The sequence below is a fragment of the Pseudomonas putida genome (genome assembly GCF_022627325.1).
In the GTDB taxonomy this organism is placed as follows: Bacteria; Pseudomonadota; Gammaproteobacteria; order Pseudomonadales; family Pseudomonadaceae; genus Aquipseudomonas; species Aquipseudomonas putida_X.
The window spans coordinates 1-55,912 of the sequence record NZ_JAETZZ010000016.1 but is presented as its reverse complement, the minus strand read 5'-3'; the positions used below and the strand labels follow the sequence as shown (position 1 = coordinate 55,912).

Genomic DNA, 55,912 nt, shown 5'->3' with positions numbered 1-55,912 from the left:
ATCGGTGCAAGGACCAGCGTGCAGGACGCCAGTGTGCTGCACATTACCCACGCCGGCCCGTTCAACCCGGACGGCTTCCCGCTGATCATCGGCGACGAAGTGACCATCGGCCACAAAGTCATGCTGCATGGCTGTACCCTGGGCAACCGCATTCTGGTCGGTATGGGCAGCACGATCATGGATGGCGCCATCGTCGAAGACGAGGTGATCATCGGCGCCGGAAGCCTGGTGCCGCCGGGCAAGCGTCTGGAGAGCGGCTACCTGTACGTGGGTAGCCCGGTAAAGCAGGCACGGCCACTGACCGACAAGGAACGTGCCTTTTTCCCTTATAGCGCCGGTAACTACGTGAAGCTCAAGGACCAGCACCTGGCCGAAGGCTACGACCGCCCGGAATGAACCTGACCACCGAGACCACCATGCACCAGCAGAATATCCTTTTCGACCTTGACGGCACCCTGACCGACCCGCGCCTGGGCATTACCCGTTCGATCCAGTACGCCCTGGCCAAACTGGGCATCGACGAGCCAGACCTGGCGCGGCTCGAGCACTTCATTGGCCCACCCCTGCTGCAGGCCTTCATGCAGTTCTACAGCTTCGATGAAGCCAAGGCGTGGGAGGCGGTGAATTTTTACCGGGAGCGCTTCCGGGTCACCGGCCTCTACGAAAACCTGGTCTTCGAAGGCGTGCCGGAACTGCTCCAGGACCTGAACCGTCAGGGCCGTACGCTGTACATCGCAACGTCCAAGCCTTGGGAGTTCGCCCGTGAGATCGCCAGGCACTTTGCCTTCGATCATCACTTCAAGGTGATTTACGGCAGCGAACTGGACGGCACCCGCACCAACAAGGTCGAGCTGATTCGCCACCTGCTGGACGAGGAAGGACTGGACCCGGCGCAGACCCTGATGATCGGCGATCGCAAGCACGACCTGATCGGGGCGCGCAGCAATGGGGTGCAGGCAGTGGCAGTGGGGTACGGGTTCGGCAGCGACGAAGAATTGAAGGCCCACACGCCTGATTTCCACTACGCCACCTTGGCTGAGATGCATCAGGCGTTCATCAAGGCCTGAGCGCGCGTGTAGCTAGCCGGCTTGCCGGCGATGGGCCGCATAGCGGCCCCCAGCGTTCACTGACCCGCCACCAATCGAGCCAACCTCGCCTTGCGCTGTTCGCCCGGCAACCGTCCCAGCGCTTCTACCTTCTCGTAAAACCGGGCCCAATCCCCCCCAACCTCACGGAACACCGCCGCAAACGCCGGCACCCATTGGTCATACAGCCCGAACGGCAACAGCTTGGCATTGCTCATCGGCCCATACATCCAGGCGTCATAGCGCTTGTCCCCAGCCCACTGGCTATCTCGTACCTGGCGATACTCACGCCTCAAGCGCTCGAACTCTGCCTGCTTGGCCGCACGTTTGTGGGTGTCATCCAGCGGCCCGGCATAGATCGCCTGCAGCCGCTCGCGACTGGCCAGAATCAGCCGTATGAACTGGTCACGCTGCAGGCTCTGCTCACCCTGATTCGCTTCAAGCCCACGGGCGGCGCGCCATTGCCGCGATCCTTCGTGCTCGACGAACGTGGCGAAGGACTCGTTGAACGCCGTGTCGCCCTGCACGTACACGCGCTGATGCGCCAGTTCGTGGAAGATCAACGCGGCCAGGCGCTCATCGCCCCAGCCGACCATCGATGACAGGATCGGGTCGTCGAACCAGCCAAGCGTCGAATAGGCTTCGACACCGGCCACATAGACATCCATGCCCGCCTGGCGCATCACCGCCGCCGCGCCGCGGGCTGCACCCTGTTGGTAATAGCCGCGGTAGGCGACGCAACCGGCCACAGGGAAACAGTGCGTCACCGGCTGCAGCGAGAGCTCAGGCGTAGCGAACACATTCCACACCACATAGGACCGCCCGAGGTCGGCATACACCCGGTAGCTACCATTGTCCGGCAGGCCCAGTTGCTTGCTGGCGAACAGCCGCGCCTGCTCGGCGTGTTGCAGGCGGGCCCGCAACTGCGGGCTGCTGGCCGGGTCGGCGAGTACCTGCTCCACCGGCTGACGTGCACGCAACAGTTGCCATTGACCATCGGCCAACTGCCCGTAATAGGCAAGGCTGCTGCAACCACTCAGCAGAAAGGCGCCCAGCACTGGAACCAAAGTGCTGAAAACGCGGTCGAGTGGCCCAGGGCCTGAGCGCTTCAAAAGAAAAAACCAGACCATCTTGGACTATCCATTCGCTCACGGCCGATGCACTCCAAGACTATCTCGCCAAGGGGGAGTTTCGCCATGCGTGCACTGTTCGTCGCCGGCTCATTGTTGCTGACGTCTGCCTGTTCGACCCTGCCAGACCCGGACCCGAACCAAGCGTGGATCGACCTCACCCCACATGACCAGAGTTCGCTGCACGCGGTGCAGGTGGATGAGCGCGATTGGGCTGACACCCGTTATTTCGAGGTCCAGCCCGGTAGCCACGAGCTGACCGTGCGCTACCAGTTCCCGGTCACACCCAGCAATATCGGCCCCGTCGAGGCACCGTTGTGGCGCGACTGCCAGCTCAACTTGACCTTCAAGGACTTCAGCGCCGGCCAGCGTTATAGCCTGCAGGCAGGCAGCATAGGCTTCCGGCCCTGGATCAAGCTCTATGACCACCAGCAAAAACTGGTCGGCCAAGGCCTGCCGGCGGGCTGCCAACGCACCTGAAGCCTACAAACGGCGCTATGCTTGTAACTTGTGAATCGCAAGTGGGAGTTTCACCATGCGCCAGCCCATGATGCTGATGGCCCTCAGTGCATTGGGGGCATGCGCCAGCCCCTTGCCCCCCGTAGACCCTAAGCAAGCCTGGGTCGACCTCTACACCATCACGCCCGGCCGAGTCATCATGGCGGACAAGCTCGATGGCAAGCGCCTTGAGGACGGCCGTTACTTCCAGGTCACACCTGGCAAGCACGAACTGGTGGTGCGCTTCGATTATGAAATTTACGGGGGCGGCATGATGAGCCAGCCCAGGGATCGGACGTGTTACCTGACCGTGCGCTTCGACGATTTCAAGGCAGGCGAACGTTACCGTCTGGAGGCGCGGGCACCGGTAATGGAACCGCAAGTGCTCTTGTATGACGCCAGCCGCACCGTGGTGGTCAACGAGCCCAGCAATGTGTTCTGCATTCCCTGAAACCCGGGGCTGCTGTCCAGCCCCGGTTTCCATCGGTGATCATCCGTTCTTCTGATAAATGATCTTTTTGGTCCCGCCATCACAGCTGCCGACGATCATGTTCTGATCCTTGACGTCAGCGTTGGGCACGATCTCCAGCGTGTACGACGGCACACCCTGAGCCTGGATCTTGGCTTCGATCTCGGCCTTCAGTTCCTCGCACGGCTTGACCGCCGCCGAGGCAGAAGTGGCTAGCAGAGACGCCAACACGGCGATTACGACGCGTTTCATGGCACTGCTCCTGGTTAGGCAGCTGCGCTGCCGATGCTGTTTAGACTACAGCAAACCGAAGCGGTTGCGCCGCTTAGCCCACCAAGCTGGCGTCCAGGCTGATCTTCGCGTTCAGCACCTTGGACACCGGGCAGCCCGCTTTGGCCTTGTTGGCAATCTCAAGGAACTGGGCTTCGCTCGCACCAGGCACCTTGGCCTTGAGGACCAGGTGCACAGCAGTGATGGCAAAGCCGTCGGGCTGTTTGTCCAAGGTCACCTCAGCGATCGTATCGATACGGTCTGGGGTCAGGCCCGCCTCGCCAAGCATCATCGACAGCGCCATCGAGAAGCAGCCAGCATGAGCCGCGCCGATCAACTCCTCTGGGTTGGTGCCGGGCGAGCCCTCGAAGCGGGTGTTGAAACCATAAGGGTTCTGCTTCAGGGCGCCGCTTTCAGTCGAAATAACGCCTTTGCCGTCCTTCAGGCCACCTTGCCAGATCGCCGATGCAGTCTTTTTCATGATGCCTCCTGGTCACTCGGTTACGTATCTATGGGTTCAGAGGTCACCCACCTTCGGCAAGTTCAGATCAATCGCACCGCAAGCATTGAATCTTCCGAATGTGCCCATACAGAGTTAGAAAGGCCTTCGGCCAATCACTTTTGCGGAGGCTCGAATGACGCAGCTGCGTGACCTGAAAATTTCCACCCTCGACCTGGTGCCTGTGCGGGCCGACTCGGGCCCTGCGCAAGCGTTGCGTAATTCGCTGGACCTGGCGCAGCACGTCGAGCGGTTCGGCTATAACCGTTTCTGGGTCGCTGAACACCACAACATGGACGGCATCGCCAGCTCCGCGACCTCCGTACTGATCGGCTACCTGGCGGGGGGTACTTCAACCATCCGTGTCGGCTCCGGTGGCGTCATGCTGCCCAACCATGCCCCCTTGGTCATCGCCGAACAGTTCGGCACGTTGGCCAGCCTTTATCCAGGGCGTATCGACCTTGGGCTGGGCCGTGCGCCGGGCGCCGACCAGATGACCGCACGCGCCCTGCGTCGCGAGCGTTCGGGCAGCGCCGATGATTTCCCGGACGATGTCGAAGAATTGTCGCGCTACCTTGGCCCGCGCACAGATGATCAAAAAGTGATCGCCGTCCCTGGGCACGACACCGAGGTGCCGATGTGGCTGCTCGGCTCCAGCCTGTTCAGCGCACAGCTGGCCGGCATGCGCGGCATGCCCTACGCCTTCGCCTCGCACTTCGCGCCGCGCTACATGCATGAGGCGATCCGTATCTACCGCGACCATTTCAAGCCGTCTACCACGCTGGACAAGCCCTACGTCATGTTGGGCATTCCGATGGTGGTGGCCGAAACCGACGACAAGGCCGAATTCCTGGCCACCTCGGTGTACCAGCGTATTCTTGCCTTGATACGCGGCCAGAGCCTGATGCAGCGCAAGCCAGTGCCGAGCATGGATGGCTTGTGGTTACCGCACGAGCGGGATGCGGTGGGTAGCTTCCTGGGCTTGGCGATGATCGGCAGCCCGCAGAAAGTAAGGGCCAAGGTCGAGGTGCTACTGGAGCAGACCGGGGCGGATGAGCTGATCTTTACCTGCGACCTGTACGAGCATGAGGACCGGATCAGGTCGTATGAATTGTTGGCGCAAGCCTTGAGGTCTGAGTAATCCCAAATCGCCGGCTAACCGGCGCCCACAGCACACGCCAAAGCCGCGAGGTGTTGGCAACGCTGTGGGGCCGGCTTGCTGGCGGCTAGGCCAGCGTTCAACCACGCCGGTAGACAATTTCCTTGGTGCTACCCTCACAGCTCCCCACCACCTTGCCAGCAGGGTCGCCCTTGCTGACGATCTCCAGTGTGTAGCCTTTCACACCTTTGGCATCCAGCTTCGCGGCAATCTCGGCCTTGAGCTCCTCGCAAGGCTTGCCCGCCGCCAACGCGCTACCCGCCAGCGTCATCAGGCCCACCGCCAGAATCAGTTTCTTCATCACTCGCTTTCCTTGTGCAGATGAAAATGGCAAAGGGCGCCGGCAAAGGCGCCCTTGTCTGTATAACGCCATCACGCCGGCCTTAGCCAGCCCGCCACTGTTTCAACTATTGGCGATGCGGAAGCCCACTTTGAGCGTGACCTGAAAGTGCGCCACCTTGTTGCCTTCGATGTGGCCGCGGGTGTCGATCACTTCGAACCATTCCAGATGCTTGATGCTCTTGGCCGCTTCGGCCAACGCATTGTTGATGGCGTCTTCGATGCTGGTGGTCGATGAACCTACCAGCTCGATCTTCTTGTAAGTGTGATGATCGGTCATGAGCGCTCTCCGTGGGTGACAGTGAATTGAGCCTAGCAGCGCAGGCCTGGTTTACCTGCGAGCCGTCAGCCTTGGCGAAAGTTCGATCGCACTTTCGCTGCGGGGCGCAGTCGCAATCCATACAGTCCATACTGCAAAGGAGAGTCACCATGCACCGCAATTCGCTGCGTAAAACATCCCTGGAAAGCATGGAAGCGGAAATCGAAAGCCTCCTGAAGAGTCTGGAGAGCCTCAAGCATGATGCCTCGGAGGAGTCACAGAAGTCCGTGAAGGCAATCCGCAGCAACGCCGAAAGCGCACTGAAGCACTCGCGCAGCCTGCTTAGCGATGCTTACGAGGAAGTGAAGACCCGCACCCGCCAGACCGGTATCGCCACTCGTGACTACGCTCAGGAGCACCCGGTGACCACTGCCGGTGTAGCCATCGGCGCGCTCGGCCTGCTCGCGGCCTACCTGCTGTACCGCCGCAACTAACCTGCCTGCCGCTCCAGTTCACGGCGCAGCCACTGCGCCAGTTGCTCGGCGCGCCCGTCTGCGGCGCGCCGCGGCACCCACAGCGCCAGTGCCGCTGCTGTAGGGGAAAAGCCCCACGGTGCACTGAGCCGCCCTGCACGCAAGTCATCCGCCACTAACGGCTGCGGTGCGATAGCCACGCCAAGCCCTGCCACAGCCGCTTCCAGCAGGTAATACAAGTGCTCGAAGGCCTGCCCATACTGCAACGCAGCCCGATCCAACCCCTGTTGTTCGGCCCAGGTCGGCCACGCCTGCGGGCGTGAGGTGGTATGCAGCAAGGCTTCGTCCAGCAGCGCTACAGCGGGTGCACTGCGTAACCGCTCGAAACCGGTAAAGAGTGGGCTCAGCACCGGCCCGATACGCTCCTCGGCCAGGACATGTACCTGCATATCCACAGGCCAAGGGGGTTCGGCATACACCAGCAGCGCATCGAGCCCCGGCCGGCGTGGGTCAAGGTCGCCTTCGCCCGCTGATAAGTGCAGGCGCAACTCTGGCAGGTCCGCCTTCAGGCGCCCAAGCCGGGGAATGAACCATCGCGCCAGCAGGCTTCCCGAGCACCCCAGCACGAACGGTGCCTCGCTGACATCCCGGCTGAGTTCGCCGCATACGCTGCGCAGCCTGTCGAACGCTTCGCCACTGGCATCACGCAGCCTGACGCCGGCATCTGTGAGTTTGATGCCGCGGCCGTCCTTGACGAACAAGGCCACCCCCAAGTGCTCCTCCAGCACCTTGATCTGCCGGCTCACAGCACCATGAGTGACATGCAGTGCCTCGGCAGCCTGGCTGACGCTATTGAGCCTGGCGGTGCATTCGAAGGCCCGCAGGGCGTTGAGGGGAGGGAGGTCGTGGGCCATTTGACGTGTGAGTTTTCCTGACAGGTTTACGCAATCTTATCGGTTTTCAGCCGGCCTTGCCGTGGTTAAAGTAAAGCCCATCACTCATTCATTACGCCCTGGAGCGCCCCATGACCCAGTCCCAATACCGCCCCGGCCCCGACGCCAACGGCCTGTTCGGCTCGTTCGGTGGCCGCTACGTGGCCGAAACCCTGATGCCGCTGGTGCTGGATCTGGCCCGCGAGTATGAAGCCGCCAAGGCCGACCCGAAGTTCCTCGAAGAACTGGCCTACTTCCAGCGCGACTACATCGGCCGCCCCAACCCGCTGTATTTCGCCGAGCGCCTGACCGAGCATTGCGGCGGCGCAAAGATTTTCTTCAAACGTGAAGAGCTCAACCACACCGGCGCGCACAAGGTAAACAACTGCATCGGCCAAGTGCTGCTGGCCAAGCGCATGGGCAAAAAACGCCTGATCGCTGAAACCGGCGCCGGCATGCACGGCGTGGCCACTGCCACCGTCGCTGCACGCTTCGGGCTGCCTTGCGTAATCTACATGGGCGCCACCGACATCGAGCGCCAGCAGGCCAACGTGTTCCGCATGAAGCTGCTGGGCGCCGAGATCGTCCCGGTTACAGCGGGCACTGGCACACTCAAAGACGCCATGAACGAAGCCCTGCGCGACTGGGTCACCAACGTCGACGACACCTTCTACCTGATCGGTACCGTGGCCGGCCCACACCCGTACCCGGCAATGGTCCGCGATTTCCAGTCGATCATCGGCAAAGAGACCCGCGCCCAGTTGCAAGAGAAGGAAGGCCGCCTGCCCGACAGCCTGATTGCCTGTGTTGGCGGTGGCTCCAATGCCATGGGCCTGTTCCACGAATTCCTCGAAGAACAGAGCGTCAAGATCATTGGCGTGGAAGCCGGCGGCCATGGCGTGGATACCGACAAGCATGCGGCCAGCCTCAACGGCGGCGTACCCGGCGTGCTGCACGGCAACCGTACCTACCTGCTGCAGGACGATGACGGCCAGATCACTGACGCGCACTCGATCTCGGCCGGCCTCGACTACCCGGGCATCGGCCCGGAACATGCCTACCTGCATGAAGTGAAGCGTGTGGAGTACGTCAGCATCACTGACGATGAGGCCCTCGACGCGTTCCACGCGACCTGCCGCCTGGAAGGCATCATCCCGGCCCTGGAAAGCTCGCACGCCCTGGCCGAAGCGATCAAGCGCGCGCCGAGCCTGCCCAAGGATCACCTGATGGTCATCTGCCTGTCAGGCCGTGGCGACAAAGACATGCAAACCGTGATGAACCACATGGCCGCCCAGGAGAAACAGGCATGAGCCGTCTTGAACAACGCTTTGCCGAGCTGAAAGCCGAAGGCCGCTCTGCACTGGTCACCTTCGTCACCGCCGGCGACCCTGGCTACGATGCCTCGCTGCAGATCCTCAAGGGTCTGCCGGCGGCCGGCGCCGACGTGATCGAACTGGGCATGCCGTTCACCGACCCGATGGCCGATGGCGTCGCCATTCAGCTGGCCACGCTGCGTGCGCTGGAAGCAGGCCAGAACCTGGCCAAGACCCTGAACATGGTGCGTGAATTCCGCGTCGACAACCAGGCCACACCGATCGTGCTGATGGGGTACTACAACCCGATCCACCGCTTTGGTGTAGAGCAGTTCGTTGCACAAGCCAAAGAAGCAGGTGTCGATGGCCTGATCATCGTCGACCTGCCGCCGGAGCACGATGCCGAGCTCGCGACCCCGGCCCAGGCCGCTGGCATCGACTTCATTCGCCTGACCACCCCGACCACCGACGATGCGCGCCTGCCACGGGTGCTGGAGCGCAGCTCCGGGTTCGTCTATTACGTATCGGTGGCCGGTGTGACCGGCGCCGGCTCGGCAACCACCGAGCACGTGACCGAAGCCATCGCCCGTCTGCGTCGGCACACTGACCTGCCGATCAGCGTTGGCTTCGGCATTCGTACACCAGAGCAGGCCGCAGCGATCGCGCGCCTGGCTGATGGTGTGGTGGTAGGGTCGGCGCTGGTCGACAAGATCGCCCAGGCCAAAGATGCCGATCAGGCTGTTGCCGATGTGCTGAGCCTGTGCTCTGCGCTGGCTGAAGGTGTGCGCGGCGCCCGACACTGATCCCAGTGGCTTCTTCGCGGGTCTGTCCGCGAAGAAGCCGACACATCGCTAACCGCCAAAAACCGATAACTTCAAAGGTCGCAAAGCCCCCATCCAGATCGCATGATCACGGTGATCTGCCAGCTCATCCCCGGTCAGCGGATGCAGAAACACCACCAACCCCTTGCGATACAGCGCCAACCACGGCAACACCACCCCCAACACCTGCGGCTCGAACGCCAGCTGGCAGCTCCAGTCCGGGTGCGGCCCTACCGGCTTCTCGTGCATGCGCCCCATGGTCACGGGAAACAGCCGCGCCGCCTCCTCGCACAGCGCACGAGCCTGCTCGATAGTCGATGCGTCGTAATAAACGTGGGCGTGATAGCCCTTGATCCTCTGCACGATGTCTCCTGATTGCGGTCAAACCATCACCCACCTGCGAAGGGAGCGATGCAGTGAAAAATGCCGAAACCCCAGTGTTCAAGCTGGTGCTGTTCGGGGCTGAAAGCCGCCTGGGCAGTGCCCTGATGGTCGAGTTGCTGTCACGTCAGCATGAAGTCACTGCCGTGGTCGATGACCTCAACCGCCATGCTCCGCGCCCGGGCCTGCATTTCAAGATAGGCGGGCTGGGTGATGCCAACCAGGCGGAACAGGGCGCAGCGGGGGGTTCGGCGGTGATTGCCCTGCTGTCGGCGCTGGCATCCGGTGACCTTGCCGCGCAAGGGCGGATGAGCGAAGCGTTGGTCGCCGGCCTTTCTCGCACGACTATACGCCGGGTGCTGCTGGTGGGCGATTTCGATGTGCTGGACGCGCCGGGCAAGTACACCGAAGAAGAACGTGAGTGTGTGGACCAGGTTGTAGATGCACTGCAACGCAGCCCTTTGCACTGGACGTTGATCAATGCGCCACAGCCACTGATGGACCTGGAGCGAATGGCGGCAGGGATGGCCGACATGCTTGAGCTGGACCTGCATCGGGGCGAGCATCTGAACTTCGTGACGTAAGCCGCCAGGGGCCTACAGGTAACGCACTAGCTCAAGCCAAGCCATGGGCCTGTAGGCGCTGGCTTGCCGGCGGTGGGCTGCGCAGCAGCCCGATTCACCGAGTCCGCTCACTTTCCAGCCAATCCACAAACCGCTCAATCAGCGCCCCACGCCGCTTGCGCGGCGGCAGCACCACGTAATACCCCCGCGCCGAACGCAAGCTACCCTCTAGCGGCCGGCACAACAACCCTTGCTCGACCAGCCCATCGACCAGATGCCGCCAGCCGATAGCCACGCCTTGTCCGGCAATGGCCGCCTGGACCAACAGCGTGTAGTTATCGAACCGTAACTGCCCTGGAGGCGGCGGGCTTTGAACGCCAAAGCCACGAAACACACCCGCCCAGTCGAACCAGCGGCTGGCCTGCTCGCCACGCAGATGAAGCAGTGGCAGTCGTTGCAAAGCCACAGCTGACAAGGGTTTGCCATGAGTCAGCCGAGGGCTGCAGACCGGGAATACTTCTTCATCGAACAGCCATCGGCTTTCGCCCTGGTGGAACCGACCATCACCAAACAACACCGCCACATCGATGTCCGGCCGTAACATCCCCTGGCTGCGCTCACCGGTCACCAGGCTCACGTCCACCTGTGGATAAGCTTCGTGGAACCGCTGCAATCGGGGCATCAGCCAGAACGCTGCGAAGGCGAAGTCGGTGGCCACCTGCAACACTTCGCGCTGATCCCGTCCGCTGGCTTGGGCAACGCCGTCGTCCATGGCCTGCAGGGCTTGATGCACCTGCTCGAACAATACCTGCCCGGCGTCAGTCAGCGCGATGCCGCGGTAGATACGGTCAAACAGCCGCGTGCCCAGCTGAGCCTCCAGTCGTTTGACCTGCTGGCTTACCGCCGGTTGGGTAGTGCCCAGCTCCAAAGCCGCCGCCGTGAAACCACGCAAGCGGGCAGCGGCCTCGAATACGCGCAGCGCGTCGAGTGACAGGTCGGCGAGGTGGTCAAACATAAGCGCAGCTAATCCCAGTCATTGCCCGCCATGGGCTTTACCCATGTTATCCACAGTCGCATCTTGATAGGCAAGCAGTTCGCATAACCTTCAACGATGGAATCGAACCATGACGCGACCGAATATCCTGTTCATCATGGCCGACCAGATGGCCGCCCCCATCTTGCCGATATATGGCCCCTCACCGATCCAGATGCCCCACCTGAGCCGGCTCGCCGATCAGGCGGTGGTGTTCGATTCGGCCTACTGCAACAGCCCGCTGTGCGCCCCCTCGCGCTTCACCCTGGTAAGTGGCCAACTGCCCAGCCGCATTGGCGCCTATGACAACGCCGCCGACTTCCCAGCCGATATCCCGACCTACGCCCACTACCTGCGCCGGCTTGGCTACCGCACCGCTCTGTCGGGCAAGATGCATTTCTGCGGCCCGGACCAGTTGCACGGCTACGAAGAGCGCTTGACCAGCGACATCTACCCTGCCGACTATGGCTGGGCAGTAAACTGGGACGCGCCGGACGCGCGGCCAAGCTGGTATCACAACATGTCTTCGGTATTGCAGGCCGGCCCCTGCGTGCGTACCAACCAGCTGGATTTCGATGAAGAGGTGGTGTTCAAGGCCCGTCAATACCTTTACGACCATGTGCGCGAGAACGATGGTCGGCCGTTCTGCCTGACCGTGTCCATGACTCACCCCCACGACCCGTACACCATCCCCAAGCGCTACTGGGATCGCTACGAGGGTGTGGATATCCCCATGCCACGCGCCGAGTTTGGCCAAAGCGAGCTCGATCCCCACTCACAGCGCCTGCTCAAGGTGTATGACCTGTGGAACAAGCCCCTGCCTGTGGAAAAGATCCGCGATGCACGTCGCGCCTACTTCGGCGCCTGCAGCTACATCGACGACAACATCGGCCAGCTTCTGCAGACACTGGAGGAGTGCAACCTGGCGGACGACACCTTGGTCGTTTTCTCTGGCGATCACGGCGACATGCTTGGCGAGCGCGGGCTCTGGTACAAGATGCACTGGTTCGAGATGTCGGCGCGGGTGCCGCTGCTGGTCTACGCACCCAAGCGCTTCGCCCCCGCCCGGGTCAGTGCTTCGGTATCGACCTGCGACCTGCTGCCGACGCTGGTCGAGCTTGCCGGCGGTACTGTGGATAAAAGCCTGCATCTGGATGGGCAATCACTGCTCGGCCACTTGCAAGGGCAGGGTGGCCACGACCAGGTGATCGGCGAATACATGGCCGAGGGTACCGTCGGCCCCCTGATGATGATCCGCCGCGGCCCGTACAAGTTCGTGTACAGCGAAGACGACCCGTGTTTACTCTATGACCTGAGCCGCGACCCGCACGAGCGGGAGAACCTCTCCGGCAGCCCGGACCATCAGGCGCTGCTGCAGGCATTTGTCGATGAAGCACACCAGCGCTGGGATATCCCCAGCCTGCGCCAGCAAGTGCTGGCCAGCCAGCGGCGCCGCCGCCTGGTGGCCGAAGCGCTGGCAATCGGCACACTGAAAAGCTGGGATCACCAACCACGGGTGGACGCCAGCCAACAGTACATGCGCAACCACATCGATCTCGACGACCTCGAGCGCAAGGCACGTTATCCACAGCCCGCACCCCTGGATTGAGAAGAGAAGCCGCCATGCAGAAGTTTTCCACCATCGTGTTCGCCCTGGCCATGAGCCTGGGCACCGCTACGGCTCACGCCGAAGATGCCCAATGCAGCACCGTGAGGTTGGCCGACCCCGGCTGGAGCGACATCGCCTCCACCAATGCCATCGCCCGCTTGCTTCTGCAAAGCCTGGGTTACCAGGTGAAGATCGACAGCCTGGCGGTGCCGATCATCTACGGCGGCCTCAAGGACGGTAAGGTCGATGCTTTTCTGGGCAGTTGGATGCCGGCCCAGCAGGGCTTTCATGACAAGTTCATCGCCAATGGCGACGTGCAGCAGCTGTCGCGCAACCTCGAAGGCACCGAGTTCACCCTGGCAGTGCCCGATTACGTGTGGAATGCTGGCGTGAAAAGCTTCGCCGACCTGCAAAAGCATGCCGATAAGTTCGACAAGAAGCTGTACGGAATCGGCTCGGGCGCGCCAGCCAACCTGTCGTTGAAGGAGATCATCGACAAGAATGAATTCAACCTCGGCCAATGGAAGCTGGTTGAATCGAGTGAACAAGCGATGCTGGCGCAGGTGGACCGCGCCGTTAAGAAAAACCAGTACATCACTTTCCTGGGCTGGACCCCGCACCCGATGAACGTAAAACTGAAGATGCATTACCTGACGGGCGGGGAGAAGTGGTTTGGCAGCAAGGGGGAGGTCTACACCCTGACCCGCAAAGGTTATCCACAGGCCTGCCCCAACCCTGCAAAATTGTTGGGTAACCTGAAATTCACCCTGGACATGGAAAACAGCATCATGGCTGAGGTTGTGGATAAGAAGATGAGTTTCGATGACGCGGCCAAGGCGTGGGTCAAGGCACATCCGCAATGGCTGGAAGGCTGGTTGGCGGGCGTCACAACCAAAGACGGCGGCGATGCCAAAGAGGCTGTAAAAGCTGAGTTGTAGAGGCTGGACCGACCTCATCGCCGGGGCGCCGGCTCAGCTAGAGCCGTAGGCTCGCCCTCTGTGATCCCCCTGCGGGGCCGGCTTGCCGGCGATGAGGCCAGCCAAACCAACACAAGATCCGAATACGAGAGGGATGATGATTCAGTTGACCCACCTGCTGCCCTTCTTGACCTGGCTGCCCCGTCAATCGGGCCGTAGCCTGCGCGAGGACCTGCTGGTCGGACTCAGCGGCGCCATCCTTGCCCTGCCGCAATCCATCGCCTATGCCCTGATCGCCGGCTTGCCTGCCGAATATGGTCTTTATGCGGCCATCGTGCCAGTACTGGTCGCCTGCCTGTGGGGTTCGTCCTGGTACCTGATTTGCGGACCGACCGCCGCCATCTCAATTGTCCTTTACGCCAGCATCAGCCCCTTGGCAGTGGCCGGTAGCGCCGATTACGTGACCCTCGTGCTGCTGCTGACCTTCCTCGCTGGCATCTTCCAACTGCTGCTCGGGCTGCTACGCTTCGGCGCGGTGGTCAACTTCGTCTCCCATTCGGTGGTGCTTGGCTTCACTCTGGGCGCCGCCATCGTCATTGCCCTCGGCCAATTGCCCAACCTGCTGGGGATGGATTTGCCGAGCCAGGCCACGGCATTGAAAACGGTACAAGACCTGGCAAGCCATGCTGGCGAGGTCGACTTGCCCTCCCTGATCCTGGGCTTGAGTACCGTGCTTGTCGGTGCGGCCTTCAAACTCTGGCGGCCACGCTGGCCGAGCCTGTTGATAAGCCTGATCGTGATCAGCCTGGTGGCCTGGTCGCTGCCCGGTTTCTTTGGCCATGTACCGCGCGTGCCAGCATTTTCCGGCCAGCTGCCCCCACTCAGCCCACTGCCGTTAGTGGATGTGGAGCTGATGCTGCGCCTGCTGCCCAGTGCCGTGGCGGTGGGCATGCTGGGCCTGGTGACCAGCCTGTCGATCGCCCGTTCGCTGTCGGCACGCTCCGAGCAGCTGATCGACGCCGACCAGGAAATCCGCGCCCAAGGCATGTCGAACATCGTCGGGGCATTCTTTTCCGGCTACCTGTCTTCTGGATCCTTCACCCGCTCTGGGCTCAGCTACGACGCTGGCGCCCGTTCCCCCATGGCCGGGGTGTTCTCGGCGCTGTGGGTAGCGCTGTTCGCCGTCACGGGTGCAGGGTTGATCGCACACCTGCCGATACCGGCCATGGCCGGTAGTATCCTGCTGATCTGCTGGGGCCTGGTGGACCACCGCGCAATACGCGCGCTGTTCCGGGTCAGCCGCTCCGAGTTCCTGGTCATGGCCCTGACCGCTGCCGCAACCTTGCTGCTGGAGTTGCAGACAGCGATTTACGCCGGTGTGCTGGCTTCGCTGTTCTTCTACCTCAAACGCACTTCACGGCCTCGGATTCAGCAGAGCCGCGAAGGTCAGGCCGATGTACTGCGGGTGGGTGGGTCGATCTTCTTCGGTGCGGCGCACTACCTGCAGGTGCGCCTGCAGCGTTGCCAGGGGCCGCATGTGGTGATCGATGCACGGCAGGTGAATTTCATCGATTACTCGGGTGTGGATATGTTGCACCGCGAGGCGCGGCGGTTGCGCCGGGCGGGCGGGAGTTTGACCTTGCTGCGCGCCAGGCCGCAGGTGGTCGAGGAATTGCAGAAGCTGGAAGGGGAGGCGCTTTGCCCAATTCAATTTGCGGAATGATCATTGGGGCCGCTTTGCGGCCCCCGCAATCTCAGGCCCGCGCCAGCTGCCGTCGCAACTCAGCCAACACCGGCGCCGTATCCGGCCGCACCCCACGCCAGATGAAGAACGCTTCAGCCGCCTGCTCAGCCAGCATGCCCAGCCCATCCAGCACCTTTGCTGCACCCAGCTTGCTGGCCCACTGGCAGAACGGCGTGGGCTCCTTGCCATACATCATGTCGTAGCACACGGTCCGCCCGGCCTCGACCAAGCTGTCGGCAATCGGCGGCAGCTCGCCGGACAGGCTCGCCGACGTGGCGTTGATGATCACGTCCACCGGCTCCTGCAGCCAGGCGAAACCGCTGGCCATCACCGGCCCCATCTCATCGAACTCGCGTGCCAGCTGCTCGGCCTTTTCCAGTGTGCGGTTGGCAATTACCAAGGATTGGGGCTCATGCGCCAGGATCGGCTCCAGCACGCCACGCACCGCGCCCCCAGCGCCAAGGATCAGAATACGTTTGCCAGCCAGTTCAACCCCGGCATTCACGGTGAGGTCACGCACCAGGCCGGCGCCATCAGTGTTATCGCCCCGCAGCGAGCCATCGGCCAGCTTGCTCAAGGTGTTCACCGCGCCGGCCCGTTGGGCACGCGGAGTGAGGCTGTCACACAGGCGATAGGCCTCTTCCTTGAAGGGCACGGTCACGTTGGCGCCGCTGCCTTGCTTGAAGAAGCCGCGGGCGCAGTCGCTGAATTCGTCCAGCGGCGCAAGCAGCGTGCTGTATTCCAGGTCCTGTCCGGTCTGTTCGGCGAACAGCCGGTGAATCAACGGCGACTTGCTGTGGCCGATGGGGTTACCAAACACGACGTACTGGTCCATGGGGGCTCCTCGGTTATCCACAGGCTTACTGGCCGAGCCAGTCGCGGTCCTGCAAGTAGTACTCGGTCAGGCGGGCTTCTTCGCTGCCGGGCGCTGCCTTCCAATCGTAACCCCAGCGCACTTGCGGTGGCAGCGACATCAGGATCGACTCGGTGCGGCCGCCGGACTGCAGCCCGAACAGGGTGCCCCGGTCGTAGACCAGGTTGAACTCCACATAGCGGCCGCGGCGGAACTCCTGGAATTCGCGCTGCTCGGCGGTGTAAGGCGTGGCCTTGCGACGCTGGATGATCGGCAGGTAGGCGTCGACGAAAGCATCGCCGATGGCGCGAATGAACGCGAAGCAGGTATCGAAATCCCACTCGTTCAAATCATCGAAGAACAGCCCGCCAATGCCTCGTGGTTCACCACGGTGCTTGATGTGGAAATAGCGGTCGCACCAGGCTTTGTAGCGGGGGTATACGTCTGCGCCGAAGGGCGCACAGGCCTGCTCGGCCACGCGGTGCCAGTGAATGCAGTCTTCTTCGTTGCCGTAGTACGGGGTCAGGTCGAAGCCACCGCCGAACCACCACACCGCCTCTTCGCCTTCTTTCTCGGCAATGAAGAAGCGCACGTTGGCGTGGGACGTCGGCACGTGCGGGTTGTGCGGGTGGATCACCAGCGATACGCCCAAAGCCTCGAAACCTCGGCCCGCCAGCTCGGGCCGGTGTGCACTGGCCGAAGGTGGCAGGCCAGAGCCGAACACATGAGAGAAGTTGACCCCGCCTTTTTCGATCACCTTGCCGTCGCCAATCACTCGCGTACGGCCCCCGCCACCGGCTTCGCGCACCCAGGCATCCTCGACGAAGCGGGCGCCGCCGTCCTCGGTTTCGAGGGCAGAGCAGATGCGGTCTTGCAGGTCGAGCAGGTAGGCTTTCACGGCCTCGGTGCGGCTAGTCATCGGGTCACCAGAAACGGGCAGGGAAGAATTCGCCGCGTAGCATACCACCGCAAACCTGAGCGCCGCAGTTGACGGCGATCAAGCAAAGGCGTCCGATAGAAGGCCTTTTCCGATCCCGACAACAGGAGTGCGAGATGGCCAAGCGTATCCAGTTCAGCCAGCATGGCGGCCCCGAAGTGCTGCAGCTTGTAGAGTTCGACCCGGCACCGCCGGGGCCGCAGCAAGTGCGCGTACGTAACCACGCGATCGGCTTGAACTTCATCGACACCTATTTCCGCAACGGGTTGTATGCCCCGCCTGCGCTGCCGTCGGGCCTGGGCACCGAGGGCGCCGGCGTGGTCGATGCAGTGGGCGAGGGCGTCACCCGCCTGAAAGTGGGTGACCGCGTGGCCTATGGCGGCGGCCCGCTGGGTGCCTACAGCGAGGTGCACACACTGCCGGAAGCCAACCTGGTCAAGCTGCCCGACAACATCAGCTTCGAGCAGGCGGCAGCGGTAATGCTCAAGGGCCTGACCGTGCAGTACCTGCTCAAGCAGACCTACGCCGTGCAGCCCGGCGATGTGATCCTGTTCCACGCTGCCGCCGGTGGCGTGGGCTCGCTGGCCTGCCAGTGGGCCAAGGCGCTGGGAGCCAAGCTCATCGGCACCGTGAGTTCTGCCGAGAAGGCCGAACGGGCCAAGGCGCTGGGCGCTTGGGAAACCATCGATTACAGCCACGAAGACGTGGCCAAGCGGGTGCTGGAGCTGACCGATGGCAAGAAATGCCCGGTGGTGTATGACGGCGTGGGTGCCGACACCTGGCTTACCTCGCTGGACTGCCTGCAACCGCGCGGCTTGATGGTGAGCTTTGGCAATGCCTCGGGGGCCGTGAGCGGGGTGAACCTTGGGATCCTGGCGCAGAAAGGATCGCTGTACGTCACTCGCCCGACCTTGGCGACCTATGCCAATAATGCCGAGAACACCCAGGCCATGGCCGACGACCTGTTTGCGATGATTGGCAGTGGCAAACTGGTTGTGGATATCCAGCAAAGGTATCCGCTGAGTGAGGCGGCGAAGGCGCAAGCTGAGCTGTCGGCGCGCAGGACTGTTGGGTCTACCGTTTTGTTGCCTTGAGAAGGACAGGGGATTGCACCAGGGCGACCAGGTGCTTGCCTAGAGGTGTTCAGTACCTGTGAGATCGAGCGCCGCCCGCGTGGCGCTCGATCTCACAGGCACTGAACACCCTCAGGCACCTGTCAGCGCTCACACCTTCTTCTGAGGCTGCGGACTCGACTGGTTGCCATCTACAACCAAACGCATGGGTAGCAGCTCTACCCGACCGCAGCTGATCAATGGATGCGCGCAAGCGCTTGGCATTGGCTGATGAGCCCAACAGGTACATGGTCTCCTGCATACCGTTGTTATCCTCAAGTGGAATCATAACCACCGGCTCGCCGCGCTGGCGCGTAACGATCGCAGGTTCGTGATCACGACATACATCATCCATCGTCTGCTTCAGATCGGCGCGAGCCTGGCTAAAAGTCAGTACATGCACTTCGTCAGACCCTTCCCAGGCAGGCCTGGATCAGGTTTTTTTCGGCCCAGGCAACGCTGCTGAACAGGCAATAGGCTTGATGGCTTCTGCTAATGGATCTGGCAGAGACCTGCTCAAAAAAAGTACAAACCTAGGCACACACCTCAATATCCCATGGTCGGGAAACTTGAGAATGCAAAGCATAAATTGGATGTCTTCTGATGGGCAGGTGATTGCTTTCGACAGAAACCGTAGGAAATGGTGCTTGCCCTGGTTTTTGTGGTGTTACGTAGATCGAGCGTCCTCGGCGGAAATGTTTGGGTTGACGCTGAAGAGCGGGTCATGGCCGGCGTCGCAGTGGCCAAAGGGGCGGGTGGTGGTGCAGGGTAGGGGTGGCGACTGTACGCGAGGTGGTAGACCCGGGCATTTTCCAATCCAGGCAGGCTCGAAAGCCTCCCACGCACAGCCGCCATGGACTGTCATGGAAAAAATGCATAGGGGCTACCACACCCGATCGCCAAGTTATTCGGCGACGGGTAGAGCCTAGAGACACTGGTTCCTACTGAACAGGTGATGGCAGGGGACGCGGCTCGAAGGATATTTCCCAATCCTCAAACCGGACAACCATTCAAGACAAAATCAGAAAAATCTGCAGGGGTTTGCGGCCCAATCGCCGGCAAGCCAGCTCCCCCACCAACCACACCGGCTTCAAGCCCTGTGCAGAACCTGTAGGCGCTGGCGTGCCGGCGATCGAGGGCGAAGCCCTCGGCAGCGGTATCAGCCTGGGCGCACAACCTCGCCGGTTGCCAGATTGCGAATCACACTCGGGTTCTTCCGCCCCCCCAGCGCCCCGCCAAGCACCAGGTCCAGCTGGCCGTGGAAGTACTGCTCCACCCGCAACCGGGTCTTCGCCGCCGGGCGCCCGCCGGGGTTGCACGAGGTGGAAATCAGCGGCCCTACCAGTGAACACAGATCACGCACCACTGGGTGATCGCTGACGCGCAGCGCCACCGTGTCATGCTGCCCGGTCACCCACTCGGGCAACAGGTCCTGGTGCGGCACCAGCCAGGTGTTGGGCCCAGGCCAGGTGCTGCCCATGCGGTCGATCCAGTCTTCCGGGAAGTCCTCGAACAAAAAGTCGAACTGCCGGATGTTGTCGGCGACCAGGATCAGCCCTTTATCCACAGGCCGCGACTTGAGGGCCAGCAAGCGATACACCGCGTCCTCGTTCCATGGGTCGCAGCCCAGGCCCCAGACCGCTTCTGTCGGGTAGGCGATCACCGCACCGGCCCGAATCTCACGCGCGGCTTGTTGCACACGCCAACTGCTCACCATTTGTGTCTCTCCGCATTTAAGCCATGCCGCAGTTTACTTAGCCAGCGCGGGCAAACCAACGCCCGGCTTCATTGGTCACCCGGCCATCGAGCTCCAGCTCGGTCAGTTGCGCCAGTACTTGCGCCAAAGGCAGCTCACTGCAAGCCGCGAGTGCTTCGCTGGTCTGGGGCGCAGCATGCAGCAAGGCGAGTAGGGGATGCGAGGGTTTATCCACAACGGCTGGCGGCAGGTTCTTCCAGCCCTGCAAGCTTTCCAGGATCTGACCCACGCTTTCAACCAGCAGTGCGCCGTCGCGAATCAACTGGTGGCAGCCCTTGGCGCCGGGGTGGTGGATCGAGCCGGGAACGGCATAAACCTCACGGCCTTGCTCGGCAGCCAGACGTGCGGTGATCAACGAACCGCTGGCCAGGCTCGCCTCTACCACCAGCACGCCGAGCGACAGGCCACTGATGATGCGATTGCGTCGCGGGAAGTTGCCTGGCAGCGGCCCGGCGTCGAGCGGGTACTCGGAAACCAGCGCGCTACCGCTGTCGATCATCGCTTTGGCCAAGTCGCGGTGGCGCTGTGGATAAAGTTTTTGCAGCCCGGTGCCCAACACACCGATCGTGGCGCCCCCGGCCTGCAACGCGGCCCGATGAGCGGCACCGTCGATTCCCAAAGCAAGGCCACTGGTGATGATGAACCCGGCCTGCGAGAGGCAACGGGAAAATGCCTTGGCGGTGTCGAGCGCTGGGGGTGAAGCACGCCTGCTGCCCACTATCGCCAGCTGTGGCCGTTCGAGCAAAGCCGGGTCGCCAGCGACGAAGAGCAGCGGCGGGGCATCATCGATTTCACCCAGCAGCGCGGGGTAGCCAGGGCTGTCCCACATCAGCAAATGCTGGCCCGGATGCTCTATCCAGGCCATTGCAGCCAATGCCCCATCGCGTACTTCGGCACTGCGCCGGGCGTCGATGGTGGCCTGCGCGACCCCCAGGGCACGCCAGGCGCCAGCCGGTGCACTGAGTGCAGAAGAAGCGCTGCCAAAGGCTTGCAACAAGGTGTGAAAACGACGTAATCCCGTCTCGGGGAGGCGGTGTAGACGTAGCCGCGCTTCCAGTTCGGCAGGCGGGCAAAGCGACGAATGGTGGAACGGCATGGAGATCATCCTTGATCGAAACAGGGCCATGTACGTGGCACAACCTGTGGATAAGTTTGTGGGTAACACTTTGAAAAGCTGTCTATTAAATGGACGCTATCAAGCCCATAGACACCCTAGACGAGCTTGCCAGGTGCCGAAATCTTCGATTCCCTTTATTATGTGTGCTCAGTTTTCAACCGAACGCACAGTGATTGCCTGACCCTATGGCCATTTTGAACATTCTCGAATTCCCAGACCCGCGCCTGCGCACCATCGCCAAACCGGTGACGGAGTTCGACGACGCCCTGCGCCAGCTGATCGACGACATGTTTGAAACCATGTACGAAGCGCCTGGCATCGGCCTGGCTGCCACACAGGTCAACGTCCACAAACAGGTTGTGGTCATGGACCTGAGCGAAGACCGCAGCGAGCCACGGGTTTTCATCAACCCGTCGGTCGAAGAGCTGACCCACGACATGGGCCAGTACCAGGAAGGCTGCCTGTCGGTGCCGGGCTTCTACGAAAACGTCGACCGCCCGCTGCGTGTGCGCGTCAAGGCGCAGGACCGTGACGGCAAGCCTTTCGAGCTTGAAGCCGAAGGCCTGCTGGCAGTCTGCGTGCAGCACGAGTTCGATCACCTTAACGGCAAGCTCTTCGTCGACTACCTGTCCCAGCTCAAGCGCGACCGGATCAAGAAGAAGTTGGAAAAGCAGCACCGCCAGCAAGCCTGATCCCCACCTTCCAGAAGGCTTGCTCCGGCAAGCCTTTTTCTTTTTTGAAGCGAGAACTCCATGCGCATCGTCTTTGCAGGCACTCCAGAGTTTGCCGCCGAACACCTCAAGGCCCTGCTCGACAGCCCCTACGAGATCGTGGCCGTCTACACCCAGCCCGACCGCCCGGCAGGCCGCGGCCAGAAGCTGATGCCAAGCGCGGTCAAAGCGTTGGCGGTGGCCCATGGCATCCCTGTGTTCCAGCCGCCAACCCTGCGCAATGAGGATGCCCAGGCAGAACTCGCGGCGCTCAAGCCGGATTTGATGGTAGTGGTCGCCTATGGCTTGATCCTGCCCCAGGTGGTGCTGGATATCCCGCGCCTGGGCTGCATCAACAGCCACGCTTCCCTGTTGCCACGCTGGCGCGGCGCGGCGCCGATCCAGCGCGCCGTGGAAGCGGGCGACGCCGAGAGCGGCGTTACCGTGATGCGCATGGAAGCAGGCCTGGACACTGGCCCGATGCTGCTCAAGGTGGTCACGCCAATCAGTGCAGAAGACACTGGTGGCAGCCTGCACGATCGCCTCGCCACAATGGGCCCGCCAGCCGTCGTGCAAGCCATTGACGGCCTGGCTGATGGCAGCCTGCACGGCGAGGTGCAGGACGACGCCCTGGCCACGTACGCGCACAAGCTGAACAAAGACGAGGCGCGCATCGACTGGAACCGCCCGGCCGTGGAGCTCGAGCGCCTGATCCGCGCCTTCAACCCCTGGCCGGTGTGCCACAGCACCCTGGATGGCGAAAGCGTGAAAGTGCTGGCCGCAAGATTGTCCACAGGGGAAGGCACCCCTGGCGAGATCCTGTCCGCCAGCAAAGACGGCCTCGTGGTCGCCTGCGGTGACCAGGCCTTGAGCCTTACCCGCCTGCAATTGCCTGGCGGCAAGGCCCTGGCCTTCAGCGACCTGTTCAACAGCCGCCGCGAGAAGTTCACCGCCGGCAAGGTGCTTGGCCAATGAACCCACGCCTCGCCGCCGCCCGTGCCTTGGCCGCAGTGCTCAGTGGCAAGGCCTCGCTGAACAGCTCGCTGCCTGCGCAACTGGACAAGGTCGAGGAACGCGACCGCGGCCTGACCCAGGACCTGGCGTTCGGTACCGCCCGCTGGCAGCCGCGCCTGGACCTGCTCGCCGCGCAACTGCTGCAGAAGCCATTCAAGACCGCTGATGCCGATGTGCAGGCACTGCTGCTGGTAGGCCTGTACCAGTTGTTCTACACGCGCATCCCGGCCCACGCCGCCATTGGCGAGACGGTCGGTTGCGCCGACAAACTGAAAAAACCGTGGGCCAAGGGCCTGCTCAACGCCGTGCTGCGGCGCGCCCAACGTGAGGGCGAGGCACTGCTCGCTGGCATGGAACGCGATCCGGTCGTACGCACCGCCCACCCACGCTGGCTGCAGAAGGCGCTCAAGGCGTTCTGGCCCGAGCAGTGGGAAGCCATTTGCGCGGCCAACAACGCCCACCCGCCCATGATCCTGCGGGTCAACCGCCGCTACCACAGCCGCGATGACTACCTTGCCCTGCTGAGCGAAGCCGGCGTTGGCGCCAGCGCCTGTCGCTTTAGCCGTGACGGCATTGTGCTGACCGAAGCCTGCGATGTGCGCAGCCTGCCGGGCTTTGCCGACGGCTGGGTGAGCGTGCAGGACGAGGCTGCGCAGCTGTCGGCCGACCTGCTTGAACTGGCCCCCGGCCAGCGCGTGCTCGATGCCTGCTGCGCCCCGGGTGGCAAGACGTGCCACCTGCTTGAGGCAGAAGCGGGCCTGGCTCATCTGGTGGCCATCGACCTGGAAGCCAAGCGCCTGACCCGGGTGCGCGAGAACCTCGACCGCCTGCAGTTGGACGCCGAGCTGATCGCCTGCGACGCCCGTGACACCGCCAGTTGGTGGGACGGCAAGCCGTTTCAGCGCATCCTGCTCGATGCGCCCTGCTCAGCTACCGGGGTCATTCGCCGCCACCCGGACATCAAGCTGACCCGTCAGGCTGATGACATTCCGGCGCTGGCCGCGCTGCAGGGGGAGTTGCTCGATGCCCTGTGGCCGACCCTGGAGGTGGGGGGCATGCTGCTGTACGCCACCTGCTCCAGCCTGCCGACCGAGAACACCGAAGTGATCGAGGCCTTCCTTGCCCGCACTCCGGGCGCCCGTGAGCTGGACCTGGCCACCGAAGCGGGTATCCGCCAGCCCCATGGCCGCCAGCTGCTGGCCCAGGAAGGCGGCCATGACGGCTTCTACTATGCCAAGCTGATCAAGATCGCCGCCTCGCGCGGTTAAGAAAAAAGGGTTAGGGAGTAGCGGATGAAGATCATCATCCTTGGCGCAGGCCAGGTAGGCGGTACGCTGGCAGAGCATCTGGCCAGCGAAGCCAACGACATAACTGTGGTCGATACCGACGGCGACCGCCTGCGTGACCTGGGCGACCGCCTGGATATCCGTACCGTGCAAGGCCGCGGCTCGCTCCCGACGGTCCTGCGCCAGGCCGGCGCCGATGACGCAGACATGCTGGTTGCGGTGACCAACAGCGATGAAACCAACATGGTCGCCTGCCAGGTCGCCTATTCGCTGTTCCACACGCCCACCAAGATCGCCCGCGTGCGTGAATCGGCCTACCTGACCCGCGAAGAACTGTTCGACAACGACCATATCCCGGTGGACGTGCTGATCAGCCCCGAGCAGGTCGTGACCAACTACATCAAGCGGCTGATAGAACATCCAGGTTCGCTGCAGGTGATCGACTTTGCCGAGGGCAAGGCGCAGCTGGTGGCGGTCAAGGCCTATTACGGCGGCCCATTGGTGGGCCAGCAACTGCGCCAGATCCGCGCGCACATGCCTAACGTCGATACCCGTGTGGCAGCGATCTTCCGCCGTGACCGGCCGATCACCCCACGGGGCGACACGGTGATCGAGGCCGATGACGAGGTGTTCTTCATCGCCGCGAAGAAAGACATCCGCGCCGTGATGGGCGAGCTACGCCGCATCGACGAGACCAACAAACGTGTGGTCATCGCCGGGGGCGGGCAGATCGGTGAGCGCTTGGCCGAGGCCATCGAAAGCCGCTATCAGGTGAAGATCATCGAGATGAGCGCAGCCCGTTGCCGGCACCTCTCCGACACCCTGGAAAGCACCGTGGTGCTGCAGGGCAGCGCCTCGGACAAGGACCTGATGCTCGAAGAGAACATTGCCGATGCCGACATCTTCCTGGCCCTGACCAACGATGACGAGGCGAACATCATGTCGTCACTGCTGGCCAAGCGCCTGGGCGCGGGCAAGGTGATGACGATCATCAACAACCCGGCCTATGTAGACCTCGTACAAGGCGGCGAAATCGATATCGCCATCAGCCCCCAGCTGGCTACCATCGGTACCTTGCTGGCGCACGTGCGCCGTGGTGATATCGTCAGTGTGCACTCCCTGCGCCGAGGTGCGGCCGAGGCCATCGAGGCGGTGGCACATGGCGATTCGAAGTCGAGCAAGGTGATCGGCAAGGCTATCGAAGACATCACCCTGCCGCCGGGCACCACGATCGGCGCGATCATTCGCGACGAGCAGGTGCTGATCGCCCACGACGATACAGTGATCGAGTCGGGTGACCACGTGATCCTGTTCGTTGTGGATAAAAAGCACATTCGCGACGTGGAGAAGCTTTTCCATGTCGGCTTGAGTTTCTTCTAGAGGAGGCGGGCATGCGCGAATCGCTGGAGAAGATGCTGGCCAAGGGTGTGGATAACCCGCTGCTGCGGTTTGGCCTGGGCAAGGCCTGGCTGGACGAGGGCAATGGCGCCGAAGCGGCGGTGCATCTGGCCCGTTGCGTGGAACAGGACCCAAAGTATTCGGCAGCGTGGAAGCTGCTTGGCAAGGCGTACCAATTGCAGGGTGACCTGACGGCGGCGCGCAAGGCCTGGGAGGACGGGGTGGTGGCGGCGCAGGCCCATGGGGACAAGCAGGCCGAGAAGGAAATGGCGGTGTTTCTCAAGAAGCTGAACAAGGTCTGAAGTGCCGGGGCTGCTGTGCAGCCCATCGCCGGCAAGCCGGCTCCCACCGGGTTTGCGCTGTGCTTGAGAACAGCGCAGTACCTGTGGGAGAGCAGGGTATCTGTGGAAGCAGCGAGGTACCTGTGGAAGCAGCGGGTTTTTGTGGGAGCCGGCTTGCCGGCGATAGGGCCGGTAAACTCGATGCAAGACTCAAGCAAGCCCCCGCAAAGCTAATCCTCGCGAGAAAGCTCGCAAGCGTGCCATCCGCCCTGATTGAAAACCCAGGACGAAGGCGCCCCCAACAACCTCAATACCAGCGCGGCTCGCCCGCCGGGCGCTTCTTGAAGCGCTTCATGCTCCACATGTACTGGCTCGGGTATTGGCGCACATAGCGCTCGACCACCTTGCTCATGGCCGCCGCCGACACGTTCACATCCGTGCTGTACATCTCTTCTGGCGCAGCTTCCAGAAACACCTTGAAGCCCGAGCCATCCGGCAAGCGCAGGGCATGCAGGAACACCCCCACCGCCTTGCCACCGGCCAGCATGTTCGGCACGAACTTGCTGGTCAGCGCCTGGGTGCCCAGGAATGGCACGAACACGCCGGCCGATTCCGCAGGCTCCGGGTCGGCGGGAATCCCCACCTGCCCACCGCGGCGCACTTCCTTGATCACGCTGAGGATGCCTTCCTTGGTCGAAGGCGCCACACGGTTGCCCATCTGTACCCGCTGTTCACGTAGCAGGTCATCCACAGCCTTGAGCTTCGGCGGGCGGTAGAAGATGATCGGTTTGCACTGGTTGCAGTAGAAGTGGTTGAGCACTTCCCAGTTACCCAGGTGGCTGGTGATGCCGACCACACCCTTGCCTGAGGCCAACGCCTGCTCCAGCACTTCCAGGCCGTGCACTTCCTTGACCAGATCAAGCGAACGCTGGGGCGGCCAGATCCAGGCACAGGCACTTTCGACAAAGGATTTGCCGATGTCTCTCAGGGCACGGCCGACCAGTTGCTCGCGCTCGACCGGGTCCATCTCAGGGAAGCACTTGGCGAGGTTGATGCGCACGACATTGCGCGAACCGTTGGGGACTTTCCACATCAGCCAGCCGATCCCGGCGCCGACGCGTTGCACTGCGCCCCAGGGCAGCTTGGCAAACAGACGCAGCACCCCGACCATCAGGGCGCCTTTGAACTTTTCCACAGGCCAGTTCCTTATTTCAGCAAGGCGCGCATTGTAACCCTTCAGCGCAGCAAGGCGGCGTAACGATCACAATCGGTGGTGTGATCCATGACCATGCCGGTAGCCTGCATGAAGGCGTAGCAGATGGTCGGGCCGACGAAGGTAAAGCCGGCTTTGAGCAATGCCTTGCTCATCGCCTTGGCCTCGTCGGTGACCGCCGGCACTTCGCTACGGGCAGTGAAATGGTTGATCTTCGGCTCGCCGCCGACGAACGACCACAGCCATTCGGCCGGGTTATCCACAGCCAGCCAGGCCTGGGCGTTGCGCCGCACAGCCTTGAGCTTGAGGCGGTTGCGGATGATGCCGGCATCGAGCATCAGCTCTTCGATGCGCTCATCGCTCATCTGCGAAAGCTTCACCGGGTCGAAGCCGTGCAGCACCTCACGATAGCGCTCGCGTTTACGCAAGACGGTGATCCATGAAAGCCCCGCCTGGAACCCTTCGAGCAAAAGCATCTCGAACAGCAACGCCGGATCACGCTGCGGTGTTCCCCATTCCTGGTCGTGGTAGGCCTGGTACAACGGATCGTCGGTACACCAAAAGCAGCGTGGCATAAGGCTCCAATGAGTAGAGGGCGAGGCGAATCAGGTTATACTCCCGCTCTTTACATCCGCATCCCCAGATACAGGTGAATTTCGTGAGCCAGCCTACGCCAGCCGTGCGTACCTTCCAAGACCTGATCCTCGCCCTGCAGAACTACTGGGCAGCTCAAGGTTGTGTGGTGCTTCAGCCCTACGATATGGAAGTAGGCGCCGGCACTTTCCATACCGCTACATTCCTGCGCGCCGTCGGCCCAGAAACCTGGAACGCCGCCTACGTGCAGCCCAGCCGTCGCCCTGCCGACGGGCGGTATGGCGAAAACCCCAACCGCCTGCAGCACTACTACCAGTTCCAGGTGGTGCTCAAGCCCAACCCGGCCAACTTCCAGGAGCTGTACCTCGGCTCGCTGAAAGCCATCGGCCTGGATCCGCTGGTCCACGATATCCGTTTCGTCGAAGACAACTGGGAATCGCCGACCCTGGGCGCCTGGGGCCTGGGCTGGGAAATCTGGCTCAACGGCATGGAAGTGACCCAGTTCACCTACTTCCAGCAAGTAGGCGGCATCGAGTGCTACCCGGTCACCGGTGAAATCACCTACGGCCTGGAGCGCCTGGCCATGTACATCCAGGGTGTCGACTCGGTGTACGACCTGGTATGGGCCGACGGCCCGTTCGGCAAGGTCACCTATGGCGACGTGTTCCACCAGAACGAAGTGGAGCAGTCGACCTACAACTTCGAGCACGCCAACGTCGAGAAACTGTTCGAGCTGTTCGACTTCTACGAAAGCGAAGCCAACCGCCTGATCAAGCTGGACCTGCCGCTGCCGACCTATGAAATGGTGCTCAAGGCCTCGCACACCTTCAACCTGCTCGACGCCCGTCGCGCCATCTCGGTGACCGAACGCCAGCGTTACATCCTGCGTGTGCGTACCCTGGCCCGGGACGTGGCGCAAAGCTATCTGCAAGCCCGCGCACGCCTGGGCTTCCCGATGGCCACCCCTGAACTGCGTGACGAAGTGTTGGCGAAGCTGGAGGCTGCACAATGAGTGCTCAAGATTTCCTGGTAGAACTGGGCACCGAAGAGCTGCCTCCCAAAGCCCTGGCCACCCTCGGTGACGCTTTCCTGGCCGGCATCGAAAAAGGCCTGCAGGCCGCTGGCCTGAACTACACGGGCAAGCAGGTGTACGCCGCGCCGCGTCGTCTGGCCGTGCTGATTCGCCAGCTGGATGTACAGCAGCCTGACCGTAGCATCAATATCGACGGCCCACCCCTGCAGGCTGCCTTCAAAGACGGCGAGCCGACCCAGGCTGCCTTGGGCTTTGCCAAGAAGTGCGGGGTAGAGCTGTCGGAAATCGACCAGAGCGGCGCCAAGCTGCGCTTCTCCCAACACATCCCGGGCAAAGCCACCGCCAGCCTGCTGCCGACCATCGTCGAAGATTCGCTCAACGACCTGCCGATCCCCAAGCGCATGCGCTGGGCCGCTAGCCGTGAAGAGTTCGTGCGCCCGACCCAATGGCTGGTGATGCTGCTGGGCGATCAGGTGGTTGACTGCACCATCCTTTCGCAGCAAGCCGGCCGTGAGTCCCGTGGCCACCGCTTCCACCATCCGCAGAACGTGGTCATCACCACCCCGGCCAACTACGCCGAAGACCTGCGCAAAGCCTACGTGCTGGCCGACTTCGCCGAACGCCGCGAGCTGATTGCCAAGCGCACCAGCGAACTGGCCATGCAGCAGGAAGGCACTGCCATCGTGCCGCCGGCCCTGCTGGATGAGGTAACTGCGCTGGTGGAGTGGCCGGTACCGCTGGTGTGCTCGTTCGAGGAGCGCTTCCTCGAGGTGCCGCAGGAAGCCTTGATCACCACCATGCAGGACAACCAGAAGTACTTCTGCCTGCTGGACAGCGAAGGCAAACTGCTGCCGCGCTTCATCACCGTGGCCAACGTCGAAAGCCGTGACCCCAAGCAGATCGTCTCGGGTAACGAGAAGGTAGTGCGCCCGCGCCTGACCGACGCCGAGTTCTTCTTCAAGCAGGACAAGAAGCAGCCGCTCGAAACCTTCAACGAGCGCCTGAAGAACGTCGTCTTCCAGGCGCAGTTGGGCACCGTCTACGACAAGGCCGAGCGTGTATCCCGGCTTGCCGCGTACATTGCTCCGCTGATCGGCGGTGACGCCCAGCGCGCTGGCCGTGCCGGGCTGCTGTCCAAGTGCGACCTGGCCACCGAGATGGTCGGCGAATTCCCAGAAATGCAGGGCGTTGCCGGTTACTACTACGCGCTCAACGACGGTGAACCGCAAGACGTCGCCTTGGCGCTGAACGAGCAGTACATGCCGCGTGGTGCTGGCGCCGAGCTGCCGCAGACCCTGACCGGTGCTGCGGTGGCCATCGCCGACAAGCTCGACACTCTGGTCGGCATCTTCGGCATCGGCATGCTGCCCACCGGCAGCAAAGACCCGTATGCCTTGCGCCGCGCCGCCCTGGGCGTGCTGCGTATCCTGATCGAGAAGCAACTGGACCTGGACCTGACCACTGCGGTCGAATTCGCGGTCAAGCAGTTCGGTGCCCAGGTCAAGGCCGCCGGCCTGGCCGAGCAGGTGCTGGAGTTCATCTTCGACCGCCTGCGTGCGCGTTACGAAGACGAAGGCATCGACGTTGCCACCTACCTGTCGGTTCGTGCCCTGAAGCCGGGTTCGGCTTTGGACTTCGACCAGCGTGTGCAGGCCGTGCAGGCCTTCCGCAAGCTGCCCGAAGCCGAGGCGCTGGCCGCGGTGAACAAGCGCGTGTCGAACCTGCTGGGCAAAGCCGAAGGCGCCATTGCCGAACAGGTCGAGCCGAAGTACTTCGACAACGCCAACGAGTTCTCGCTGTACTCGGCGATCCAGCAAGCCGACCAGGCTGTGCAACCGATGGCCGCTGCACGTCAGTACAGCGAATCGCTGGCCCGCCTTGCGGCCCTGCGTGATCCGGTCGACGCCTTCTTCGAGGCCGTGATGGTCAACGCCGAGGACGCCAAGGTTCGCGCCAACCGTTATGCCCTGCTCAGCCGCCTGCGCGGCCTGTTCCTGGGCGTTGCCGATATTTCGCTGCTGGGGTAAGCCTTGAAACTGCTGATTCTCGATCGTGACGGGGTGATCAACCAGGACTCCGACGCCTACATCAAGTCGCTGGAGGAGTGGATCCCGATCCCCGGCTCGATCGAGGCCATCGCGCAGTTGAGCAAAGCGGGCTGGACGGTGGCCGTGGCCACCAACCAGTCCGGCATTGCCCGTGGCTACTATTCGCTGGCAACCCTCGAAGCCATGCATGCACGTCTGCGCACGCTGGTGGCAGAGCAAGGCGGCGAAATCGGCCACATCGTGTATTGCCCACATGGGCCGGACGAGGGTTGTGAATGCCGCAAGCCCAAGCCCGGCATGTTGCGGGCTATCGCCGAACATTATCAGGCCGACCTGCGCGGCGTATGGTTCGTCGGCGACAGTAAAGGTGACCTGGAGGCCGCCCTGGCCGTCGGTGCACAACCGGTGCTGGTGAAAACCGGCAAAGGTGAGCGCACGCTAGAAAAGGGCGTCGCGCAAACCACACTGATTTTCGACGATCTGGCAGCTATCGCCAGAGAACTAATCTAAACAATGCGCCTGAGGGCGCATTTTTATCAGGCGGGCAAGCCCGCAACGGTACATGCCACTATGTCGATCCTGCAGGCGATCAGAATCTTTCTTTTTTACCTGCTGCTGGGCACCAGCTCGCTGCTGTGGTGCTCGCTGAGCTTTTTTATCGCGCCATTTTTGCCGTTTCATAAGCGCTACCGCTTCATCAACGTCTACTGGTGCCGTTTTGCCGTGCTGCTGGCGCGGGTGATCCTGGGTATCCACTACAAGGTCACGGGTGCCGAGAATGTGCCCAAGGAACCCTGTGTGATCCTGTCCAACCACCAGAGCACCTGGGAAACGTTCTTCCTGTCAGCCTATTTCTCGCCATTGAGCCAGGTGCTCAAGCGTGAACTGCTGTACGTGCCGTTCTTTGGCTGGGCCATGGCCATGCTGCGGCCGATCGCGATCAACCGCGACAACCCCAAGGAAGCGTTGCGCCAGGTGGCGAGCAAGGGTGACGAGTTGCTCAAGCAGAAGGTCTGGGTGCTGATCTTCCCGGAAGGTACTCGGGTACCCTTTGGCACCGTGGGCAAGTTCTCCCGTGGCGGTACCGCGCTGGCGGTAAATGCCGGGCTGCCAGTGCTGCCGATCGCGCATAACGCCGGCAAGTACTGGCCCAAGTCAGGGTGGGGCAAGCGCTCCGGCACCATCGAGGTGGTGATCGGGGAGCCGATGTATGCCAATGGCACCGGCCCGCGTGCCATTGCAGAGCTCAATGACCGTGCCGCAGCGTGGAACGAAGCGACTCAGCGGCGCTTGGGTTCATTGCCACCGGTGGATGAAAAACCGCACGAGCAGATCGCCTGACGATCTGTGGATAACTTGTTAGCAATTTTTGGACGAAATGCCTCACTCGATAGCTAAGCCTCTGAATTATATATATATTTTTGTGTATGACATTTTCCTGAAAATCGTGCATAAGTTTTTTTGAGGCATAAGAAAACCGGCTTTTACAGCCGGTTTTTTTATGGCTTCAAGACATCATCAGACCTTGTCGATATCCACGTCTCTGGTTTCTTTCAGGCAGAAGATGCCCACCACCAAGCTGATCCCGGTGACCAGCACCGGGTACCACAAGCCGTAGAAGATATCCCCGGTATACACCACCAGCGCGAACGAAACCGTGGGCAAGAAACCGCCGAACCAGCCATTGCCAATGTGATAGGGCAGCGACATCGAGGTATAGCGGATGCGCGTCGGGAACAGCTCCACCATGACTGCCGCCAGCGGCCCATAGGTCATGGTTGCGATCAGGATCATCGCAACGATCAGCACCACTACCATCACCTGGTTGACCTGCGAGGGGTCTGCCTTGGCTGGGTAGCCTGCTTGCTCGATGGCGTTGCGCATGGCTGATTCGTCAAAACCGTTGATGGTCTTGTCGCCAATGTTCACGACCACTTGGCTGCCCGCGACATTCACCGAGCTGTAAGGCAGGCCCTGTTTGACCAGGAAGGTCTTGACCTTGTCGCACGGGCTGTCGAAACGCGCCTTGCCGACTGGGTCGAACTGGAAGGTACAACCTTGCGGGTCAGCGGTGACCACGATCGGCGCCTGACGGCTCGCGGCGTCGATCTGCGGGTTGGCGTAGTGGCTCAGCGCCTTGAACAGCGGGAAGTACAACACCGTGGCCAGCAACAGGCCGAGCATCAGGATAGGCTTGCGGCCGATGCGGTCGGACAGCCAGCCAAAGAACACAAAGAACGGCGCACCGATCACCACACTGATGATGAGCAAGGTGTTGGCCTGGGAAGGATCCATCTTGAGCATCTGGGTCATGAAGAACAGCACATAGAACTGCGCCGTGTAGAACGTCACGGCCTGGCCGGCGTTGATGCTGAACAGTGCGGTAAGCACCACTTTGAGGTTTGGCCAGGAGGTGAACGACTCGCGGATTGGCGACTTGCTGACCTTGCCCTGGGCCTTCATTTTCACGAAGGCCGGCGACTCGTGCATGCTCATGCGGATCCAGGTGGAAATGCCCAGCAGCACGATCGACAGCAGGAACGGCAAGCGCCAGCCCCAGGTCTCGAACTGATCGCCGCTGATGTAGCGGCTGCCCAGCACCACCAGCAATGACAACAGCAGCCCGAGGGTGGCAGTGGACTGGATGAAGCCCGTGTGCAAGCCTCGCTTGCCTGGCGGTGCGTGTTCGGCCACATAGGTCGCCGCGCCACCATACTCGCCCCCCAGCGCCAGCCCCTGCAGCATGCGCAACACCACCAGAATGATCGGCGCGGCAATGCCGATGCTTGCATAGGTGGGCAGCAAGCCAACGGCAAACGTGGATAGCCCCATCAGCACGATGGTGATCAGGAAGGTGTATTTTCGCCCGATCATGTCACCCAGCCGGCCAAACACCAGCGCGCCGAAGGGCCGTACCAGGAAACCGGCGGCGAATGCCATCAGGGCAAAGATGAAAGCGGTGGTGTCGTTGACGCCAGCGAAGAACTGCTTGCTGATCACCGCCGCCAGCGCACCGTAGAGAAAAAAGTCATACCACTCGAAAACCGTCCCGAGGGATGACGCGAAAATGATCTTGCGTTCTTCACGACGGCTTGGGCTGCTCGCCGTCGCCCCCTGTTCTTGGATGTAATCCGACATCGTTGCTGTCCTCGGCCCGCAGGCCACAGTGATTATTCTTGTTGTTCCACTGTCGGCAGCTTCTGACCGCAAGCTGCCGGTACTGCACGCACCCGGGTCAGGGCGTCGGTAACGCGTCTTCGTTCAGGCAGGTTTGAGTCGCAGCTCCCTTGAGAATGAGTTGGGCCGCCTTTTCGGCGATCATCAGGGTGGGTGAACAGGTATTGCCGGAGATGATCTGCGGCATGATGGAAGCATCCGCGACGCGCAGGCCGGGGATGCCGTGTACCCGCAGCTGGTTATCCACAACGTCCAGGGGGCCGTTGCCCATACGGCAGGTCCCGACTGGGTGGAAGATGGTGGTGCCGATCTTGCCTGCCGCTTCGAACAGCTGCTCCTCGGTCTGCAGGGCAGGGCCTGGCAGGTATTCCTGCGGATCGAAAGCGGCGAGGGCAGGGGCCTGGACGATGCGGCGTGTGATACGGATGGCCTCGGCGGCAACGCGCAGGTCTTGAGGGTCATTGAGGTAGTTGGGGTCGATCAGTGGCGCGCTGTTCATGTCCGAGCTACGGATGTCGATGCGCCCACGGCTAACCGGGCGCAGGTTGCAAACCGAAGCGGTGAAGGCAGGGAAGCGGTGCAGCGGCTCGCCGAAGCGTTCCAGCGACAGCGGTTGTATGTGGTATTGCAGGTTGGCGGTGCGCTGCTCGGGGCTGGAGCGTACGAACGCCCCGAGCTGGCTCGGCGCCATGGCCAGCGGCCCACTGCGGTCGTAGAGATAGCGCAGGCCCATGCCCATCTTGCCCCACAGGCTGTTGGCCATCTGGTTGAGCGTTCTGGTATTGCGGATCTGATAGATCAGGCGCAATTGCAGGTGGTCCTGCAGGTTGCCACCGACACCGGGCATGTCGTGCCGTACACCGATGCCTAGCGTTTCCAGCAACCTGCGCGGGCCAATGCCGGAGCGCTGCAGAATGCCGGGCGAACCCACCGCCCCTGCACACAGGATGATCTCCCGGCGCGCAGCGAACTCGTGCCAGGCGCCGCGCCACAATGCTTTCACTGCACGGGCGCGGGTATTGTTCAGCAGCACTTGGTCAACCTGGACGCTGGTCAGCACGGTGAGGTTGGAACGGTTATGCACAGGCCGTAAGAACGCCTTCGATGCGTTCCAGCGCACACCGCTGCGCTGGTTGACCTGAAAGTATCCACAGCCTTGGTTGTCGCCGGTATTGAAATCATCGACCTTGGCGATACCGCTCTGTTCGGCAGCGTCTCGGAATGCATCGAGGATCGGCCAGCTGTAGCGCTGGCGCTCCACCCGCCATTCCCCCGTGGCGCCATGGTGATCACTGCTGCCTGCAAAGTGATTCTCGCTGGCCTTGAACAGCGGCAGCACGTCCTTCCAGGCCCAGCCGTCATTGCCCTGTTCGGCCCAATGATCATAGTCCGCAGCCTGGCCACGCATGTAGATCATGCCGTTGATGGATGAGCAGCCCCCCAGCACCTTGCCCCGGGGATAACCCAGGCTGCGACCATCCAGGCCGGTCTGCGCTTCGGTCTTGAAGCACCAGTCAGTGCGGGGGTTGCCGATGCAGTAAAGATAACCGACGGGGATGTGAATCCAGGCGTAATTGTCGCGGCCCCCAGCCTCCAGCAGCAACACGCGGCAGGACGGGTCGGCGGACAAACGATTGGCCAGCAGACAACCGGCAGGGCCGGCGCCTACGATGACGTAGTCGAAGACAGAATCGGCTGATGGCATGTGCAACCTCGCGCCTGATTTTTATTCTTGTCGTCGTACATCTTATTGATTAATTTCGCTGAGGAAACACGAGATTTCGCGCAGCCGTTGTGCGTTTTAGCACAGCGACCAACAGGGAAAGGATGCATGTTCGACTGGAATGATCTGCGGTTTTTCCTCGAGTTGCAGCGCAGTGGCCGCCTGCTCAGCGCTGCCAAGCGTCTCAACACGACCCATAGCACGGTTGCTCGGCATATCGAAAGCATCGAGAAATGCCTGGGCACGCCGCTGTTCGTGCAACACGCGCAGGGGTACGAATTGACCCCCTCCGGCCAGGCGTTGCTCAAGCACGCAGAGGCCATGGAGAATGTCGCGTTGCTGGCGCAGGAAGAAATCACCCAGGCGATCACGCCGCTGGGCAAGATTCGCCTTGGGGTCACTGAAGGCATCGGCATCATGTTCTTCACCCCACGCATGAACGCGCTGTTCGAACGGTATCCGGGCCTGGAAGTGGAGCTTGTGGCCGTGCCTCGCTTCGTCAGCATCCTCAACCGCGAAGCGGAAATCAGCATTCACCTGGAGCGCCCCAGTGCCGACCTGCTGATCACCCGCAAACTCACAGACTACCGCCTAGCCTTGTATGCCAGCCAGGCTTACCTGGACCGCGCCCCGCCTTTACGCAACCGTGAAGACCTGGCCCGGCACAGCTGGATCGGCTATGTCGACGACCTGCTGTTCAGCCAGGAGCTGCTGTTTCTCAACAGCTTCTGCCGGATGCCCAATGTGGCCTTTCGCAGCACCAGCGTGATCGCCCAGCAAGCCGCTGCGCGCGCCGGCCTGGGCATCGCAGTGCTGCCCAATTACATGGCTCGCCACGACCCGACACTGGTACGCGTACTACCCAGCGAAACCATCCAGCGCAGCTACTGGATATGCACCCGGCGTGAGTTGCACAAGTCGGTACGCCTGCGGGTGGTCTGGGATTACCTGCTGGCGCTGTGCGCGCAGGAGCAGGCCGAGCTGCTAGCCGAGTAGCGCCTTGCCGGCCAGCAGCAGGGCAGCCCCGAAGCCGACCACCGAGAACAGCTGCTGCAGGCGAGGCCCGGCCAGCCGGGTTGCCAGTGGCCGAGCCAGCAGCAGGCCAAGCACCGCCCCCACGGCAAAAGGTGCGCCGACCTGCCAGTGCATCACCCCAGCCAGGCTGGCGCTGACCACGCTACCTGTGGACACCAGGGCGATCACCGCCAGCGAGGTCGAAACGATGCTCTTCATGCGCAGGTTGGTGTAGCGGTTCAAGGCAGGGATGATCACGAAGCCACCCCCCACCCCCAACAAGCCGGACAACAATCCAGAGAGTGCTCCGGTGATGGCCAGCGCCCGCGCGCAGGGCAGTGTCCAGCGCAAACGGCCCTGCAGCGGGTTGAGCACGCACGGCTCGATGAAACGGTGCGCACCGTTGGTCTCGCCACGCAGCTCACTGGCAGCCTTGCGCCAGATGCGCAGGCACGCGTAAACCAGCACGCCGGCGAACACCAGGGCCAAGGGGGTATCGGGCAGACGATGAGCGAGCATCAGCCCGAGCGGTGCAGCGACGATGCCGATCAGGGCGATGAACAGCGCGGCGCGGTAACGCACCAGCCCTTGGCGCAAGCCGAGGATCGCCCCTACGCCAGCGGCAAGACCTACAGCAAGAAGGCCAATCGGCGCAGCTTCGGCCATAGACAGGCCAAGACCGAACACCAGCAGCGGCACCGCCAGGATGCCGCCCCCCGCCCCAGTCAACGCCAGCACTGCGCCAATGATCGCGCCCAGCCCGGCACCGAACAGTTGATGCTCGATCACTGGGCTGCCTCGGCAGCCAGCGGCTTGGGCCGCGCCAACCACTCCCGCCCCTTGAGCATGCCTTGCCAGTACAGCGGCGGCAGCACTCGCGCCTTGAGCAGCCAAGCCAGGCGCGTCGGCTGGCGTCCATCCAGCAGCCAGCGCGGGAAGCTCGGCGCGACCTTGCCGCCATAGGTGAACTCGGCAAGCACGATCTTGCCGCGCTCGACCGTCAACGGGCAGGAGCCATAGCCATCGTACTGAGCAAGGTCAGCCAGCCTGCCTAACGCCACCAGCACGTTGTTGGCAACCACCGGCGCCTGCTTGCGCGCAGCGGCTGCGGTCTTGGCGTTGCTGGTGCCGGCCACATCGCCCAGTGCATGGACGTTGGCAAACTGGCGATGACGCAGGGTATGCGGGTCCACATCGACCCAGCCAGCGGCATCGGCCAATGGGCTTTGACGAATGAAGTCCGGGGCAACCTGCGGCGGCACCACATGCAGCATATCGAAGGCTTCAGTGCGGGTTTCAGCGCTGCCATCGGCCAAGGTGCGGACAAAGGTGGCGCACTTGTTGGGGCCATCCACTGCCACCAGACGGTGGCTGTAATTGAGGTCTACACCGTACTTGTCGATGTAGGCCATCAGGGCCGGTACGTAATCGGGCACACCGAACAGCACAGCACCGGCATTGAAGAAGCAGGCTTTGACATCGCCCAGCCGCCCCTGGCGCAGCCAGTGGTCGCAGGACAGGTACAGCGCTTTTTGCGGCGCACCGGCGCACTTGATCGGCATCGGTGGCTGAGTGAAGAGGGCACGGCCTTGCTTCAGGTTCTGCACAAGCTCCCAGGTGTAGGGTGCCAGGTCGTAGCGGTAGTTGGAGGTAACGCCGTTGCGCCCCAGGGTCTCACTGAGCCCGTCAATGGCAGCCCAATCGAGCTTGAGGCCCGGGCAGACCACCAACTGTTCATAGCTGATGGTGCGACCCTCTTCGAGCATGACCAGCTGGGCCTGCGGGTCGAACCCCTGCACGCGCGCCCTGATCCAGCGCACGCCACGGGGAATGGTCGAGGCCATGGTACGTGCGGTGCTCGGCGCCTTGAACACACCGGCACCGACCATGGTCCAGCCGGGCTGGTAGTAATGAATGTCGGCAGGGTCGACCACCGCGATATCCAGTGACGGGTCGCGGCTGATGAGGCTGGAAGCAGTGGCGATTCCGGCAGCGCCGGCACCGACGATGACCACCTTGTGGTGGTAAGAATCAGTAGGGGACAACAAGGCAGGCATGGCGTAAATCCTGGAAAATCCAATGATGGGTGAGGCTGTCAGAGCTTGTTCAACGGGATCTTCAGGTAGCTCACGCCGTTGGATTCCGGTTGTGGGAAATGGCCACTGCGCATGTTGACCTGCACCGACGGCAGGATCAGCACGGGCATTTCGAGGGTCTTGTCACGCGCCTCACGCATGGCGACAAAGCTGTCCTCATCAATGCCCTGGTGGACATGAATGTTGCTGGCGCGCTGCTCAGCCACGGTGGTGACATAGCGCATGTCGCGCCCGCCCGGCAGGTAGTCATGGCACATGAACAGCAGGGTCTGGTCAGGGAAAGCCAACAGGCGGCGGATGGATTGGTACAGGGTGCGAGCGTCAGCGCCAGGGAAATCACAGCGCGCGGTACCGTAGTCAGGCATGAACAGGGTGTCGCCCACGAACAGCGCTTTTTCGCCGGCATCCTCTACCAGGTAACTCATGCAAGCGGGGGTATGCCCAGGCGTATGCAGCGAGCGGGCGTGCAGGTTGCCTATGCGAAAGCCTTCCTCGTCCATGAGCAACACATCGAACTGGCTGCCATCACGGGCAAAGCCGGGCTCGGCGTTGAACAAGTCACCGAAGACTTTCTGTACCTTGGTGATCTGCGCGCCAATGGCAGTGTGGCCGCCGAGTTTTTCCTTGAGATACGCCGCGGCTGAAAGGTGGTCGGCGTGTACATGGGTTTCCAGAATCCACTGCACCTTGGCACCAAGGCTGTGAACCCGATCAATCAGGCGGTCAGCAGAGGCGGTGCAGGTACGGCCTGACTTGGGGTCATAGTCCAGTACGCTGTCAATCACCGCACACTGGTTGGTCTCACGGTCCAGCACCAGGTAGCTGATGGTCGAGGTGGCGTCGTCGAAAAAAGCGTCCACCTGAAGGTTATTGCCGATGATCATCACGGTCTCCAAATAATCCACCCCGCCATTTAGAGGCGTAGGCAGTTACGGGTGGTTTATCAAGATGCATGCCAGGGGTTCAGGCCATGCCAACGCCCGTAAAAGCGAACCCTGATGGCGCGAGGCAGGCCGGTCTGTCAGCTGCGCTGGCAGTCGACTGTCAGCCAATGGCAGTGTTTGGCAGTCCTTGTTACCCTCAACGGCTTAGCCCATCGGTGCCGTCATGCCTGAATCCCATCCCCTCATCCTAGCTCTGGTTTCCTACCTCGAACACGATGCGTTGCCTACCATCGTGCTGGACACCGACTACAACATCCTCGCAGCCAATGCCGCCTATCGCCGCCAGTTCGGCCGTGACGACCGTGCGCCACTGGGTGAGAAGTGCCACCGGGTTTCCCATCACTATGCCGTGCCTTGCGACCAGGCCGGTGAGCATTGCCCCATGCGCAAGGCCTGGGACAGCAAGCTGCCGGAACGGGTACTGCACATTCATCACACCCCGCGCGGGCCTGAGCATGTGGATGTGGAACTGCGGCCGATCCTCGATGAGCAGGGCAGGGTGGTCGCCTTCGTGGAACGGCTGACCACGGTCACGCTGGCCTCGGCGCAACCTCAACAACAGGGCTTGGTCGGGCGGGCGCCAGCGTTCAAAACGGCGCTGGCCAGCCTGCAACGTGCGGCACCCGCGCAGATCCCGGTGTTGCTGCAGGGTGAATCCGGAACAGGCAAAGAGCTTTTCGCCCGGGCGATCCATATGGGCAGCCCACGGGCCAATGGCCCGTTGGTGGTGGTCGACTGCACCGGTTTGACCGAGTCACTGTTTGAAAGCGAACTGTTCGGCTATGAGAAGGGAGCCTTTACCGGTGCCAACCAGCGCAAGATCGGCCTGGCTGAAGCGGCCCATGGCGGCACGCTGTTCCTCGATGAGATTGGCGAGGTGCCACTGGCGATGCAGGTCAAATTGCTGCGCCTGATCGAATCCGGCAGTTTCCGCCCCGTCGGTAGCCTGCGTACCGTGCACGCGGATTTCCGCCTGGTGTCTGCAACACACAAACCGCTCAAGCAGATGGTTGCAGAGGGTACGTTCCGCGAAGACCTGTATTACCGCATCAGTGGCTTTCCGATCCGCCTGCCCGCCTTGCGCGAACGCGTAGAGGATCTGCCCCTGCTTGCGCAGAGCCTGCTGCAACGCATGGCAGGCCAACCTGCCACCCGTCTTAGTGACGCTGCGCTTCAGCAATTGGCCCTGCATAGGTTCCCAGGCAATATCCGCGAGCTGCGCAATATCCTGGAAAGGGCGCGCCTGTTTGCCGATGACGGGCTGATACGGCCTGAACATCTGCCGGAAGATGTCGGCCCGCCAATCGCATCCGGTGAGAAAAAGAGGCGCGCTCGCAGCGACCTGGGTGATCTGGCGCAGGCGCTGGAACAGTTTCCGGGCCCCCGCAGCGAACTGGCGCGCCACCTGGGCATGAGTGAACGTACGCTGTATCGGCGCTTGAAAGCGCTGGGGCTGAACCCGGCTTAGGGCCCAGCGATACTTTACCGGACCTTTACCTCTGGCCAGGGATTACTCATCTCGAACGACGGTCTGAAGCATTAACCGTAATCGGCGTCTCGTTGAAGCACGCCGGACGTCTACATGCAAAGGATCGAGATACGATGAAAAAAACCCTATCCGTGCTCTGCGCTGCCTTGATGTTCAGCGCACCACTGGCCAGCTTCGCCCAACCCGGCCCGCCTCAGGGGCACGATGGCGACCGCTCGCCTCAGGGCCACCCGCAACAACATGGCAAACCCGGCAACGGCCAGGCTCACTCCTACCGTAATCCAGACTTCCATCCACAACCGGGGATGCCGATACCTCACCAGCAATGGAAACGTGGCCATGTGGTAGACCCGCACTATCGCAACGACCGCTACTGGGTGACCGACTGGCGAGCCCGGCATCTATCCCCACCGCCACGCGATCACCGTTGGCTGTACGTCAACGGCGACTACGTATTGGTGGCCATTGCTTCCGGGGTGATCGTTAGCATCCTCAGCGGATACTAAGGCGTAGAAACCAACAGCCCACCATAAAAACCCGCTTGCGCGGTTTTTTTGCCGGATTCTGGATTGAAACCTCTAGTCTGATAACTATTCGACCAGTCTTTTGAAGGTACTGCACATGATTGCGCGTTGGCGTTGGGTAGCGGGACAACTTACCAAGCGACTCTGGTTCAGAGCCACGCTGTTCTCCCTTCTGGGTGTAGCGACTGCGTTGCTTGCCATCGTGTTCAGAGATTTCATCCCGCACACCTTGCCAACACGCATCGGCGCAGATGCTGTGGACAAGATTCTCGGGATCATTGCCTCCAGCATGCTGGCTGTCACCACCTTCTCATTGAGCACGATGGTCACCGCTTACGGGGCCGCCAGTAGCGGAGTGACACCCCGGGCCACGACCCTTGTCATGGAGGACACCACTACCCAGAACGCCCTGGCCACATTCATCGGATCGTTTCTCTTCAGCCTGGTTGGCATCATCGCACTGAGTACCGGCCTCTATGGCAGCCAGGGTCGTGTCGTGCTTTTTGCGGTGACGCTAGCTGTCGTGACGCTGATCATTTACACACTGCTGCGCTGGATCGATCACCTTTCCAAACTGGGACGGGTCGGAGAAACCATTGACCGTGTGGAAAAAGCAGCGATGGATGCCATAGCACATCGCGCACGCTGGCCCTATCTGGGTGGCTCAGCGTACCCGATGGATCTTGTACTTCCGCTGTCCGCGCAAACAGTTGGCAGCAACCAGACGGGCTACATCCAACATATCGATGTGCAAGCCTTGGGTGCCATTTCCAAAGCGCTCCAGGTGCGGATTTATATGGAAGTCCTCCCAGGGAGTTTTGTGCACGTCGGTATGCCGGTGGCTCGCGTTGTACCATTGAGTGGCGAACACCCTGATGAGCAAAGCCTCAACGACCTGCTGGCGACGCTGACCATAGGCACCCGAAGGACCTTTGAGCATGACCCGAGGTTTGGGCTATGCGTGCTATCGGAGATCGCGTCCCGCGCGCTGTCGCCGGCGGTCAATGATCCGGGCACCGCTATCGATGTGATTGGCCGGGGCCTGAGGACATTGACGCACTGGGGGAAGGCCCACGTTTACGAGCCGGAGCAGGGAACAAGCTGCGAGTGGGTTCACCTGCGAGCATTGACGGTGGATGATCTGTTCGACGATTTCTTTGCCCCTATCAGCAGAGACGGCGCCGCTCTGTTAGAAGTCGACCTTCGATTGCTCAAGGCCCTGGTCAGCCTGGCTCAGATAAACCCCGCGCTTTTCGGGCAGAGTTGCATCAGGCATGGCGACCAGCTTGTGATGCGTGCAGATGCTTCACTCACACTCGCGCATGAAAAAGATCAGCTGAGGGCGGTTCACCTGAAACTCAGGAAGCTTGATTGAACACGCCCAAAGCAAAAAGCCCGCTTACGCGGGCTTTTTGTTGAGAACAACCTGATGTAGGTTCACAAAATAGGTGATAGGCCAGACCCCGTGAAATTGGAATCTTCGCCATTTTTTTTGTGAAATGAAGGGGTGCTTTTCACAGAAAAGCCGAGAAATCCCTACTCACCAATCACAAAAGTTGATTGGCCTGGAAAGGGCCGTTTACGACCGACGCGTGACTTTTCGGTAAGGGATGAGGAGTAGTCGCAGCGATCCTTTAGCTCCTAGTCTGGCGACCTTGGGTTCAGAATCCGACTGGCAATGCCCGCCGTCACTACTTCAGAGGAACCAGCTTCCTCTGCTGCCAAAATTGCGGGGGGCTCATGCTGGTACCCAGGCCCGACAAATGCGCAGTTGCAGCCCTCAATTGCAAGGCTATCCAAAGCGGCACGCGTGTCAATCAAGATCTGATGCATGACGATGGCCGGCCTCACGGAGGTGAAACCGGAGATTCAGATTGACTAAACCGACCCCGTAGACACCAACCTCCACGAAGGCCGCTATCGACCCAAAGCTGTCCTTCAAGAAAGGCAGCTAACGGCGAGAAGCGGTCATTTTGTATCTACAGGTTTCGGGGCGATTCACTCGTCTGATGCTCAGGAGCACCAGGATGGGCGTCAAGGAGGTGGTCATCTTGAGGTGGACTATGCTGACCAGTTGCTCTCAAATCTAATCGTGAGGTCCTCCATGGCAAACCCCAATCTGCTGGCTCTATTCAGAGATGAAGTCCTTCTGACCGGGCCTGAAAGCTCCCTTCCAAGCAACCTATCTCAGTTCTGGCTTGAGGAGCTCCAGAGTCATCTGGAGAGGTATTTCGACGGTTTGAACTCGGATTCAGATGCAGAAGAGAAGGATCTCGACATCTCTCTCCCACTCGCAGCGATCATCCACATCTTGTTCGCGAAGAATGGTGGGGAGGAGATATCCGAGAGCTCTGAAAAGCTGTACGAGTATTTCCAAGACTACCGGCTCGAACTGGCCCTTGAAGAGATCACGCGAAAGACTCATGTGGCTGCCGAGGCTGCAACCATTGAGACCATCTTCACCAACCGAGATGTCCTGGTGGAACAAGGCCCCCTTCTTCAATAGGTACCTCCACCGATGCCATCGCCGGCGGGCACGCTCCGAGGCATTGATGGAATGCATTTTGACGGCTGCCGAGATCAGCGAATGAAAGAAATTGCTGCGCCGATGTTCGATCTAATCGCTTTGTCGCTTCCACGAGGGTTGGGGTTTGGGGACAGCCCGCCAGTAGGGGCATGGCTTAGTGAGGACGGAATTTCTTGTGCCGCTCTAACCCGAAATATCCATGCCGGCAGCTTCGGAATTGTCACCTTGCGGCGTCGTGTCGATAGCGTGTGGGTGCTCCTCAGCCATAGTGAGCGCACCACTGGCGAGTCTGAAGCCCGCGCCTCAATCAGCCATTTTCTCTATACCCAAGCCCATCCGCTTCCACTCCCTTCAGGTGAACGACGACGTGCTCCTCTAAGCAGAATGGGTAAGCGCACACCAAGCGTGGTGTTCAAATCACTATTTGATCCAAGCCGCCGTATTGGGGCGTGGGCGCTGAATCAACTGTATCTCGCACTGCCATCCCCAGACAGAAATTGGGTTCCCGATTGCCAGACTGAGAATTTTCACACCCGCCTCTGGGAAGCCCACCTATTAGCGATTTTTCGTGAACAGGGACTCTTGGTCACCCAGCCTAAAGAATCACCCGATTTTCACATCGAGAATAGGCTGGGAGATGAGGCCTGGGTTGAAGCAGTGACAGCCAACCCGGAAGAGCGGTATGAGCATTTTGGCGCCTCGCCGGTCCCCCCACCCGCTGACCGACATGAGCGTTTCTTAGGAGCGGCTGCAGAAAGGTTTGCGAGGACCATCCAAAACAAATTGGACAAGCGTTACGAATCCCTACCGCACGTGGAGGGTAAGCCGCTCATTCTGGCCTTAGCCGATTTCCATGCGCCCAGTTCAATGCTGTGGAGCAGGGAGTCGCTCATCAGCTATCTCTATGGCTTTGCAGTTCACTCATCTGCGCATCGTGGTACGCACCTGATAACTGTGGAGGAAGAGACATCTCTGCTATCAGGGCGCCCCAACGGCCTATTTACGCTAATGGAAAATGCCCATCTTTCAGCGGTCATTTTCACCAATGCCTGCACAGTGCCAAAGCTCAGCCGAGTGCCGATCTCAGGTGGAGCTCATCTAGACGGGTACCGATACTTGCGGTTTGGTGAGTTTTTCGACCGTTCTCCGGGAGCATCACGAGGTATCCCATTTCTGTTGGATGTAGCGTCCAGCGACTACGGTCAGCTCTGGCCGCAATATGGCTACGAGCCGTGGTCTGCTGAAGTGGAGGTATTCCATAACCCTATGGCACTATACCCGGTGCCTAATGAGTTGATACCAGAAGTCACCCACTGGAGAGAAGTAAACGGAAGAGTCGAGTGCGAATCTTTCTTTGATGTATCCATACTCCGATCCAGAACACTCGTCCTCAGTGCAAACGCTAAGGTTCCGTCACTCGATGAGTTGCTGACAGCAGCCAGTCCTCCAGAGCTCTGACGGCGGCGGGGTGGCCGCATCGTTGCCACGCAGGTAGATGAGAATTTCTCAGCAAGCTACCCAGCCAGGGGAAGGACATGAGATCCCCTGCGCAATTCAGGACCGTTGAAGCGTCACCTCTCTTCGGGTAAAAGCATGACCGTCATACAACGCTACAACAGCGTCATACCCGAGAGCATAGGAAGAAAAATGTCGATCCAAGGACTAAAACGATACTTTGGAAACAAGATTCACGCAGTGATAATGATGGCCCCGCTTAAGCGGGAAATGATACGCCTCGGCATATGCACCCTTATGGCGATTATTCTGAATATCATCTTGTATACCGGCGTTGAAGTAGACGGCACCATCAAGCCGTGGGCAGAAACCCCGATAAAACTGTTTGCATCGTCGATGTTATTCGCCTTCATGATCAAGGCTTTTCTGCCAGTTCTCGGCTGGACGATACTGAAAGCAATGCTGTTGAGTGCGAACAATGCCTTCAGCGGCATACTGAGTTTTTTGGGCAATCAGTTCACAGGCGTCATGTACTGTACCGGAATTATTATGGGTTCTATCACGATTAAATTGTATATGGTTTCCGGGGTTTTAGACTCTGAGTTTGCTTATCTGTCCGCAATCGTATTTGCTTCCGGGGTTTTATATTTCTATGTGCTGCAATGCGCCATTCAAAAAACAATGAGTCCGGCCCTGCGTACACCAGCAGTACCGCGTTAAACCACTAGGCTGTGACTATTCATCTCTGGTGCTCAGTAGGCGCTCGCTCTGCTGAACCCTCACCCATACACAACCATTAATGGACTGGCCCGCCTTCGACTTTATGAAGAAGGCGAGCGAGCACGTGACTGATTGCGCATGTATTCCGAGATGAGACTTTCGAAATTGATGTCCGCCTCCTCAACGAGAATATTGACGTGACAGTACAGCTCTTCAGGACCTCTGAGATAATTGAAAATCCTTGATCTAACGATGCCGCAAACCCCTTCTTTGACCGCCGTAGAGGGGAGGTTGATAACATCGCCAACGCACGGGATAAGAGCTAGGCCATGGTCGCTGTTGAAGACAATGTCAGCTGGACAGGCATCAATGCTGGCATCGGATTGTCCTTGCGAAACCTGCTGATAATCAATGCTATACCTCATGTACAGCCTACCTCATTTGTTGAGTGAGGAATCAGCGCCGCGGATCGTAAACAGAAACCTCAAGTTCGCAAGCGACGGGAGCATGTAGCGGATTTTCGGTACTAGAGAGCTTGGCAACTATCGTTTTTCAAGCACATACCCTACGCCCCGAAGCGTATGTATCAGTTTGGTCTCGAAAGGGTCATCTATCTTGGCTCTGAGTCTTCGAATCGACACCTCTACAACGTTTGTGTCGCAGTCAAAATTCATATCCCAAACCTGCGAAATAATTTGGGTGCGGCTCAGCACCACACCGGTATTACGCATCAGGTAATGCAGTAACGCGAATTCTTTCGTGGTCAGGTCAATGCGCTGACCGTCCCTGAATGCCCTGTGCCGGCTCTGATCAAGCTCCAGGTCAGCGACGCGAATGACCTCTACGGATGCAGGGTGATCTGACCTGCGCATCAAGGCGCGAACCCGGGCCAGCAGCTCAGGGAACTCAAATGGCTTGATCAGGTAGTCATCTGCTCCGTTCTCCAGCCCCCGGACCTTATCCGCCAGCCGGCTTCTCGCCGTCAGCATCATGATACGGGAAGGGCAGTTTTTACGACGCAACAACTCAAGGACCTGCCAACCGTCCATCTCTGGCAGATTTATATCCAGGATAATCAGCTCATATTCGTGCTGCTTAGCCAAGAATAATCCATCTGACCCGGTGTGGACGCAATCTACGACATAGCCACATTCCGTCAGACCTTGACGCACATACTCCGCAGTTTTTACTTCATCCTCAATTACCAGAATTCGCATGGGATTTTGTCTCGATATCACTGAGCAATTAACCGCGCACGCGCGCCGGCATTATTGAAAGGGATGGTAAATCAAAATGAGCGTGCCGGGGCTCAAATGACGGATTTGTAATTTCTAGGTAATACAGTTGATAGTCTGGCGGTATATCTTGTCGCGGTTTGGGTTTGACAGTTGCGGGCCCTCTCTCCAGCAGGTGATTTGACCTTATGAAGTATTGGGTTATTTTCTTCTTTGTGCTGGCTTCGTTCCGCTCAGATGACGGCGAGGTCGCTCACATTGAAGAGACTGGTCATTGGTGTAGTCATGAACTTCACCGGCATGCGATGCGTACAATCGAACGCCTACTTGAATTTTAGGCAAAAAAAGGCGCCCAATGGGCGCCAAATATCCACCTTTTACCAAAGGAGCACTTAAGCCACTCAAGGTGAATTCGTAATGCTCGTTTTACTAATAGGACCAGTTAATGAATAACTGGTCCAGTTAGCGAATTACAGAATCGAAAGCGGGTACTCAATGATCACACGGGTTTCATCCAGATCCGATTCGAATGCAGTGGCACGTGTGGTTGCCTGGCGCAACCGGAAGGACAGATCTTTTGCTGGACCGGTTTGGACAACGTATTTGACTTCGACGTCACGCTCCCAACGCTTCTGATTGTCGAGCGGGTTGCCGTTGTCATCAGTGCGCATGTAGAACTGGTTAGCGTTCGAGTAATCCGCGCCCGAGCCTCTGGCGTAGCGGGTCATGAACGTCAGGCCTGGAATGCCGTAGCTGGTGAAGTTCAGGTCATAGCGCAGCATCCAGGAACGCTCTTTCGGCGAGTTGAAGTCGCTGTACTGGATGGAGTTGTCGACGAAAATCGAGTCCGACTGACGCAGGTAGTCAAAATCGTCGTCGCCGTTGTTGCGCTGGTGCGACAGGGCTAGGGTATGGGCACCGTAACGCACGCCGACCTTGGCACTCCAGATGTTGTTGTCGAATTCACCCAGGCGCTTCTTACCTTCATCTACGGCTTTGTAGTAGTTGAAGCCACCGATCAGCGCCAGATCGTCGCTCAGCGGGTAAACCACGCTGGTGCCGGCGTAGTACTGATTCCAGACGTCTTTCAGCTGGCTGGCGTAGACGCTCACAGTCCAGTTGTCGTTGATCGAGTAGTCACCGCCACCGTAACCGATCCATGGCGAGTTGACCGGGCCGCCGTAGAACGTCACGAAGTTGTCGTTCAGGTTGCTTGAGACCGGCTGGCTCATCGCATGCAGACGACCACCCTGCAGGGTGAGGCCTTGGATGCTGGTGTTCTCAACGGTCACGCCGCGGAAGCTTTCTGGCAGCAGGCGAGAGTCGCCGGATGCAACGACCGGAGTCGATGGGAAAACATCACCTACTTTCACGATGGTATCGAACAAGCGGACTTTGGCTGCGCCGCCGACCTTGGTGTATTCGTCGCGAGCTTCGCCCTTGTTATCAACGGGTAGCACGTCGAAGGAGCTACGGCCGCCGTTGCGCCCATCACCGGTGTCGAGCTTGAGGCCGATCATGGCGAAGGCATCAACGCCAAAGCCAACGGTTCCCTGGGTAAACCCAGAGTTGAATTTGCTGATGATCGCGTGCGCCCAGGCTTCGGAGTAGCCGTTGGTGTTGCCCTTGCCACTGTTATAAGTGGGGGCAGTGCTGTCGCGGTTATCACGGTTGAAGTAGAAGTTACGGTTCAGCACTGTAAGGCTGCTGCCTTCAATGAAGCCTTCTGGCTTGTCTTCTGCCTGTGCCGAAATAGCATAGCTTCCAGACAGCGCAGAAACTGCCGCCAAATACAGTGGTACTTTGATTTTCATCCGATGCTCCTTTGATTCACGGCAGTTTTTATTATGTTTACCGGCGCGGGTGTCGTTAATTGTTCTGACCAGGCGGCGCGCCTAGCGTAGCGCGAGCTCATATTTGCAGGCCGAAGATAACGGGGGGGTGATAGGAAAATTACAATTTCGTCATCTACCTGTTGTTCGGGCCTTCGCACCGCGTGTTTGCCATCTCCGTTGCTTGTAACGAAATCATCGTGTCGGGTTTGGTTTCCCAGTATTTTCGGGCATTACAGGACATTCTTACGGAATTGTAATTTTCTAGCCACCCCTCTGATAGCTACCGCTCATTAGAGTGCCATCACCTAATCAAGTGGGGCTTGGCAGCTGTTTCGGCGTTCTCGCCAAGCTTTATCGAAGTTTGTGCACGAGGACCATCAAAGTGCCCCGGTATAACCGCAATGTCTTACCCAAGACCCCCGTCTCGCCCTGGAAGATCGCTGCACTCTGTGCAGTCATCTCTGGGTTGATGGCGCCTGCAGCCCTTGCCCAAAGCATCAGCTTGCCCCAGGCGCTTTCGACGGCCATGGATGCCAACCCAGACCTGGCCGCGGCCAGGCAAGAAATTGGGATCGCTGATGGTGCTCGCAAGCAGGCCGGGCTTATCCCCAACCCCACAATCTCGTATGACGTGGAAGACACCCGTCGTAACACCAGCCAGACGACTGTCTCTCTCAGCCAGACCCTTGAGCTGGGCGGTAAGCGGGGGGCTCGTGTTGACGTCGCCACATACGGGCAGACCGCCGCACAGCTTGAGTTAGACCGTCGCGTTAACGGCCTGCGTGCAGATGTCGTCCAAGCCTTTTACGCCGCGTTGCGGGCCCAGACAGGTCTCGACCTGGCCAAGCAATCTCTCGAACTGACTGAGCGCGGTCTTCGCATCGTCGATGGCCGTGTTCGCGCAGGTAAGTCGTCCCCAGTGGAGGCGACCCGCGCTCAAGTGCAACTGGCCGAAGCCCAGCTGCAAGTTCGACGTGCAGAAACGGAAAAAGCGACCGCTTACCAACAGCTCGCTCAAATTACCGGGAGCTCAGTCACCGTGTTTGATCGACTCGAATCGCCAACCCTCTCCCCGGGCTTGCCACCTCGCACTGAAGATCTGCTGGCTAAGCTCGACCAAACAGCAGAAATGCGTCAGGCCGTGGTGCAGATAGACAAGAGCGATGCCTCGCTCGGCTCAGAGAAAGCTCAGCGTATCCCGAACCTTACTGTCAGTGTAGGTAGCCAGTACGACCGCTCTGTGCGCGAGCGGGTCAACACTGTGGGCCTGTCTATGCCTTTGCCGCTGTTCGATCGTAACCAGGGCAACATTCTTTCCGCTTCTCGTCGTGCAGATCAGGCCCGGGACCAGCGCAATGCTGTTGAGCTGCGCCTGCGCACCGAAACCCAAACCGCGTTGAACCAATGGTCCACCGCCATGCAGGAGGTCGAGTCCTACGACAAGACCATTCTGCCTTCAGCCCAACAAGCCGTAGAGACCGCAACCCGCGGCTTCGAGATGGGCAAATTCGGTTTCATCGAAGTGCTGGATGCCCAGCGCACCTTGATCGTCGCTCGTGGCCAATACCTCGAATCGTTGGCAGCGGCGACCAATGCGCGTGCGCAGGTGGAAAGGGTTTATGGCGAAGTCGGCTCAACCGCCGGCACTCGCTGAACGGGCCAAACATTTTCTTCGGCACACAGCCTTGAACAAGCCGGTGCCTACGATCAGCAGGAGTAGCAATGGATAACAAACGCAAGATCGCCCTCGCGGTAGCCGCTGTGGCAGCCCTCGGATTTGGCAGCCTTGCCTGGAACAACAGTTCCGGACAGCAGGCCGCCAGTACTGCCGAGCATGGCGCTAACGATGGCCATGGCGACGAAAAGAAAGCCGCATCTGCCGCCAAAGAGGAAGGTGATGAGGGCCATGGTGAAGAAGGCCACAGCGAAGAGGGCGGTGAAGAAGAGGGCAAGCTGACGCTCAGCGCTGAACAGATCAAGGCCGCTGGTGTTGCCCTGGAAGCTGCAGCGCCTCGTGACCTCGGTACCGTCGTGAGCTTCCCTGGCGAAATTCGCTTCGACGAAGATCGTACTGCCCACGTGGTTCCTCGTGTTCCTGGCGTTGTTGAGGCTGTCCAGGCCAACCTGGGCGAGACGGTCAAGAAAGGGCAAGTCCTCGCGGTAATCGCCAGCCAGCAGATCTCTGACCTGCGCAGCGAACAACAGGCCGCACAGCGTCGCGTCGAACTGGCGCGTGTGACCTTCGAACGTGAGAAGCAACTGTGGCAGGACAAGATCTCTGCAGAGCAAGACTACCTCCAAGCACGCCAAGCGCTGCAAGAAGCGGAGATCTCCTTGGCCAACGCCAAGCAGAAGGTCGGCGCAATCGGTGCCTCGGTTAACTCCGTTGGCGGTAATCGTTACGAGCTCCGCGCTCCCTTCGACGCCGTGGTAGTGGAGAAACACCTGACCGTCGGCGAAGTCGTCAGCGAGGCGACCAACGCCTTCATCCTTTCCGACCTGAATCAGGTCTGGGCGACCTTCGCAGTTCCGCCGACAGATCTGGGCAAGGTCACGACTGGCCGTGCAGTGAAAGTCTCTTCGCCTGACATGAACGTCGAGGTCGAAGGGAAGGTGGGTTATGTCGGCAGCCTGCTGGGCGAGCAAAACCGTGCAGCTACTGTCCGCGTCACCTTGACCAACCCCAACGGCGCCTGGCGTCCAGGCCTGTTCGTAAACATTGCGGTCACCTCCCAGACCGATCGAGTTGCCGTAGCGGTCCCTGAGCACGCTGTGCAGACCGTTGAAGACAAACCTTCGGTATTCGTACGCACCCCAGATGGCTTTGACACCCGCCCGGTAAAACTGGGTCGCCGCGACAATGGGTACGTGGAAATCATCGACGGTATTGAAGCCGGCGCCCAGGTAGCAACCAGTGGCAGCTTCACACTCAAGTCCGAGCTCGGCAAAGCTTCTGCCGAACACGGTCACTGATGCGAACTGACAGGATGATTTCTCATGTTTGAACGTATCATCAGATTCGCCATCGAGCAGCGCATCGTAGTAATGATCGCCGTTCTGATCATGGCGGGTATCGGTATCTACAGCTATCAAAAGCTGCCCATCGATGCGGTACCCGATATCACCAACGTCCAGGTGCAGATCAACACTGCAGCGCCTGGTTACTCGCCCTTGGAAACCGAACAACGGATCACGTTTCCAGTTGAAACGGCCATGGCCGGTCTCCCGGGCCTTCAGCAGACCCGTTCCCTGTCTCGCTCTGGCCTGTCTCAGGTCACCGTGATCTTCAAGGATGGCACTGACATCTTCTTTGCCCGCCAGTTGATCAACGAGCGGCTGCAGGTTGCGAAGGAACAGCTGCCAGAAGGTGTAGAGGCCGTCATGGGTCCGGTATCTACCGGCCTCGGCGAGATCTTCCTGTGGACTGTTGAAGCCGAAGATGGCGCGGTCAAAGAGGACGGTACGCCGTACACCCCGACCGACCTGCGCGTGATCCAGGACTGGATCATCAAGCCTCAGCTGCGTAACGTCCCGGGTGTGGCCGAGATCAATACCATCGGCGGTTATGCCAAGCAGTTCCTGGTTGCGCCGGATCCAAAGCGCCTGGCTACCTACAAGCTGACACTCAATGACCTGGTCGCAGCGTTGGAAAGTAACAACGCCAACGTCGGTGCCGGCTACATCGAGCGTAATGGTGAACAGTTGCTCATCCGTGCACCGGGTCAGGTAGGCAATATCGAAGACATCGCCAACATCGTGATCACCAGTGTGGATGGTGCACCGATTCGCATCAGCAGCGTTGCTGACGTCAGCATCGGTAAAGAGCTCCGTACAGGTGCTGCTACTGAGAACGGCCGCGAAGTCGTGCTCGGTACCGTGTTCATGCTGATTGGTGAAAACAGCCGCACCGTATCTCAAGCTGTCGCCGCCAAATTGGCGGACATCAACCGCACCCTGCCAAAGGGCGTGGTGGCTGTGACTGTTTACGACCGTACCAACCTGGTTGAAAAAGCCATCGCGACGGTGAAGAAGAACCTGGTGGAAGGCGCGATCCTGGTTATCGCCATTCTGTTCCTGTTCCTCGGCAACATCCGTGCGGCTCTGATCACCGCGATGGTGATTCCGCTGTCCATGCTGTTCACCTTCACAGGCATGTTCAACAACAAGGTCAGTGCCAACTTAATGAGTTTGGGGGCACTCGACTTCGGCATCATCGTCGACGGTGCCGTGGTTATTGTAGAAAACGCGATCCGTCGACTGGCTCATGCGCAACATAAGCATGGCCGCATGCTCACCAAAACCGAACGCTTCCACGAGGTCTTTGCCGCGGCGCGAGAAGCTCGCCGGCCGCTGATCTTCGGTCAGCTGATCATCATGGTGGTGTACCTGCCGATCTTCGCCCTCACCGGCGTCGAAGGCAAAATGTTCCACCCGATGGCCTTCACCGTTGTGATGGCGCTGCTGGGTGCAATGGTCCTGTCCGTTACCTTTGTTCCTGCAGCTATTGCCATGTTCGTCACTGGCAAGGTGAAGGAAGAGGAAGGCGTGGTCATGCGCACAGCTCGACTGCGCTATGAACCGGTTCTGCAATGGGTGCTGGGACATCGGAACATCGCTTTCTCGGCCGCAGTAGCCTTGGTCGTGCTCAGTGGTTTGCTGGCAAGTCGTATGGGTAGCGAGTTCATCCCAAGCCTCAGTGAGGGTGACTTTGCGATGCAGGCCATGCGTGTGCCTGGAACGAGCCTCACTCAATCTGTCGAGATGCAGCAGCGTCTGGAGAAAGCGGTGATTGCGCAGGTGCCTGAAGTTGAGCGGATGTTCGCACGCTCGGGTACCGCAGAAATTGCATCTGACCCGATGCCGCCGAACGCCTCTGACGCCTACATCATGCTCAAGCCTCAGGATCAGTGGCCTAACCCGAAGAAGCCTCGTGATGAGCTGATTGCTGAAGTGCAGAAGGCCGCAGCGGGTGTTCCAGGAAGCAACTACGAGTTGTCGCAGCCAATCCAACTGCGTTTCAACGAGCTGATTTCGGGCGTGCGTAGTGACGTCGCTGTGAAAGTCTTCGGCGATGACATGGACGTGCTCAACAACACCGCCAACAAGATCGCGGCAGCGCTCAAAGCGGTCCCGGGCTCATCGGAAGTGAAAGTTGAGCAGACATCCGGCCTGCCGGTGCTGACCATCAACATTGACCGCGAAAAAGCAGCACGCTACGGCCTGAACATCGCGGATGTTCAGAACTCGATCGCTATCGCCGTGGGTGGCCGTCAGGCCGGCACGCTGTATGAGGGCGACCGTCGGTTCGACATGGTAGTACGCCTACCAGAGACCGTTCGCACCGACGTAGCGGGTATGTCCAGCTTGCTGATCCCGGTACCTGCCAATGCGGCACAGGGTGCCAATCAGATCGGCTTCATCCCGCTGTCCCAGGTCGCCAATCTGGACCTGCAACTGGGCCCGAACCAAATCAGCCGCGAGAACGGCAAACGTCTGGTTATCGTCAGCGCCAACGTTCGAGGCCGCGATCTGGGGTCCTTCGTTGAGGAGGCGACCGCATCGCTGGACAAGAAGGTGCAAATCCCTGCGGGCTACTGGACGACTTGGGGGGGCCAGTTCGAGCAGCTGCAGTCGGCTGCCAAACGCCTGCAGATCGTTGTTCCAGTCGCCTTGCTGCTGGTCATGACCTTGTTGTTCCTGATGTTCAACAACCTGAAGGACGGCATGCTGGTCTTCACCGGTATTCCATTCGCACTCACCGGTGGTGTTGTGGCGTTGTGGCTGCGGGACATCCCACTGTCGATCTCGGCAGGTGTCGGCTTCATTGCACTGTCCGGCGTTGCAGTACTGAACGGCCTGGTGATGATTGCCTTCATCCGCGGGCTAAGGGAGGAGGGACGAACGCTCAGACAGGCAGTCGATGAAGGTGCATTGACCCGTCTGCGACCTGTTCTGATGACAGCCTTGGTAGCGTCCCTGGGCTTCATCCCGATGGCTTTGGCCACCGGCACCGGTGCCGAAGTTCAGCGGCCATTGGCGACGGTGGTGATTGGCGGGATCCTGTCCTCCACCGCACTGACCTTGCTGGTACTGCCTGCCCTGTATCACTGGGCACACCGCAAGGATGAAGACGGCGACGAGGCCGAAGTGGTTAGCTAACAGCCTCCGCTAAAGAGAAGCCCACAACACGTGTTGTGGGCTTTTTTGTTGTGCGCCAGGCATGGCGCGTTGCGCGTCAGCGCAACCCGCTTGGCTGTGGTGGCCGAGTGGGTGACTTGGAGGTGAAAGTCCTCTACACACCCGGCAAGGGGAAGTGTTAGCCAGAGG

At 60.5% G+C, this 55,912-nt stretch carries 54 protein-coding genes and 1 pseudogene (1 of these 55 cut by a window edge); 32 read left to right on the top strand and 23 right to left on the bottom strand.

The window, feature by feature from the left end:
• Together JNA92_RS22310 and JNA92_RS22305 are read left to right on the top strand one after the other, a co-directional pair.
• A protein-coding gene (locus tag JNA92_RS22310) for a gamma carbonic anhydrase family protein (RefSeq protein WP_039603776.1) crosses the window boundary here: on the top strand, positions 1-396 show its 3' portion. It extends 153 nt beyond the left edge of the window; 396 of the gene's 549 nt are visible here — the last part of the coding sequence; the start codon falls outside the window, past its left edge; it ends in the stop codon at positions 394-396.
• Positions 397-416: 20 nt separating this feature from the next.
• Positions 417-1,067, top strand: a complete 651-nt coding sequence (locus JNA92_RS22305; RefSeq protein ID WP_241806760.1) for an HAD family hydrolase — start codon at positions 417-419, stop codon at positions 1,065-1,067.
• 56 nt (positions 1,068-1,123) lie between these two features.
• Here JNA92_RS22305 and JNA92_RS22300 read toward each other — a convergent pair whose 3' ends face one another.
• Positions 1,124-2,197, bottom strand: coding sequence for an aminopeptidase (locus JNA92_RS22300; protein WP_241806690.1), 1,074 nt, complete (start codon positions 2,195-2,197; stop codon positions 1,124-1,126).
• 84 nt (positions 2,198-2,281) lie between these two features.
• Between JNA92_RS22300 and JNA92_RS22295 the strand changes: the two genes are divergently transcribed.
• Both JNA92_RS22295 and JNA92_RS22290 read left to right on the top strand, forming a co-directional pair.
• Complete coding sequence (locus JNA92_RS22295; RefSeq protein WP_241806689.1) at positions 2,282-2,695, top strand: hypothetical protein; 414 nt, start codon at positions 2,282-2,284, stop codon at positions 2,693-2,695.
• 55 nt (positions 2,696-2,750) lie between these two features.
• Complete coding sequence (locus JNA92_RS22290; RefSeq protein ID WP_012312061.1) at positions 2,751-3,164, top strand: hypothetical protein; 414 nt, start codon at positions 2,751-2,753, stop codon at positions 3,162-3,164.
• Positions 3,165-3,203: 39 nt separating this feature from the next.
• Here the strand turns inward: JNA92_RS22290 and JNA92_RS22285 are convergent, their stop codons facing one another.
• Positions 3,204-3,434 carry a DUF1161 domain-containing protein gene (locus JNA92_RS22285; RefSeq protein WP_241806688.1) on the bottom strand — a complete coding sequence of 77 codons (231 nt, stop codon included), beginning with the start codon at positions 3,432-3,434 and terminating at the stop codon, positions 3,204-3,206.
• A gap of 73 nt (positions 3,435-3,507) precedes the next feature.
• On the bottom strand, positions 3,508-3,933 hold the full coding sequence (locus JNA92_RS22280) for an OsmC family protein (RefSeq protein ID WP_241806687.1): 426 nt from the start codon (positions 3,931-3,933) through the stop codon (positions 3,508-3,510).
• A 154-nt stretch (positions 3,934-4,087) separates the two neighbouring features.
• On the opposite strand from JNA92_RS22280, the gene JNA92_RS22275 reads away from it, so the two are divergent.
• The gene (locus JNA92_RS22275) at positions 4,088-5,092 is read left to right on the top strand and encodes an LLM class flavin-dependent oxidoreductase (RefSeq protein ID WP_241806686.1); all 1,005 of its coding nucleotides are present in this window, start codon (positions 4,088-4,090) and stop codon (positions 5,090-5,092) included.
• Positions 5,093-5,189: 97 nt separating this feature from the next.
• Here the strand turns inward: JNA92_RS22275 and JNA92_RS22270 are convergent, their stop codons facing one another.
• A complete protein-coding gene (locus JNA92_RS22270) occupies positions 5,190-5,411 on the bottom strand; it encodes a DUF1161 domain-containing protein (protein ID WP_241806685.1) in 222 nt (73 codons plus the stop codon).
• Positions 5,412-5,513: 102 nt separating this feature from the next.
• Positions 5,514-5,729 (bottom strand): dodecin, encoded by a 216-nt coding sequence (locus JNA92_RS22265; RefSeq protein WP_241806684.1) that lies wholly within the window; start codon positions 5,727-5,729, stop codon positions 5,514-5,516.
• Positions 5,730-5,878: 149 nt separating this feature from the next.
• Here JNA92_RS22265 and JNA92_RS22260 point away from each other — a divergent pair, with 149 nt between their 5' ends.
• Positions 5,879-6,202, top strand: coding sequence for a DUF883 family protein (locus JNA92_RS22260; protein WP_012312055.1), 324 nt, complete (start codon positions 5,879-5,881; stop codon positions 6,200-6,202).
• Here JNA92_RS22260 and JNA92_RS22255 read toward each other — a convergent pair.
• A complete protein-coding gene (locus JNA92_RS22255; RefSeq protein ID WP_241806683.1) occupies positions 6,199-7,095 on the bottom strand; it encodes a LysR family transcriptional regulator in 897 nt (298 codons plus the stop codon). The genes JNA92_RS22260 and JNA92_RS22255 overlap by 4 nt on opposite strands.
• A gap of 110 nt (positions 7,096-7,205) precedes the next feature.
• On the opposite strand from JNA92_RS22255, the gene trpB reads away from it, so the two are divergent.
• Both trpB and trpA read left to right on the top strand, forming a co-directional pair.
• Complete coding sequence (gene trpB / locus JNA92_RS22250; RefSeq protein ID WP_241806682.1) at positions 7,206-8,423, top strand: tryptophan synthase subunit beta; 1,218 nt, start codon at positions 7,206-7,208, stop codon at positions 8,421-8,423.
• Positions 8,420-9,229: a tryptophan synthase subunit alpha gene (trpA, locus tag JNA92_RS22245; RefSeq protein WP_241806681.1), complete on the top strand. Its 810-nt coding sequence runs from the start codon at positions 8,420-8,422 to the stop codon at positions 9,227-9,229. Before trpB ends, trpA begins: the two co-directional genes overlap by 4 nt.
• Positions 9,230-9,277: 48 nt before the next feature.
• On the opposite strand, the gene JNA92_RS22240 is transcribed toward trpA, so the two are convergent.
• On the bottom strand, positions 9,278-9,610 hold the full coding sequence (locus JNA92_RS22240) for a DOPA 4,5-dioxygenase family protein (RefSeq protein WP_241806680.1): 333 nt from the start codon (positions 9,608-9,610) through the stop codon (positions 9,278-9,280).
• Positions 9,611-9,663: 53 nt separating this feature from the next.
• Between JNA92_RS22240 and JNA92_RS22235 the strand changes: the two genes are divergently transcribed.
• Positions 9,664-10,212, top strand: coding sequence for an NAD(P)-dependent oxidoreductase (locus JNA92_RS22235; protein ID WP_241806679.1), 549 nt, complete (start codon positions 9,664-9,666; stop codon positions 10,210-10,212).
• Positions 10,213-10,306: 94 nt separating this feature from the next.
• Here the strand turns inward: JNA92_RS22235 and JNA92_RS22230 are convergent, their stop codons facing one another.
• The gene (locus tag JNA92_RS22230) at positions 10,307-11,206 is read right to left on the bottom strand and encodes a choline sulfate utilization transcriptional regulator (protein ID WP_241806678.1); all 900 of its coding nucleotides are present in this window, start codon (positions 11,204-11,206) and stop codon (positions 10,307-10,309) included.
• 109 nt (positions 11,207-11,315) lie between these two features.
• Between JNA92_RS22230 and betC the strand changes: the two genes are divergently transcribed.
• The 3 genes from betC (at position 11,316) to JNA92_RS22215 (ending at position 15,473) form a co-directional block, all read left to right on the top strand.
• The gene (betC, locus tag JNA92_RS22225) at positions 11,316-12,833 is read left to right on the top strand and encodes a choline-sulfatase (protein WP_241806677.1); all 1,518 of its coding nucleotides are present in this window, start codon (positions 11,316-11,318) and stop codon (positions 12,831-12,833) included.
• 14 nt (positions 12,834-12,847) lie between these two features.
• Positions 12,848-13,771 (top strand): choline ABC transporter substrate-binding protein, encoded by a 924-nt coding sequence (gene choX / locus JNA92_RS22220; RefSeq protein WP_241806676.1) that lies wholly within the window; start codon positions 12,848-12,850, stop codon positions 13,769-13,771.
• A 136-nt stretch (positions 13,772-13,907) separates the two neighbouring features.
• A complete protein-coding gene (locus JNA92_RS22215; RefSeq protein WP_241806675.1) occupies positions 13,908-15,473 on the top strand; it encodes a SulP family inorganic anion transporter in 1,566 nt (521 codons plus the stop codon).
• Positions 15,474-15,504: 31 nt separating this feature from the next.
• Here the strand turns inward: JNA92_RS22215 and aroE are convergent, their stop codons facing one another.
• The gene (aroE, locus tag JNA92_RS22210) at positions 15,505-16,329 is read right to left on the bottom strand and encodes a shikimate dehydrogenase (protein ID WP_241806674.1); all 825 of its coding nucleotides are present in this window, start codon (positions 16,327-16,329) and stop codon (positions 15,505-15,507) included.
• 25 nt (positions 16,330-16,354) lie between these two features.
• Positions 16,355-17,266 (bottom strand): oxygen-dependent coproporphyrinogen oxidase, encoded by a 912-nt coding sequence (gene hemF / locus JNA92_RS22205; protein ID WP_241806673.1) that lies wholly within the window; start codon positions 17,264-17,266, stop codon positions 16,355-16,357.
• 134 nt (positions 17,267-17,400) lie between these two features.
• On the opposite strand from hemF, the gene JNA92_RS22200 reads away from it, so the two are divergent.
• Positions 17,401-18,378, top strand: coding sequence for an NADPH:quinone reductase (locus tag JNA92_RS22200; protein ID WP_241806672.1), 978 nt, complete (start codon positions 17,401-17,403; stop codon positions 18,376-18,378).
• A 193-nt stretch (positions 18,379-18,571) separates the two neighbouring features.
• On the opposite strand, the pseudogene JNA92_RS22195 reads toward JNA92_RS22200, so the two are convergent.
• The 3 genes and pseudogenes from JNA92_RS22195 to dprA form a co-directional block, all read right to left on the bottom strand.
• Positions 18,572-18,799, bottom strand: a pseudogene (locus JNA92_RS22195) (type II toxin-antitoxin system Phd/YefM family antitoxin); the annotation flags it as partial.
• Between the two features lie 756 nt (positions 18,800-19,555).
• Positions 19,556-20,113 (bottom strand): L-threonylcarbamoyladenylate synthase, encoded by a 558-nt coding sequence (locus JNA92_RS22190; protein WP_241806671.1) that lies wholly within the window; start codon positions 20,111-20,113, stop codon positions 19,556-19,558.
• Between the two features lie 37 nt (positions 20,114-20,150).
• Positions 20,151-21,248, bottom strand: coding sequence for a DNA-processing protein DprA (dprA, locus tag JNA92_RS22185; RefSeq protein ID WP_241806670.1), 1,098 nt, complete (start codon positions 21,246-21,248; stop codon positions 20,151-20,153).
• Positions 21,249-21,454: 206 nt separating this feature from the next.
• Here dprA and def point away from each other — a divergent pair, with 206 nt between their 5' ends.
• Genes def through JNA92_RS22160 form a run of 5 tightly spaced genes read left to right on the top strand, consistent with a single transcriptional unit; the run spans position 21,455 to position 25,979 of the window.
• Positions 21,455-21,961, top strand: a complete 507-nt coding sequence (def, locus tag JNA92_RS22180; protein ID WP_241806669.1) for a peptide deformylase — start codon at positions 21,455-21,457, stop codon at positions 21,959-21,961.
• Positions 21,962-22,021: 60 nt separating this feature from the next.
• Positions 22,022-22,954, top strand: coding sequence for a methionyl-tRNA formyltransferase (fmt, locus tag JNA92_RS22175; protein ID WP_241806668.1), 933 nt, complete (start codon positions 22,022-22,024; stop codon positions 22,952-22,954).
• Positions 22,951-24,261, top strand: coding sequence for a 16S rRNA (cytosine(967)-C(5))-methyltransferase RsmB (gene rsmB, locus JNA92_RS22170; protein ID WP_241806667.1), 1,311 nt, complete (start codon positions 22,951-22,953; stop codon positions 24,259-24,261). The genes fmt and rsmB overlap by 4 nt, the downstream gene beginning before the upstream one ends.
• Before the next feature lie 24 nt (positions 24,262-24,285).
• Entirely contained in the window at positions 24,286-25,659 is a 1,374-nt protein-coding gene (trkA, locus tag JNA92_RS22165) for a Trk system potassium transporter TrkA (protein ID WP_241806666.1), read from the top strand.
• 11 nt (positions 25,660-25,670) lie between these two features.
• Positions 25,671-25,979, top strand: coding sequence for a tetratricopeptide repeat protein (locus tag JNA92_RS22160; RefSeq protein ID WP_241806665.1), 309 nt, complete (start codon positions 25,671-25,673; stop codon positions 25,977-25,979).
• Positions 25,980-26,265: 286 nt separating this feature from the next.
• Here JNA92_RS22160 and JNA92_RS22155 read toward each other — a convergent pair whose 3' ends face one another.
• Together JNA92_RS22155 and JNA92_RS22150 are read right to left on the bottom strand one after the other, a co-directional pair.
• The gene (locus tag JNA92_RS22155; RefSeq protein ID WP_241806664.1) at positions 26,266-27,153 is read right to left on the bottom strand and encodes a lysophospholipid acyltransferase; all 888 of its coding nucleotides are present in this window, start codon (positions 27,151-27,153) and stop codon (positions 26,266-26,268) included.
• A 41-nt stretch (positions 27,154-27,194) separates the two neighbouring features.
• Positions 27,195-27,746: a DNA-3-methyladenine glycosylase I gene (locus JNA92_RS22150; RefSeq protein ID WP_241806663.1), complete on the bottom strand. Its 552-nt coding sequence runs from the start codon at positions 27,744-27,746 to the stop codon at positions 27,195-27,197.
• 83 nt (positions 27,747-27,829) lie between these two features.
• Here JNA92_RS22150 and glyQ point away from each other — a divergent pair, with 83 nt between their 5' ends.
• From glyQ to JNA92_RS22130, 4 genes are read left to right on the top strand one after another with little or no spacing between them, the layout of a single operon-like run.
• A complete protein-coding gene (gene glyQ, locus JNA92_RS22145; RefSeq protein ID WP_012312032.1) occupies positions 27,830-28,777 on the top strand; it encodes a glycine--tRNA ligase subunit alpha in 948 nt (315 codons plus the stop codon).
• On the top strand, positions 28,774-30,825 hold the full coding sequence (glyS, locus tag JNA92_RS22140; protein ID WP_241806662.1) for a glycine--tRNA ligase subunit beta: 2,052 nt from the start codon (positions 28,774-28,776) through the stop codon (positions 30,823-30,825). The genes glyQ and glyS overlap by 4 nt, the downstream gene beginning before the upstream one ends.
• A 3-nt stretch (positions 30,826-30,828) precedes the next feature.
• Complete coding sequence (gene gmhB / locus JNA92_RS22135) at positions 30,829-31,356, top strand: D-glycero-beta-D-manno-heptose 1,7-bisphosphate 7-phosphatase (RefSeq protein ID WP_241806661.1); 528 nt, start codon at positions 30,829-30,831, stop codon at positions 31,354-31,356.
• Positions 31,357-31,416: 60 nt separating this feature from the next.
• Entirely contained in the window at positions 31,417-32,187 is a 771-nt protein-coding gene (locus tag JNA92_RS22130; RefSeq protein WP_241806660.1) for a lysophospholipid acyltransferase family protein, read from the top strand.
• Between the two features lie 177 nt (positions 32,188-32,364).
• Here JNA92_RS22130 and JNA92_RS22125 read toward each other — a convergent pair whose 3' ends face one another.
• Positions 32,365-33,984: an MFS transporter gene (locus JNA92_RS22125; protein WP_241806659.1), complete on the bottom strand. Its 1,620-nt coding sequence runs from the start codon at positions 33,982-33,984 to the stop codon at positions 32,365-32,367.
• A 97-nt stretch (positions 33,985-34,081) separates the two neighbouring features.
• Positions 34,082-35,728 carry a GMC family oxidoreductase gene (locus JNA92_RS22120; RefSeq protein WP_241806658.1) on the bottom strand — a complete coding sequence of 549 codons (1,647 nt, stop codon included), beginning with the start codon at positions 35,726-35,728 and terminating at the stop codon, positions 34,082-34,084.
• A gap of 126 nt (positions 35,729-35,854) precedes the next feature.
• Between JNA92_RS22120 and JNA92_RS22115 the strand changes: the two genes are divergently transcribed.
• The gene (locus JNA92_RS22115; RefSeq protein WP_241806657.1) at positions 35,855-36,742 is read left to right on the top strand and encodes a LysR family transcriptional regulator; all 888 of its coding nucleotides are present in this window, start codon (positions 35,855-35,857) and stop codon (positions 36,740-36,742) included.
• Here JNA92_RS22115 and JNA92_RS22110 read toward each other — a convergent pair.
• The 3 genes from JNA92_RS22110 to JNA92_RS22100 are packed head-to-tail and all read right to left on the bottom strand — an operon-like array spanning position 36,731 to position 39,740.
• Complete coding sequence (locus tag JNA92_RS22110) at positions 36,731-37,549, bottom strand: sulfite exporter TauE/SafE family protein (protein WP_241806656.1); 819 nt, start codon at positions 37,547-37,549, stop codon at positions 36,731-36,733. The genes JNA92_RS22115 and JNA92_RS22110 overlap by 12 nt on opposite strands.
• A complete protein-coding gene (locus JNA92_RS22105; protein WP_241806655.1) occupies positions 37,546-38,817 on the bottom strand; it encodes an NAD(P)/FAD-dependent oxidoreductase in 1,272 nt (423 codons plus the stop codon). The genes JNA92_RS22110 and JNA92_RS22105 overlap by 4 nt, the downstream gene beginning before the upstream one ends.
• A gap of 38 nt (positions 38,818-38,855) precedes the next feature.
• Entirely contained in the window at positions 38,856-39,740 is an 885-nt protein-coding gene (locus JNA92_RS22100) for an MBL fold metallo-hydrolase (protein ID WP_241806654.1), read from the bottom strand.
• A 223-nt stretch (positions 39,741-39,963) separates the two neighbouring features.
• On the opposite strand from JNA92_RS22100, the gene JNA92_RS22095 reads away from it, so the two are divergent.
• The 6 genes from JNA92_RS22095 (at position 39,964) to JNA92_RS22070 (ending at position 46,515) form a co-directional block, all read left to right on the top strand.
• On the top strand, positions 39,964-41,268 hold the full coding sequence (locus tag JNA92_RS22095) for a sigma-54 interaction domain-containing protein (RefSeq protein WP_241806653.1): 1,305 nt from the start codon (positions 39,964-39,966) through the stop codon (positions 41,266-41,268).
• A gap of 134 nt (positions 41,269-41,402) precedes the next feature.
• A complete protein-coding gene (locus tag JNA92_RS22090; RefSeq protein ID WP_241806652.1) occupies positions 41,403-41,795 on the top strand; it encodes an RcnB family protein in 393 nt (130 codons plus the stop codon).
• A 115-nt stretch (positions 41,796-41,910) separates the two neighbouring features.
• Positions 41,911-43,188, top strand: coding sequence for a DUF2254 domain-containing protein (locus JNA92_RS22085; RefSeq protein WP_241806651.1), 1,278 nt, complete (start codon positions 41,911-41,913; stop codon positions 43,186-43,188).
• A 729-nt stretch (positions 43,189-43,917) separates the two neighbouring features.
• Positions 43,918-44,319: a hypothetical protein gene (locus JNA92_RS22080; RefSeq protein WP_012269857.1), complete on the top strand. Its 402-nt coding sequence runs from the start codon at positions 43,918-43,920 to the stop codon at positions 44,317-44,319.
• Positions 44,320-44,400: 81 nt separating this feature from the next.
• On the top strand, positions 44,401-45,798 hold the full coding sequence (locus tag JNA92_RS22075; RefSeq protein ID WP_230491487.1) for a hypothetical protein: 1,398 nt from the start codon (positions 44,401-44,403) through the stop codon (positions 45,796-45,798).
• 189 nt (positions 45,799-45,987) lie between these two features.
• On the top strand, positions 45,988-46,515 hold the full coding sequence (locus JNA92_RS22070; protein ID WP_012269855.1) for a hypothetical protein: 528 nt from the start codon (positions 45,988-45,990) through the stop codon (positions 46,513-46,515).
• Positions 46,516-46,616: 101 nt separating this feature from the next.
• Here JNA92_RS22070 and JNA92_RS22065 read toward each other — a convergent pair whose 3' ends face one another.
• From JNA92_RS22065 to JNA92_RS22055, 3 genes are all read right to left on the bottom strand, one after another.
• A complete protein-coding gene (locus JNA92_RS22065; RefSeq protein WP_010951457.1) occupies positions 46,617-46,940 on the bottom strand; it encodes a hypothetical protein in 324 nt (107 codons plus the stop codon).
• Positions 46,941-47,057: 117 nt separating this feature from the next.
• A complete protein-coding gene (locus JNA92_RS22060; RefSeq protein ID WP_003253420.1) occupies positions 47,058-47,732 on the bottom strand; it encodes a heavy metal response regulator transcription factor in 675 nt (224 codons plus the stop codon).
• A gap of 488 nt (positions 47,733-48,220) precedes the next feature.
• The gene (locus JNA92_RS22055; RefSeq protein ID WP_003253422.1) at positions 48,221-49,564 is read right to left on the bottom strand and encodes an OprD family porin; all 1,344 of its coding nucleotides are present in this window, start codon (positions 49,562-49,564) and stop codon (positions 48,221-48,223) included.
• Between the two features lie 403 nt (positions 49,565-49,967).
• Here JNA92_RS22055 and JNA92_RS22050 point away from each other — a divergent pair, with 403 nt between their 5' ends.
• From JNA92_RS22050 to JNA92_RS22040, 3 genes are all read left to right on the top strand, one after another.
• Positions 49,968-51,239 carry a TolC family protein gene (locus JNA92_RS22050; RefSeq protein WP_010951456.1) on the top strand — a complete coding sequence of 424 codons (1,272 nt, stop codon included), beginning with the start codon at positions 49,968-49,970 and terminating at the stop codon, positions 51,237-51,239.
• A 68-nt stretch (positions 51,240-51,307) separates the two neighbouring features.
• Positions 51,308-52,558, top strand: coding sequence for an efflux RND transporter periplasmic adaptor subunit (locus JNA92_RS22045; protein ID WP_010951455.1), 1,251 nt, complete (start codon positions 51,308-51,310; stop codon positions 52,556-52,558).
• 24 nt (positions 52,559-52,582) lie between these two features.
• Positions 52,583-55,744, top strand: coding sequence for a CusA/CzcA family heavy metal efflux RND transporter (locus tag JNA92_RS22040; protein ID WP_010951454.1), 3,162 nt, complete (start codon positions 52,583-52,585; stop codon positions 55,742-55,744).
• Positions 55,745-55,912 lie beyond the last annotated feature (168 nt).

What these genes read in the sequence shown, in the direction of transcription:
- JNA92_RS22305 (WP_241806760.1), top strand. Translation starts at nt 417, where the DNA reads ATGCACCAGCAGAATATCCTTTTCGACCTTGACGGCACCCTGACCGAC.
- JNA92_RS22295 (WP_241806689.1), top strand. Translation starts at nt 2,282, where the DNA reads ATGCGTGCACTGTTCGTCGCCGGCTCATTGTTGCTGACGTCTGCCTGT.
- JNA92_RS22290 (WP_012312061.1), top strand. Translation starts at nt 2,751, where the DNA reads ATGCGCCAGCCCATGATGCTGATGGCCCTCAGTGCATTGGGGGCATGC.
- JNA92_RS22285 (WP_241806688.1), bottom strand. Translation starts at nt 3,434, where the DNA reads ATGAAACGCGTCGTAATCGCCGTGTTGGCGTCTCTGCTAGCCACTTCT.
- JNA92_RS22280 (WP_241806687.1), bottom strand. Translation starts at nt 3,933, where the DNA reads ATGAAAAAGACTGCATCGGCGATCTGGCAAGGTGGCCTGAAGGACGGC.
- JNA92_RS22275 (WP_241806686.1), top strand. Translation starts at nt 4,088, where the DNA reads ATGACGCAGCTGCGTGACCTGAAAATTTCCACCCTCGACCTGGTGCCT.
- JNA92_RS22270 (WP_241806685.1), bottom strand. Translation starts at nt 5,411, where the DNA reads ATGAAGAAACTGATTCTGGCGGTGGGCCTGATGACGCTGGCGGGTAGC.
- JNA92_RS22265 (WP_241806684.1), bottom strand. Translation starts at nt 5,729, where the DNA reads ATGACCGATCATCACACTTACAAGAAGATCGAGCTGGTAGGTTCATCG.
- JNA92_RS22260 (WP_012312055.1), top strand. Translation starts at nt 5,879, where the DNA reads ATGCACCGCAATTCGCTGCGTAAAACATCCCTGGAAAGCATGGAAGCG.
- JNA92_RS22255 (WP_241806683.1), bottom strand. Translation starts at nt 7,095, where the DNA reads ATGGCCCACGACCTCCCTCCCCTCAACGCCCTGCGGGCCTTCGAATGC.
- trpB (WP_241806682.1), top strand. Translation starts at nt 7,206, where the DNA reads ATGACCCAGTCCCAATACCGCCCCGGCCCCGACGCCAACGGCCTGTTC.
- trpA (WP_241806681.1), top strand. Translation starts at nt 8,420, where the DNA reads ATGAGCCGTCTTGAACAACGCTTTGCCGAGCTGAAAGCCGAAGGCCGC.
- JNA92_RS22230 (WP_241806678.1), bottom strand. Translation starts at nt 11,206, where the DNA reads ATGTTTGACCACCTCGCCGACCTGTCACTCGACGCGCTGCGCGTATTC.
- betC (WP_241806677.1), top strand. Translation starts at nt 11,316, where the DNA reads ATGACGCGACCGAATATCCTGTTCATCATGGCCGACCAGATGGCCGCC.
- choX (WP_241806676.1), top strand. Translation starts at nt 12,848, where the DNA reads ATGCAGAAGTTTTCCACCATCGTGTTCGCCCTGGCCATGAGCCTGGGC.
- JNA92_RS22215 (WP_241806675.1), top strand. Translation starts at nt 13,908, where the DNA reads ATGATTCAGTTGACCCACCTGCTGCCCTTCTTGACCTGGCTGCCCCGT.
- aroE (WP_241806674.1), bottom strand. Translation starts at nt 16,329, where the DNA reads ATGGACCAGTACGTCGTGTTTGGTAACCCCATCGGCCACAGCAAGTCG.
- hemF (WP_241806673.1), bottom strand. Translation starts at nt 17,266, where the DNA reads ATGACTAGCCGCACCGAGGCCGTGAAAGCCTACCTGCTCGACCTGCAA.
- JNA92_RS22200 (WP_241806672.1), top strand. Translation starts at nt 17,401, where the DNA reads ATGGCCAAGCGTATCCAGTTCAGCCAGCATGGCGGCCCCGAAGTGCTG.
- JNA92_RS22190 (WP_241806671.1), bottom strand. Translation starts at nt 20,113, where the DNA reads ATGGTGAGCAGTTGGCGTGTGCAACAAGCCGCGCGTGAGATTCGGGCC.
- dprA (WP_241806670.1), bottom strand. Translation starts at nt 21,248, where the DNA reads ATGCCGTTCCACCATTCGTCGCTTTGCCCGCCTGCCGAACTGGAAGCG.
- def (WP_241806669.1), top strand. Translation starts at nt 21,455, where the DNA reads ATGGCCATTTTGAACATTCTCGAATTCCCAGACCCGCGCCTGCGCACC.
- fmt (WP_241806668.1), top strand. Translation starts at nt 22,022, where the DNA reads ATGCGCATCGTCTTTGCAGGCACTCCAGAGTTTGCCGCCGAACACCTC.
- rsmB (WP_241806667.1), top strand. Translation starts at nt 22,951, where the DNA reads ATGAACCCACGCCTCGCCGCCGCCCGTGCCTTGGCCGCAGTGCTCAGT.
- trkA (WP_241806666.1), top strand. Translation starts at nt 24,286, where the DNA reads ATGAAGATCATCATCCTTGGCGCAGGCCAGGTAGGCGGTACGCTGGCA.
- JNA92_RS22160 (WP_241806665.1), top strand. Translation starts at nt 25,671, where the DNA reads ATGCGCGAATCGCTGGAGAAGATGCTGGCCAAGGGTGTGGATAACCCG.
- JNA92_RS22150 (WP_241806663.1), bottom strand. Translation starts at nt 27,746, where the DNA reads ATGCCACGCTGCTTTTGGTGTACCGACGATCCGTTGTACCAGGCCTAC.
- glyS (WP_241806662.1), top strand. Translation starts at nt 28,774, where the DNA reads ATGAGTGCTCAAGATTTCCTGGTAGAACTGGGCACCGAAGAGCTGCCT.
- JNA92_RS22130 (WP_241806660.1), top strand. Translation starts at nt 31,417, where the DNA reads ATGTCGATCCTGCAGGCGATCAGAATCTTTCTTTTTTACCTGCTGCTG.
- JNA92_RS22125 (WP_241806659.1), bottom strand. Translation starts at nt 33,984, where the DNA reads ATGTCGGATTACATCCAAGAACAGGGGGCGACGGCGAGCAGCCCAAGC.
- JNA92_RS22120 (WP_241806658.1), bottom strand. Translation starts at nt 35,728, where the DNA reads ATGCCATCAGCCGATTCTGTCTTCGACTACGTCATCGTAGGCGCCGGC.
- JNA92_RS22115 (WP_241806657.1), top strand. Translation starts at nt 35,855, where the DNA reads ATGTTCGACTGGAATGATCTGCGGTTTTTCCTCGAGTTGCAGCGCAGT.
- JNA92_RS22105 (WP_241806655.1), bottom strand. Translation starts at nt 38,817, where the DNA reads ATGCCTGCCTTGTTGTCCCCTACTGATTCTTACCACCACAAGGTGGTC.
- JNA92_RS22100 (WP_241806654.1), bottom strand. Translation starts at nt 39,740, where the DNA reads ATGATCATCGGCAATAACCTTCAGGTGGACGCTTTTTTCGACGACGCC.
- JNA92_RS22095 (WP_241806653.1), top strand. Translation starts at nt 39,964, where the DNA reads ATGCCTGAATCCCATCCCCTCATCCTAGCTCTGGTTTCCTACCTCGAA.
- JNA92_RS22090 (WP_241806652.1), top strand. Translation starts at nt 41,403, where the DNA reads ATGAAAAAAACCCTATCCGTGCTCTGCGCTGCCTTGATGTTCAGCGCA.
- JNA92_RS22085 (WP_241806651.1), top strand. Translation starts at nt 41,911, where the DNA reads ATGATTGCGCGTTGGCGTTGGGTAGCGGGACAACTTACCAAGCGACTC.
- JNA92_RS22080 (WP_012269857.1), top strand. Translation starts at nt 43,918, where the DNA reads ATGGCAAACCCCAATCTGCTGGCTCTATTCAGAGATGAAGTCCTTCTG.
- JNA92_RS22075 (WP_230491487.1), top strand. Translation starts at nt 44,401, where the DNA reads ATGAAAGAAATTGCTGCGCCGATGTTCGATCTAATCGCTTTGTCGCTT.
- JNA92_RS22070 (WP_012269855.1), top strand. Translation starts at nt 45,988, where the DNA reads ATGTCGATCCAAGGACTAAAACGATACTTTGGAAACAAGATTCACGCA.
- JNA92_RS22065 (WP_010951457.1), bottom strand. Translation starts at nt 46,940, where the DNA reads ATGAGGTATAGCATTGATTATCAGCAGGTTTCGCAAGGACAATCCGAT.
- JNA92_RS22060 (WP_003253420.1), bottom strand. Translation starts at nt 47,732, where the DNA reads ATGCGAATTCTGGTAATTGAGGATGAAGTAAAAACTGCGGAGTATGTG.
- JNA92_RS22055 (WP_003253422.1), bottom strand. Translation starts at nt 49,564, where the DNA reads ATGAAAATCAAAGTACCACTGTATTTGGCGGCAGTTTCTGCGCTGTCT.
- JNA92_RS22045 (WP_010951455.1), top strand. Translation starts at nt 51,308, where the DNA reads ATGGATAACAAACGCAAGATCGCCCTCGCGGTAGCCGCTGTGGCAGCC.
- JNA92_RS22040 (WP_010951454.1), top strand. Translation starts at nt 52,583, where the DNA reads ATGTTTGAACGTATCATCAGATTCGCCATCGAGCAGCGCATCGTAGTA.